Annotated in this window: 55 protein-coding genes (2 of these 55 cut by a window edge); 21 read left to right on the top strand and 34 right to left on the bottom strand. The window is 45.9% G+C overall.

The genetic code is table 11. The annotated features are described in order from the left end of the window. The 4 genes in view from BK127_RS19405 to BK127_RS19390 are tightly spaced (at most 37 nt apart) and all read right to left on the bottom strand, a layout consistent with a single transcriptional unit that may run on beyond the window. Positions 1 to 958: the 5' portion of a sulfatase family protein gene (locus tag BK127_RS19405; RefSeq protein ID WP_076233155.1), read on the bottom strand. The gene continues 461 nt to the left of window position 1, outside the view; the window shows 958 of its 1,419 coding nt (coding positions 1-958); it begins with the start codon at positions 956 to 958; its stop codon lies beyond the left edge, outside the window. Positions 959 to 982: 24 nt separating this feature from the next. Further along, positions 983 to 2,455 carry an ABC transporter substrate-binding protein gene (locus BK127_RS19400; protein WP_076233154.1) on the bottom strand — a complete coding sequence of 491 codons (1,473 nt, stop codon included), beginning with the start codon at positions 2,453 to 2,455 and terminating at the stop codon, positions 983 to 985. Between the two features lie 37 nt (positions 2,456 to 2,492). Then, positions 2,493 to 3,335, bottom strand: a complete 843-nt coding sequence (locus BK127_RS19395; RefSeq protein ID WP_076233153.1) for a carbohydrate ABC transporter permease — start codon at positions 3,333 to 3,335, stop codon at positions 2,493 to 2,495. After that, positions 3,328 to 4,266, bottom strand: coding sequence for a carbohydrate ABC transporter permease (locus BK127_RS19390; RefSeq protein WP_076233152.1), 939 nt, complete (start codon positions 4,264 to 4,266; stop codon positions 3,328 to 3,330). The genes BK127_RS19395 and BK127_RS19390 overlap by 8 nt, the downstream gene beginning before the upstream one ends. Positions 4,267 to 5,094: 828 nt before the next feature. Between BK127_RS19390 and BK127_RS19385 the strand changes: the two genes are divergently transcribed. Beyond that, positions 5,095 to 5,571, top strand: coding sequence for a hypothetical protein (locus tag BK127_RS19385; RefSeq protein WP_076233151.1), 477 nt, complete (start codon positions 5,095 to 5,097; stop codon positions 5,569 to 5,571). 8 nt (positions 5,572 to 5,579) lie between these two features. Here the strand turns inward: BK127_RS19385 and BK127_RS19380 are convergent, their stop codons facing one another. Next, positions 5,580 to 7,541 (bottom strand): ATP-dependent DNA helicase, encoded by a 1,962-nt coding sequence (locus BK127_RS19380; RefSeq protein WP_076233150.1) that lies wholly within the window; start codon positions 7,539 to 7,541, stop codon positions 5,580 to 5,582. Positions 7,542 to 7,569: 28 nt separating this feature from the next. Then, the gene (locus tag BK127_RS19375; protein ID WP_256711374.1) at positions 7,570 to 7,809 is read right to left on the bottom strand and encodes a DUF1294 domain-containing protein; all 240 of its coding nucleotides are present in this window, start codon (positions 7,807 to 7,809) and stop codon (positions 7,570 to 7,572) included. A gap of 243 nt (positions 7,810 to 8,052) precedes the next feature. Here BK127_RS19375 and BK127_RS19370 point away from each other — a divergent pair, with 243 nt between their 5' ends. Next, positions 8,053 to 8,340 (top strand): YtpI family protein, encoded by a 288-nt coding sequence (locus tag BK127_RS19370; protein WP_076233148.1) that lies wholly within the window; start codon positions 8,053 to 8,055, stop codon positions 8,338 to 8,340. Between the two features lie 174 nt (positions 8,341 to 8,514). Here the strand turns inward: BK127_RS19370 and BK127_RS19365 are convergent, their stop codons facing one another. Next, on the bottom strand, positions 8,515 to 9,858 hold the full coding sequence (locus BK127_RS19365) for a DRTGG domain-containing protein (protein WP_076233147.1): 1,344 nt from the start codon (positions 9,856 to 9,858) through the stop codon (positions 8,515 to 8,517). Positions 9,859 to 10,002: 144 nt separating this feature from the next. On the opposite strand from BK127_RS19365, the gene BK127_RS19360 reads away from it, so the two are divergent. Next, positions 10,003 to 10,338: a hypothetical protein gene (locus tag BK127_RS19360; RefSeq protein ID WP_076233146.1), complete on the top strand. Its 336-nt coding sequence runs from the start codon at positions 10,003 to 10,005 to the stop codon at positions 10,336 to 10,338. Between the two features lie 74 nt (positions 10,339 to 10,412). Here the strand turns inward: BK127_RS19360 and BK127_RS19355 are convergent, their stop codons facing one another. Continuing rightward, positions 10,413 to 10,682 (bottom strand): hypothetical protein, encoded by a 270-nt coding sequence (locus tag BK127_RS19355; RefSeq protein ID WP_256711373.1) that lies wholly within the window; start codon positions 10,680 to 10,682, stop codon positions 10,413 to 10,415. Positions 10,683 to 10,872: 190 nt separating this feature from the next. On the opposite strand from BK127_RS19355, the gene BK127_RS19350 reads away from it, so the two are divergent. Continuing rightward, positions 10,873 to 12,144, top strand: a complete 1,272-nt coding sequence (locus BK127_RS19350) for a S8 family peptidase (RefSeq protein WP_076233144.1) — start codon at positions 10,873 to 10,875, stop codon at positions 12,142 to 12,144. A gap of 5 nt (positions 12,145 to 12,149) precedes the next feature. Here the strand turns inward: BK127_RS19350 and BK127_RS19345 are convergent, their stop codons facing one another. After that, complete coding sequence (locus BK127_RS19345) at positions 12,150 to 13,073, bottom strand: AraC family transcriptional regulator (RefSeq protein WP_076233143.1); 924 nt, start codon at positions 13,071 to 13,073, stop codon at positions 12,150 to 12,152. 149 nt (positions 13,074 to 13,222) lie between these two features. Here BK127_RS19345 and BK127_RS19340 point away from each other — a divergent pair, with 149 nt between their 5' ends. Further along, positions 13,223 to 15,892, top strand: a complete 2,670-nt coding sequence (locus BK127_RS19340) for an alpha-L-rhamnosidase (protein ID WP_076233142.1) — start codon at positions 13,223 to 13,225, stop codon at positions 15,890 to 15,892. A 142-nt stretch (positions 15,893 to 16,034) separates the two neighbouring features. On the opposite strand, the gene BK127_RS19335 is transcribed toward BK127_RS19340, so the two are convergent. Next, positions 16,035 to 17,129, bottom strand: a complete 1,095-nt coding sequence (locus tag BK127_RS19335; RefSeq protein ID WP_256711372.1) for an acyltransferase — start codon at positions 17,127 to 17,129, stop codon at positions 16,035 to 16,037. Between the two features lie 247 nt (positions 17,130 to 17,376). Between BK127_RS19335 and BK127_RS19330 the strand changes: the two genes are divergently transcribed. From BK127_RS19330 to BK127_RS19320, 3 genes are read left to right on the top strand one after another with little or no spacing between them, the layout of a single operon-like run. Continuing rightward, positions 17,377 to 18,153, top strand: a complete 777-nt coding sequence (locus tag BK127_RS19330) for a DeoR/GlpR family DNA-binding transcription regulator (RefSeq protein ID WP_076233141.1) — start codon at positions 17,377 to 17,379, stop codon at positions 18,151 to 18,153. After that, positions 18,153 to 18,971, top strand: coding sequence for a Cof-type HAD-IIB family hydrolase (locus tag BK127_RS19325; RefSeq protein WP_076233140.1), 819 nt, complete (start codon positions 18,153 to 18,155; stop codon positions 18,969 to 18,971). Before BK127_RS19330 ends, BK127_RS19325 begins: the two co-directional genes overlap by 1 nt. After that, positions 18,968 to 20,173, top strand: a complete 1,206-nt coding sequence (locus BK127_RS19320) for an MFS transporter (RefSeq protein WP_076233139.1) — start codon at positions 18,968 to 18,970, stop codon at positions 20,171 to 20,173. The genes BK127_RS19325 and BK127_RS19320 overlap by 4 nt, the downstream gene beginning before the upstream one ends. Positions 20,174 to 20,299: 126 nt before the next feature. Here BK127_RS19320 and BK127_RS19315 read toward each other — a convergent pair whose 3' ends face one another. Next, positions 20,300 to 20,932: a stalk domain-containing protein gene (locus BK127_RS19315; protein ID WP_076233138.1), complete on the bottom strand. Its 633-nt coding sequence runs from the start codon at positions 20,930 to 20,932 to the stop codon at positions 20,300 to 20,302. A gap of 113 nt (positions 20,933 to 21,045) precedes the next feature. Between BK127_RS19315 and BK127_RS19310 the strand changes: the two genes are divergently transcribed. After that, positions 21,046 to 21,387: a hypothetical protein gene (locus tag BK127_RS19310; protein ID WP_076233137.1), complete on the top strand. Its 342-nt coding sequence runs from the start codon at positions 21,046 to 21,048 to the stop codon at positions 21,385 to 21,387. A gap of 172 nt (positions 21,388 to 21,559) precedes the next feature. On the opposite strand, the gene BK127_RS19305 is transcribed toward BK127_RS19310, so the two are convergent. From BK127_RS19305 to BK127_RS19285, 5 genes are all read right to left on the bottom strand, one after another. Next, positions 21,560 to 21,775, bottom strand: coding sequence for a hypothetical protein (locus tag BK127_RS19305; RefSeq protein WP_076233136.1), 216 nt, complete (start codon positions 21,773 to 21,775; stop codon positions 21,560 to 21,562). Between the two features lie 259 nt (positions 21,776 to 22,034). Beyond that, entirely contained in the window at positions 22,035 to 24,026 is a 1,992-nt protein-coding gene (locus BK127_RS19300) for an LTA synthase family protein (RefSeq protein ID WP_076233135.1), read from the bottom strand. Between the two features lie 282 nt (positions 24,027 to 24,308). Beyond that, a complete protein-coding gene (locus BK127_RS19295; protein ID WP_076233134.1) occupies positions 24,309 to 24,647 on the bottom strand; it encodes a YlbF/YmcA family competence regulator in 339 nt (112 codons plus the stop codon). A 44-nt stretch (positions 24,648 to 24,691) separates the two neighbouring features. Then, positions 24,692 to 26,563: a GAF domain-containing protein gene (locus BK127_RS19290; protein ID WP_076233133.1), complete on the bottom strand. Its 1,872-nt coding sequence runs from the start codon at positions 26,561 to 26,563 to the stop codon at positions 24,692 to 24,694. 46 nt (positions 26,564 to 26,609) lie between these two features. Then, a complete protein-coding gene (locus tag BK127_RS19285) occupies positions 26,610 to 28,193 on the bottom strand; it encodes a flagellar assembly protein A (protein WP_179097534.1) in 1,584 nt (527 codons plus the stop codon). 244 nt (positions 28,194 to 28,437) lie between these two features. On the opposite strand from BK127_RS19285, the gene BK127_RS19280 reads away from it, so the two are divergent. From BK127_RS19280 to BK127_RS19260, 5 genes are all read left to right on the top strand, one after another. Next, a complete protein-coding gene (locus tag BK127_RS19280) occupies positions 28,438 to 29,805 on the top strand; it encodes a YheC/YheD family endospore coat-associated protein (protein WP_076233131.1) in 1,368 nt (455 codons plus the stop codon). Between the two features lie 19 nt (positions 29,806 to 29,824). Further along, positions 29,825 to 31,060, top strand: coding sequence for a YheC/YheD family endospore coat-associated protein (locus tag BK127_RS19275; protein ID WP_256711371.1), 1,236 nt, complete (start codon positions 29,825 to 29,827; stop codon positions 31,058 to 31,060). A gap of 113 nt (positions 31,061 to 31,173) precedes the next feature. Next, on the top strand, positions 31,174 to 32,541 hold the full coding sequence (locus BK127_RS19270; RefSeq protein WP_076233129.1) for a YheC/YheD family endospore coat-associated protein: 1,368 nt from the start codon (positions 31,174 to 31,176) through the stop codon (positions 32,539 to 32,541). Then, positions 32,542 to 33,702 (top strand): YheC/YheD family endospore coat-associated protein, encoded by a 1,161-nt coding sequence (locus BK127_RS19265; protein ID WP_076233128.1) that lies wholly within the window; start codon positions 32,542 to 32,544, stop codon positions 33,700 to 33,702. 14 nt (positions 33,703 to 33,716) lie between these two features. Continuing rightward, entirely contained in the window at positions 33,717 to 34,835 is a 1,119-nt protein-coding gene (locus BK127_RS19260) for a YheC/YheD family endospore coat-associated protein (protein ID WP_076233127.1), read from the top strand. Positions 34,836 to 34,923: 88 nt separating this feature from the next. On the opposite strand, the gene BK127_RS19255 is transcribed toward BK127_RS19260, so the two are convergent. From BK127_RS19255 to BK127_RS19220, 8 genes are all read right to left on the bottom strand, one after another. Beyond that, positions 34,924 to 35,568, bottom strand: a complete 645-nt coding sequence (locus BK127_RS19255) for an HAD-IA family hydrolase (protein ID WP_076233229.1) — start codon at positions 35,566 to 35,568, stop codon at positions 34,924 to 34,926. 218 nt (positions 35,569 to 35,786) lie between these two features. Beyond that, positions 35,787 to 36,356 carry a manganese catalase family protein gene (locus BK127_RS19250; RefSeq protein WP_076233126.1) on the bottom strand — a complete coding sequence of 190 codons (570 nt, stop codon included), beginning with the start codon at positions 36,354 to 36,356 and terminating at the stop codon, positions 35,787 to 35,789. 32 nt (positions 36,357 to 36,388) lie between these two features. Next, the gene (locus BK127_RS19245; RefSeq protein ID WP_076233228.1) at positions 36,389 to 36,652 is read right to left on the bottom strand and encodes a spore coat protein CotJB; all 264 of its coding nucleotides are present in this window, start codon (positions 36,650 to 36,652) and stop codon (positions 36,389 to 36,391) included. 91 nt (positions 36,653 to 36,743) lie between these two features. Then, positions 36,744 to 36,944, bottom strand: coding sequence for a spore coat associated protein CotJA (locus tag BK127_RS19240; RefSeq protein WP_076233125.1), 201 nt, complete (start codon positions 36,942 to 36,944; stop codon positions 36,744 to 36,746). 145 nt (positions 36,945 to 37,089) lie between these two features. Next, positions 37,090 to 38,133: a sporulation integral membrane protein YtvI gene (gene ytvI / locus BK127_RS19235; protein ID WP_076233124.1), complete on the bottom strand. Its 1,044-nt coding sequence runs from the start codon at positions 38,131 to 38,133 to the stop codon at positions 37,090 to 37,092. A 16-nt stretch (positions 38,134 to 38,149) separates the two neighbouring features. Further along, positions 38,150 to 39,499, bottom strand: a complete 1,350-nt coding sequence (locus BK127_RS19230) for a hemolysin family protein (RefSeq protein ID WP_372237363.1) — start codon at positions 39,497 to 39,499, stop codon at positions 38,150 to 38,152. A gap of 66 nt (positions 39,500 to 39,565) precedes the next feature. Next, a complete protein-coding gene (gene yfkAB / locus BK127_RS19225) occupies positions 39,566 to 40,690 on the bottom strand; it encodes a radical SAM/CxCxxxxC motif protein YfkAB (protein WP_144026501.1) in 1,125 nt (374 codons plus the stop codon). A gap of 134 nt (positions 40,691 to 40,824) precedes the next feature. Next, positions 40,825 to 41,880, bottom strand: coding sequence for an HD-GYP domain-containing protein (locus tag BK127_RS19220; protein WP_305954310.1), 1,056 nt, complete (start codon positions 41,878 to 41,880; stop codon positions 40,825 to 40,827). 379 nt (positions 41,881 to 42,259) lie between these two features. On the opposite strand from BK127_RS19220, the gene BK127_RS19215 reads away from it, so the two are divergent. Beyond that, positions 42,260 to 43,090 (top strand): undecaprenyl-diphosphate phosphatase, encoded by an 831-nt coding sequence (locus BK127_RS19215; protein WP_076233121.1) that lies wholly within the window; start codon positions 42,260 to 42,262, stop codon positions 43,088 to 43,090. A gap of 115 nt (positions 43,091 to 43,205) precedes the next feature. Next, on the top strand, positions 43,206 to 43,640 hold the full coding sequence (locus BK127_RS19210; RefSeq protein WP_076233120.1) for a PilZ domain-containing protein: 435 nt from the start codon (positions 43,206 to 43,208) through the stop codon (positions 43,638 to 43,640). Here BK127_RS19210 and BK127_RS19205 read toward each other — a convergent pair. Then, positions 43,615 to 45,078, bottom strand: a complete 1,464-nt coding sequence (locus BK127_RS19205; RefSeq protein WP_076233119.1) for a bifunctional metallophosphatase/5'-nucleotidase — start codon at positions 45,076 to 45,078, stop codon at positions 43,615 to 43,617. The genes BK127_RS19210 and BK127_RS19205 overlap by 26 nt on opposite strands. A gap of 32 nt (positions 45,079 to 45,110) precedes the next feature. Next, the gene (locus tag BK127_RS19200; protein WP_076233118.1) at positions 45,111 to 45,569 is read right to left on the bottom strand and encodes a molybdopterin-dependent oxidoreductase; all 459 of its coding nucleotides are present in this window, start codon (positions 45,567 to 45,569) and stop codon (positions 45,111 to 45,113) included. A gap of 180 nt (positions 45,570 to 45,749) precedes the next feature. Here BK127_RS19200 and BK127_RS19195 point away from each other — a divergent pair, with 180 nt between their 5' ends. The 3 genes from BK127_RS19195 (at position 45,750) to BK127_RS19185 (ending at position 48,779) form a co-directional block, all read left to right on the top strand. Next, positions 45,750 to 46,445, top strand: a complete 696-nt coding sequence (locus tag BK127_RS19195) for a molybdenum cofactor biosynthesis protein (protein ID WP_076233117.1) — start codon at positions 45,750 to 45,752, stop codon at positions 46,443 to 46,445. A gap of 43 nt (positions 46,446 to 46,488) precedes the next feature. Further along, entirely contained in the window at positions 46,489 to 47,559 is a 1,071-nt protein-coding gene (locus BK127_RS19190; protein ID WP_076233116.1) for a ThiF family adenylyltransferase, read from the top strand. 158 nt (positions 47,560 to 47,717) lie between these two features. Next, entirely contained in the window at positions 47,718 to 48,779 is a 1,062-nt protein-coding gene (locus BK127_RS19185; protein ID WP_305954308.1) for an HD-GYP domain-containing protein, read from the top strand. Between the two features lie 93 nt (positions 48,780 to 48,872). On the opposite strand, the gene BK127_RS19180 is transcribed toward BK127_RS19185, so the two are convergent. The 7 genes from BK127_RS19180 to BK127_RS19150 all read right to left on the bottom strand — a co-directional run bounded on the left by BK127_RS19180 (position 48,873) and on the right by BK127_RS19150 (position 56,164). Beyond that, complete coding sequence (locus BK127_RS19180) at positions 48,873 to 49,982, bottom strand: C40 family peptidase (protein WP_076233114.1); 1,110 nt, start codon at positions 49,980 to 49,982, stop codon at positions 48,873 to 48,875. A gap of 178 nt (positions 49,983 to 50,160) precedes the next feature. Then, positions 50,161 to 51,558 carry a Fe-S cluster assembly protein SufB gene (gene sufB, locus BK127_RS19175; protein ID WP_076233113.1) on the bottom strand — a complete coding sequence of 466 codons (1,398 nt, stop codon included), beginning with the start codon at positions 51,556 to 51,558 and terminating at the stop codon, positions 50,161 to 50,163. A 52-nt stretch (positions 51,559 to 51,610) separates the two neighbouring features. Further along, complete coding sequence (gene sufU / locus BK127_RS19170) at positions 51,611 to 52,039, bottom strand: Fe-S cluster assembly sulfur transfer protein SufU (RefSeq protein ID WP_076233112.1); 429 nt, start codon at positions 52,037 to 52,039, stop codon at positions 51,611 to 51,613. Continuing rightward, positions 52,026 to 53,252 (bottom strand): cysteine desulfurase, encoded by a 1,227-nt coding sequence (locus BK127_RS19165; RefSeq protein WP_076233111.1) that lies wholly within the window; start codon positions 53,250 to 53,252, stop codon positions 52,026 to 52,028. Before BK127_RS19165 ends, sufU begins: the two co-directional genes overlap by 14 nt. Beyond that, on the bottom strand, positions 53,249 to 54,556 hold the full coding sequence (sufD, locus tag BK127_RS19160; protein WP_076233110.1) for a Fe-S cluster assembly protein SufD: 1,308 nt from the start codon (positions 54,554 to 54,556) through the stop codon (positions 53,249 to 53,251). Before sufD ends, BK127_RS19165 begins: the two co-directional genes overlap by 4 nt. A gap of 26 nt (positions 54,557 to 54,582) precedes the next feature. Next, the gene (gene sufC, locus BK127_RS19155; protein WP_076233109.1) at positions 54,583 to 55,413 is read right to left on the bottom strand and encodes a Fe-S cluster assembly ATPase SufC; all 831 of its coding nucleotides are present in this window, start codon (positions 55,411 to 55,413) and stop codon (positions 54,583 to 54,585) included. A 166-nt stretch (positions 55,414 to 55,579) separates the two neighbouring features. Continuing rightward, complete coding sequence (locus BK127_RS19150; protein ID WP_076233108.1) at positions 55,580 to 56,164, bottom strand: DUF1802 family protein; 585 nt, start codon at positions 56,162 to 56,164, stop codon at positions 55,580 to 55,582. A gap of 172 nt (positions 56,165 to 56,336) precedes the next feature. Here BK127_RS19150 and BK127_RS19145 point away from each other — a divergent pair, with 172 nt between their 5' ends. After that, on the top strand, positions 56,337 to 56,510 hold the full coding sequence (locus BK127_RS19145; protein ID WP_076233107.1) for an asparagine synthase: 174 nt from the start codon (positions 56,337 to 56,339) through the stop codon (positions 56,508 to 56,510). Positions 56,511 to 56,584: 74 nt separating this feature from the next. On the opposite strand, the gene BK127_RS19140 is transcribed toward BK127_RS19145, so the two are convergent. After that, positions 56,585 to 56,776: a hypothetical protein gene (locus BK127_RS19140; protein ID WP_076233106.1), complete on the bottom strand. Its 192-nt coding sequence runs from the start codon at positions 56,774 to 56,776 to the stop codon at positions 56,585 to 56,587. A 272-nt stretch (positions 56,777 to 57,048) separates the two neighbouring features. Here BK127_RS19140 and mtnK point away from each other — a divergent pair, with 272 nt between their 5' ends. After that, on the top strand, positions 57,049 to 57,671 hold the 5' portion of the coding sequence (gene mtnK / locus BK127_RS19135; protein ID WP_076233105.1) for an S-methyl-5-thioribose kinase. The gene runs 589 nt beyond the window's last position; the window shows 623 of its 1,212 coding nt (coding positions 1-623); the start codon lies at positions 57,049 to 57,051; the stop codon falls past the right edge of the window.

The following is a 57,671-nucleotide window of genomic DNA, read 5'->3' as shown; positions in this document are numbered from 1 at the left end:
AGCTGACCGGTAAATCTACCAAACCGATTAATTCATTTCGTTTTAATGTAATTGTGCGCCCTTGCCAAAAGACTAGCAGCGGTACCTTGATAGATTCTTCATAAGGCAGCTGCTTATTATACTGGCCTTGACTACCTAACATATCACCATGATCACTTGTGTACACGATAATTGTATTCTCAAGTTGTCCGGTTTGCTCCAATTGTTTGATTATTCGTCCAAATTGCTTATCCAATGCAGTTATATGAGCATAATATCCCTTAATGTCTCTTATAATATCCTCTCTATTTGCACCTTCTTTTTTAAATGATAAGGCTCTTTCGCCTACATTATCCCTTAATTGAATGTCAACATCTTTATATAAATCAACATATTCTTGAGGAATAAGAGCGTAAGGATCGTGAGGCGGGCCCCACGAAAGTACTAACCCCCATGGTTGACCGCTATTTCTTTGGATAAAATCCAAAGCGAGATTCGTTTGTTCGATAGGCTCGTAACCTTCAATCGGATGACGCACGTTCTCCTCATCATCATAGTAAGAATGCAAATAATCATGTGTACAGTTTGCTACCTTCCACTCCTTAAAACCGAATCTCCGCTTTCCTGAAGGAATAGATTGATCTCGCGGCACTCCGGCTAAATGCCACTTTCCTATATAACCCGTGTGGTAACCACTATCGGCTAACACGTGACCAAGGGTTTCAACATCATCAGATAATGGTAAATCGTTCCCTGCCGCTCCATGTTTTAATGGATGTAAACCTGAGAGCATCGATCCACGTGAAGGTACACATAACGGACTGTTAGCGATGCAATTCTCCAACTGCACTGACTTTTTAGAGAATGCATCCAAATGGGGAGAGATAACCTGGGTATTTCCATAACAGTTTAAATCACACCATCTGTGCTGATCGGAAAAAACAAACAACAAATTGGGACGCTCTAAATTATTTGGCATGAAAAATGACCCCGTCTCCTAAGATTATTTCTTTAAACCCCAACCGTTCTGTTCCGTCCAACCGTTCTGCTTGCTGAGTTGCTCCACACTCGACTTCAAGTCTTTGTTCAAGATCGTATTAAACTCCTTCGTAGTGGTCTTACCCTCGAGGAACAACTGTCCTACCATCGTATCATCCTGGTACAGTTTTTGATTCGTTTGCGGCGCAAGCAGTCTCAAGCTTGAAGTGTTTCCTTCGATATACATTCCTTTCAGGGCCTCGGGAAGAACGGCGTCCTTGGTCGCAGGCGTCCACCAAAGACCTTCAGCAAACAGTGCGGCACCCTTTTCTGAGGCCAAGAACTGCAGGAAGTTTACCGCGGCATCGAGCTTCTCTCCTTTTACCGCACTCGGAATTGAGAAATTGTTTATTGGAGATCCACCCATTTCATACAGCTTTTCGACTGCATTCGGAGAATCCTGCTTGGTTAAATAAGGGAAGGAGAAGAAACCGATATCGAATTTGCGGTCAGGATTGTCTATAAATGTTTTCAAATTGTTTCCGGTTTGCATCATCATGGCACCCTCCTGCTTGATGAACAAATCTGTCGCTGTTGCGGTATCAATTCCGTTATAACCCGGATACCAGTATTGGGAGAACGTTTTAATCAGTTCCGCACTGTCTGTCCAAGGTGATTTCTCCAGGTCGATAATCCCTTTCTGCGTACCGGCTACAATTTCATTTAGCTCCACGAGGCCGTTTTTGTCCAAATCAAGCTGAGGTATAATCGGAGCAATCATTTGATCCATAAACATCCGATGCTGCCAGTTGAACACATTGTCCACCGGGGATTTGTTGGGGGCAATAAACGGTACAACACCCGCGGACTTGAGCTTCTCGGATGCGGCAAGAAGTTCACCGAACGTCTTTGGATTACTTGTTATCCCCGCCTTTGCAAACAAATTTTTATTATAAAATACTTTCACCGCCACGGTAGAAAGGGGTGCTGACGGTACAGTACCATTCGTATTATCCATGTTCTGATTGATCAATCCGGTTGAGTAGCTGTCCCACCAGGTGCGCTGTTTGGAATCATATGGATTCTGCTTATCGAGATAAGGTTTAAGGTCCACAACCAGACCTTTACGGTAGTTTTCCATAGCCGGAACATGCCAGGTCCACACCACGTCGGGGGCAGCACCACCCAGAAGCTGCGAGTTAAGCCAAGTAACCCATTGAGCATCATCCGTGTATTCGGTATAAGCCATTTTCACTTGTACCTTTGGATTCACCTTCATATACTCGCTGATGACCTTGTTGTATACACCCTCATCCGCTTCTTTCTTCGGTTTTTGTACGCCCCAGGATATAGTTACTGTTGCATTTGTGTTTTTAGTGCTCCCGGCCTTGGATTCGTTTGGATCCTGAATCGTGCATGCCGATACCGTAAACGCCATGACCAGTGAGACTACAACCGCCAACATCCTCGATCCTACCCGATTCCCTTTGTTATTCATTGTTAACGCTCCCTTTTCTCATAAAGTAATGGTGATCTTAAGCTTTAATTGCCCCGGAGCTAAGTCCGGAAACAAATTGCTTCGTTGCGAAGATGAAAAATAGCAGCAATGGCATCGATGCCACCACATATCCCGCCAACTGCACCCCTTGTTCATTCTGAGAATTACTCATAATCCCCTGGAGTGCGATAATGACCGGTTTGACGCTCTCTTGAGAAGCGGTCATTAATGGCCAAATAAAATTGTTCCATCCGGCCAGTGAATCGATGACGGCAATTGTGGCAATTACAGGCATCGATAATGGAATTACGACTCGCAAAAGAATCATGAATTCTCCCGCTCCGTCTAAGCTTGCCGCCTCAAAAAGAGAGACCGATAACGATGAGAAAAATGTTCTTGCCAGCAAAACGGCCATCGGCGCCAAAGCTCCGACCGGCGGCAGGATTTGTACAGCGTATGTGTTCAGAAGCCCCATCTTATTAACTAGCACGAATTGAGGGAGCAGCAGCAGAAATGAAGGAATCATCATCAAAGAGATGATGAGAAAAAAAAGGAGTTCTTTGCCCGGCATATCGAAACGGACGAAGGCATACCCGGCCATCACGGAAATAATGATGACACCAACTACAATCCCCGAAGTAACGATGATGGAGTTAAACATAAACGGAGAAATTTGCCGGAACGCATTCATGTAATTATCCAAATGAAACGGCGGTGTCATGAACCATACGTTGTCCACGATCTGCATTTTGTATTTAAAAGAAGAGTTCACCATTAAATAAAAGGGGAACAATGTGCAAAATGCCAGCATAAACAAAATGATGTGTATCCCGATTTGATTCAGGCTCCTCTTTTGACGTGCTTTTTCGCCTCTATCCATGGTTCTTCCCCGCTTTCTTAAACTGGTAGCTGATGATGGTCAGTACAAAAATGATGGCAAACATAAAAACCCCAATCGCGCTTGCATAGCCCATCTTGTTATAGGTAATCCCTTGCTGGTATAGATGCAGCGCCGGAACCATCGTAAAATTGCCGGGACCTCCATTGGTCAGCACAAGCACGTTCTCGAAGCTGTTCATCGAATGAATCAAGGAAAGGATGATCAATACTTTCATCTGCCCTGCAATCAGCGGGAGATCGATTTTCAGCAGTCTATCCAGTAATCCTGCTCCGTCGATCCGAGCAGCCTCGTATAGCTCCTCTGGAATCGCTTGCAATCCTCCCAAATAAATGAGAAACGCAATTCCCCCGATCCAAGGAAAGCCTACACCAATGATAGAGAATAACGCGGTATCCGCACTTCCCAGCCAAGCATGATTGCTATTTGTCCCGAATGCGCCTAAAGCCAGGTTAAGTGCTCCAAAAGTAGGGTTATAAATCCATTTCCACATTAAAATAATGACCATTGTTGGGACGACCATCGGGAGGACGAGAATAAATTTATACACTTCCTTCGCTCTACGGGAACTCACGCAATACACAAGTTCTGCTGCGAGCAGGGGCACCGTCAAGGTTTTAACAATATCCGTCACGGCGATAATCGATACGTTCTTCAGTGAAGCTACAAAGGTATCGTCACTCCACATAGAAATAAAGTTATCCAGTCCAATGAACTCACGATAATTAAACCCATTCCATTCGAAAAAAGACATAATTACCGCTGTGGCAGCAGGATAATACTTAAATATCCCCATGATCAAAAATACAGGAAGTAAAAACAGATAACCATATCTGGCCTGCCACATTCTGTGGCCGATTCCTTTTTTGTTTATTCTCTCTGTCTGACTATACGCAGCTGTCAATCTTTCCATTTTAAACCCCCATCCCTCTGTTGTGATACTTATCATTATAAGTGCTGCCCTAAGAATGAGTAATGAGACACTTTTCAGATTGGATGTCTAATATTCTCAGGTGGTATAATATGTAAAATCACTAACAACAACAAAGATATGTTGCATACTTAATTGCTAAATAACGAGCTAATAAACAATTCGTGGTGAAATTTTCAGACGCTATTTCAACAGATTAGGTGTAACATGCGATTTTTTTCTGGCATCACATAATTTCACAAATCCAGGGGGTAAGGGAGCAGACTCCTTTCCAAGTGTTTGGGAGGCTCCCATTCGAATCCGGTACGTCCAATTAAATCCGAATTCCTTTTACCTCCCAAGGGCAGCGCTTTTTAATTCCCGACAGCATGTTCAATCCTAGTTGAAAAAGGAGATTAAACGTCCGTTATTAAATTAATTTCCAAATAAAAAACTGGATATCCTCACTCTAAGGAATCCAGTTTTATTTTTGACTAAACGATTCTAATATGCCGTTGTCGAACTTATCCTGCTTCAAATTAAAGCCATAGAATCATAAGCTCATTTGAGTTGCTTTCGCCCTTTAGAACATCCAGCACAGCGCACCTTTCCACAATGTCTCCAGCTCACATCACCTAAGAATAAGTTTGGTGCAGGTTCCATTATGGAACAATCTGATTCACAGCCAAGACATTTTCATTCATTGTGGTGATCGTTAGGCCATGTTAGTTTGGGAGAGGCCCTTTTCCTATTCCTTATCAAGAGCTTGGTACGGCCTGAAGTGTGTGTTATAATCACTAGCACGATAAAATGATAAATGGAGGGTATTTCATGCTTACCTTTGAACAAAAGCTTGCGATTATGGAGTCTTTCCCTGAGCTTACACGCAGCGATGTATCGCTTGGCCGCGTTAATTTCAGCTATGAGCAAAGCGCGTACGATAAAAAGAACGTAGCCTACCACCTGCACCCAAACGGAAACGGATTTATTTATGCGGGCCGGCTGCGAGACTATTCTACCGATGACAAAGGATTTGTCAATATTCGTGACTATGAGGCGGATGCGCTTCGTGCCCTTGTTGCCGAATCGATCCTTTCCTTGACGGATACTTCAACCCAAAAAACGCCCCCGCGTACTGAAAGCACGCAAAAGGAGCGTTGGGAAGGTCCTGATAATCAGTCCCTTGTGGTAACCTTTGAAGATGAACTATGGTATGTGTATGCTGGAGTCAATCTTGAATCCGCGTTTGAAACCTACGAAGAAGCAGCGCAGTACTGTCTTGAAGAAGGATTTGCTAAAGCTACCTGAGCCTGATTTCAAACAAGCTCATATGAATTCTTGATCTGAACCCCGGCAGGCAGGATCGCCTCAATATGACCCCGTATCAAGCTCTGTTCCTTGCTGTCCTCACTGAGTATAGCTATAATGCCGCTGTCGCCGCGGGTACGTATTAACCGTCCGATTCCTTGTCTCAGGCGCAGCAGCATGTAGGGCAGATCCACCTCTTCAAAAGGATTCACGGCTGCTTTGCGTTTCGCCATAAAAACAGGGTCCTGCGGAGGAAACGGCAGCGACCAGATGATCACATTGGAGAGTGATGGGCCTGGTACATCAAGCCCTTCCCACAGTGTAACCGCGCATAATACACTCTGCTCATCACGCTGAAATTCTGAAATCAGATGGCTGATTTCCTGGTCACCCTCGAACAGAAGACGCAAATCGGTACAGGCCGGATAATGTCCAATCTCGCTTTTGAACTGCTGTAAATCGTCTTTAGTTGGAAACAATAGCAGCGCTCTTCCTTGCGTCCGCTCCAGCAGGCTGGATGCTGCCCGCATCTTTTCAGTAAAGCTGCCTCCCTCTAACCACTTCGGCATGATCACTTCCATTTGCTGTGCATAATCATAAGGAGAAGCCACGGAAAAGGACGTGTACTGCTCAATCCCAAGACTATCGGCCACATATTCAAAGGAGCCCTCAACAGATAAAGTCGCTGACGAAAACACGATAGGCATACTGGACGAGTTGAATACCTGCTCCCGCAGCACTTCCTTCACGGTTCTCGGCATAATCGCCAAAGTAAGCCCATCCTCACTTTCCGTTACCCAACAAATTAAGCTGTCGGATTGCTCAAATAAAATCAGTGCCTTTTGCATCATTTCCAGATGCTCCTCCACAATACGCAGCTGGTAGTCATTCAACGTATACAGCTCGCTCTCAAACACCAGCTCTTCCTCTATAGCCGTAAGGACACTACGGAAGCGCTGCACCTCTCGAATCAGCTTGTCATTCAATATAACCTGCTTCCGATCCGTACCCGGTATCGCCTTGCTCTGACGTCCCAGCACATCAAACAGCGTTTCACTTTGGACAATCGCTTCATCTATGAGTACAGCCAGCGTCTCGCGCACTTCACCCTCCAATAGGCGAACGATCAACGCTTCAAATACGACATGTTTTAATTTAAAGGTCAAAGCCTTCTGTCCGGCAGATTCCAATAGATGCCCTTCATCAAAAACAACCGCACAATGATCTGGCAGCAGCGGCAGTTGGCCTTCCCGTTTACGTCCTTCGTATGTCCAGATATGCTCCATATAAAAATCATGCGAGCAAATAATCAGATCACCCGACTTGCGGTAATGATCCCTTGACAGCGTCTGGCCGCAGCGATGCCGCTTCTCACAGGTAAAACAATCCTGGAACGTATCCCAGTTGATTTGTTCCCATTGCTCATCATTCATATGCGGATAATGCTTACGATCTCCATAGGCATGAAACGACTGCATCGGCTTGTAGCTGTGGACAAATTCAGGCAGGCTCTCATACAGATCCTGAAACAGATCGGCATCCGTCGCCCTCATACGTGCCTCCTCCAGCTTCACCAGGCATACATATTTATCCGGTGATTTGCCCAGTCGGGCATCGATCGCCAGACCCAGATGCTGAGCCAGCTTCGCAATATCCCCCTCCGGCTTAACGAGCTGCTCGATCAATGACTCATCAGCACAGGCAATAATGGCCGGCTTGCGCATATAACGCGCATAACAAATCGTGTACAGCAGATACACTAACGTCTTTCCTGTTCCCACCCCGGCCTCAGCAAATATGGTCTGTTTTTCAGCAAACGCTCTTTCCAGCTGAAAAGCCATATAAATCTGTTCATCACGAACCTCGAAGCCGGATTCCGGCAGAATATCATAAAATACATCAGCTATCCAATCGCCAGCCTGCTGGGTAAAGGATTGTCTTGGATCATAGTTAAAAGGGTAACGCTCCACTATTATTGTGCCTCCATAAAATCGAATTCTATTTTAAAAACCTGATCATCAGATAAACAACTGCCGCATTAAAAATAATCAACAGTGGGATGCCTATCGTGAATGACCTGTGTTTGGTTTTATGATGCCATACCCGCATTCCTATCCAGCCCCCAACCGCTCCACCGAGTAAGGCAATGAGGAATAACTGCTTCTCAGGAACCCGCTGACGGGATTTTTTGGCGTACCGCTTGTCCTGACCCATTCTGATAAAGCCCCATATATTCATCACTATCAAATAGATAAGAAGTATATTCACTTGAGCCTCCATAATTAACTTAATTCAAAGATGACGAAATGAACATGATACTCTCAGCCAACCACAAAGCTCCAGGGTAACCGATGAGCACAAGCATATCGTTGCTTTTACCCTCAAAAATCGTTACATTAGTAATATTGCCAAGAGACTTTCGGACTAACGCGAGGCTCACTCTCTAGCACAAACGATTAGAATAAAGGATGTGCGTCATTCATGCAAACCGTTCAGACCATTTTGTTCGCGCTTATTCTCGTTACTTTGGCTTGTTCTGTCTACTACAGCTTCCGCTCCCGTAAGCATATCGATCCCAAGCTGCGAGGCATCTATAGCTCACGAATGAACATCATGATGGGGATTATGCTCGTCCTGATTGCCGTCAGCCAGCTGTTTTTTTTCACGGATTCCAATATCCGCCGCGTATTCGGTACCATCTGCTTCCTGCTAGGTGTTTTTAACCTGTTCTCAGGACTGCGCAATCATGCCCACTTTACCCGTCAATAATAAGGCTTTTTAGAAGCCCGGTGAATAAGTCTCGCTGCGCGGCCAAATATCCTTCCGATCGCTGTTGAAATCGTGAAATTGGATGCGATTAAGCGGTTTATTCACGATTTCAAAGGCGAACGCTTACGCTTCTCCAGGATCATTTGGCCGCTGCGCTCGTTCTTCACCGGACTTCTAGACCTGATCAATAAATTGTGCAGTGAGCATCGCTTTGGCGACCAGTGTTTGCGTATTCGCATGATAGATGGCGACATCTATTTTACCGAATTTACGACTCACCTCAATGATTCTTGGAAGAATCTCGATCTCACTGTCAATTTGCACAGGCTTGACGAAATAAGAGGACATGTTGTCCATAACGAGATCGCCTTTTTTGATATCCTGCACAATATGGTACGCAGCCTGCTTCATCAGTATGGTCAGTACACCTTCAGATACGGTGCCAAGCTGGTTCGTCATCTGGGGGGTAATGGCCCCACGGAATATGGGGTATCCTTCTTTGTTGCGTTCCTCTGCAAAGCCAGACCAGATCAAATCCTCGAAGGTCTCCCCATTCTGCGGCTGCCGTTGAATGTGCTGCATCGCTTTTAATACGTCCTTACGGCTAATGACAGCCATAATCTTACGATTCGTATCAATGATCGGGAGCAGGTCAATCCCTTCCCAAACCATCATATGCGCTGCTGCTGCTACGGAAGTATTTGGCGCGGCGGTCAACGGATTGCGCGTCATCAGCTTATCCATCGTTTGCTCCGGCTCTGCGCCAATCAAATCCTTCGATGTAATCATCCCTATGACCCGATTCCATTCATCCACTACCGGAAACCGGCTGTGTCCTGCCTGTTCATTAAGCCGCTGCCAATCCTTGAGCGTATGGTGGCTCTTCAATACGACAACTTCCATGGAAGGAGGCACGATGTCCTCAATCAGCAAAATCTTCTTCTTGATAAGACGATCATAAATGGCCCGATTGATCATGGAAGCTACAGTGAACGTGTCATAGCTGCTTGAAATAATTGGAAGTTCCAGCTGGTTGGCGAGCCTTTTTACCTCTTCACCCGTACCGAACCCCCCTGTAATCAGCACACCGGCCCCTTGCTCCAATGCACATATGTGAGCTTTACTACGGTTACCTACGATGAGCAGACTGCCCGGATCAATATAGCGCATCATCGCATCCTGCTGCATCGCCCCGATCACAAACTTATACAACGTTTTTTGCAAACCACCGAGTCCGCCCAGTACCTCACCGTCTACAATATTAACAACCTCGGCAAAAGTCAGCTTGTCGATATTATCACGCAGCTTTTTTTCTACGCGAACCGTGCCAACCCGCTCCTTGGTGCTGACGAGCCCCAAATTATCTGCTTCTTTGATAGCTCTATAGGCCGTACCTTCGCTGACTGCAAGTTTCTCGGCAATTTTGCGAACCGAAATTTTTGAACCGATCTTCAGGTTCTCAATATACTTTAATATTTGCTCATGCTTGGTAGCCGTTTCCTGCGCTGTATAGTCCATAACTGTACCACCAATCTCTAAATCTCTGTATTAATCTGTATGACTCATTATAAACGCTCTTCAGCATAAAAAAAAGCCCTTCACGAACCAATATCTGGGCTCATGCATAGGATAACGTATACTTATTTTGGAGGTGCCTTATCGATGTATAACCAACCTGTTGTCAATTCCAATCCATCTGGCGAAGCGGTTTACCAAATGGACCCCGCTATGGTCGAAAAGCTTCACCACATGAAGCAGCATATTCATGGTATATGCAAGAAGCACATGCATCGACCGGTACGTGTACAAACCACTCATGGTACAACCTTTGAAGGCTATATCATTCACATCGACGATGTACATCTGTATTTGAACCCCCTACCCGGCCACGTACGCGGTTTCTTTAATCCGCTGGCAGCTGCTCAGCAGCAATATGCATATAACAATGTAATATTGCCATTGGTATTGTTTAATCTGCTGACCATCGCACTCCTTTAAATTTGCTGTACTGCTCGTCCCACCTGCAGACAAAAGAGCCATTCTCCGCACGATCGGAGTATGGCTCTTTAGCATTACTTCTTAAATTGCATCAGCTTGCGACGGCCGGATAACATTTGCTCCATCTGCCAGCCTTTCATCCGCTTGATACGCACAATCTCCTGCTTCTTCCGCTCATCTACACCAATCAGCTCATGAAGATGAGCGGCCACAATCATCAGCGCGAATAGTACCCAGATCACTCCAAAAATCGTAGGCAGTGTGAAACCCGACCTGATATCGAGTCTGGGGACGGCATAGAACAGCATACCCAGCGCCAGACCCATATACATCACCGATTTCATCCCTTTCAAGCAAGCATCCCTCCGCTTCCATTCAATTAAGGCTTGTTCTCTATAGTCTATGAATCCAGATAGCCAAATAGCCCAAATTAATGAACTTAATAGAATGTAACCGCAGCAGCGCATATTTTGTTGGGAACGAATGGCTTACGAAGTGAGTTTTCTTCGAAAACTTTAGAGAAGGTGAACCTTATTGAATAAACATCGCAAGGTATCCGCTTCTTTACACCGTGCTGCCTGCCGCTGCCAACGCTCCGCCAAGCAAAAGACGGTTCGCGTCATCGTCCGCTTTGCAGGCCCTGCAAGCAAACGGCATGCCTCTTCCTTGAAGCGAAAACTGGATAAAGGCAATCATCATTTTAAAGAAAAGGCCCATCTTAAGCTGATTGGCTCCTGGGCTGCACATGTATCCCCCGCTTGTCTGAAGGCTATCTGCTCCCATCGACACGTAGCAAAAATTGTGCTTGACCGTAAAAACCGCATCAATCTGAATGTGGCAACACCCGCTGTAGGCGCAGCTGCTGTCCGCTCGCGGGGCACAACTGGACGCGGAATCACTGTAGCTGTTCTTGACTCGGGTGTAGCCCCCCATCCAGATCTGACCAAACCAACCAATCGAATAGTAGCATTCAAAGATTTTGTGAACAACAGAACCAAGCCTTACGATGATAATGGTCATGGGACACATGTAGCAGGTGACGTCGCCGGCAATGGTTACTCCAGCAAAGGTAAATATCGAGGAACAGCACCAGGTGCCCGCATTGTCGGGGTCAAGGTATTGGATCAGCAGGGCGGGGGATATGATTCAACGATTATCAAAGGTATAGAATGGTGTGTCAATAACCGAAAACGGCTTGGCATTCGTATACTGAACCTATCACTTGGTAAAAAAGCACTGGAGAACTGCAGCAATGACCCCTTATGTCAAGCCGTAAGCAAAGCCGTTCGGGCTGGACTTGTCGTGACGGTATCAGCAGGCAATGAAGGGCCAGCCAAGGGTTCCATTGATTCTCCGGGGATCAGCCCACTGGCTATCACTGTGGGTGCCACGAATGATCGAAACACGGTACGCGAATCAGACGATCAAATTGCTGCATTTTCCAGTCGCGGACCTGCCAAGGGTGGAGGGGTCAAACCTGATCTGGTTGCTCCCGGAACCAATATTATCTCGCTGCGCGCAGATGGCTCTGAGTTGGATCGTACGCTTCCTGGCAACCGGGTTGGCAAACGGTATTTCCGGTTGTCAGGCACCAGCTTCTCCTCTCCCATCACAGCGGGTTCCGCCGCACTATTGCTGCAGAAAAATTCCCGTCTGACACCCGCTCAAATAAAACGCTTGTTGCAACGCAACGCCTACTCTTTGAAGCAGTCGGTTCGGGCTCAAGGTGCGGGCGAGCTGAATATGCGATTTGCCGCATCTACAACCCGAAGCCGCAAACAATCCTTCAAAAGCAAGGTCAAGTAGCACCATCAGTGGAAAGAGCAGGATGGGTCAGGATCTCTGGAGAGGTCCTGCCTGCCTGCATGCATGCGGAACTGCCGCGGCGATAGTCCGGTTTTACGTTTAAACAGAGCATGGAAATATTTCATATCCTTATACCCTATATGCTCGGCTACCGTGCTTATTTTGTCGTCAGTAAGCTTCAGCAGCTCGCAGCACTTTTGAATCCGCAGGAATTGAATATATTCCATATAAGTTTGGCCTGTGGCCTTTTTTATCAGCCGGTGGAACTGTCTGGTGCCCAAATTGATGGATGCCGCCATTTCCGACAAAGAAGGAGGGTCTTGAAGCCGCTGGCCCAGTTCCTCCAGTACCGTATTCAAACGATTCATTTCCGGCTCCGTTTCAACGTCAGCGTGTCCTGCCGAGGATCGAACGATACATACAAGCAGTTGCAGCGCATAAGACAGCAGCATGATGCGGCGCGCCGTTTGGGTATCATTAAATTCCACATACAGCTGGTGCATTAAAGCACCTACTTCACCACGCGACTCCCGATGCACAAACCAGCTCTTCTCCTGATTCAAGGCCCGCAACGCGGCAACGTCATCAGGAGCCCATAGACTGGAATCATTAGTAGCAATACGCTCGAAAAACTGGTCATGAAAAATGCAGTTATACACGATTAAGCGCTCCTTAGCCGAAGCCTGCGCAGGTCTGAACACATGGGAAACCCCAATTGGAATAAAGAAAAGATCGCCCTTCTGGACAGTCACAACCTGATCGTCAATATAATGATAGCCTTTTCCTTCACTAATATAACTGACCTCAACAAAATCGTGCAGATGCTCCAGCATCTCGAAGGATTCACTGGCGCGATTTATATACAAAGGAAAATCAGGTCCAAAAAAAGTCTGGCCTGTCAACGAGTTGATTGATCTGCGAATGCTCATGAGATACGCTCCCCAGTCCATAATCCTTAGCTCAAACTTATTTCATAATGTCAATATACACCTATAAATATGTCAAGTCTAACCCAATCTTTTGCAGCCGAACCATACTAAAATAATTACAAATCCAAATCCACATTAAGAGGTGTACTATGCAGCCATTACAAGTTATGCAATTAACGTGCGAGTATCGCAGTAATCCTGTTGGAATTGATGTTATACAGCCAAGATTAAGCTGGAAGCTTGTTTCAGAACGACGCAATGTCAAACAAAACGCATATCAAATTCAGGTAGCTGCTGCTCCCGATCTGTTCGATAATCAACTCATTTGGGATACAGGCAAGGTCATCTCTGATCAATCCGTTCATGTTGTGTATGAGGGAGCTGCGCTTGAGTCGCGCACCCGATACGTGTACCGTATCCGGGTATGGAGTGAGCACGGTCAGCACAGCGATTGGAGTGAAACCGCTTACTGGGAAACCAGCCTACTGACTCCATCGGAATGGACAGCTGACTGGATTACAGCCAATATTCCGCGTGATCCCGAGCAAGCCGAGCCTATCGACATGTTTCGGGCCGCTTTTCAGATTGATGGTCAGGTCAGCAGAGCAGTTATATATGCAACCTCGTTGGGACTCTATGAGCTTAGCTTGAACGGCAATCGGGTTGGAGATGCACTGTTTACCCCTGGATGGACCAGCTATACAAGTCGACTTCAATATCAAACCTATCCTGTGACCGAACTGCTGAAGGACGGTGGGAATGCACTCGGCATGATGGTAGCCGACGGCTGGTACAAGGGCAATTTGGGCTGGCAGAAACAGCGCAACTGCTATGGAAGCGAGCGGGCTGTACTGTTGCAGCTGCACATCACTTATGAGGATGGCAGCGAACAAATCATCAAGACAGGCGACAACTGGAAAGCATCAGAAGGCCCCATTCGTATGTCCGAGCTTTATCATGGAGAAACCTACGATGCCAGACTTGAACAAAACGGCTGGGATACATGGGATTACGACGATTCAGGCTGGAGCGGAACCAATGTACGCGAGCATTCCAAAGAGATACTGATTGCCCAGGAAAATAATCCGGCGCGTATTGTTGAGCGGCTTCAACCTATTGAGCTGATTCGAACACCAGCTGGAGAAACCGTGCTTGATATGGGGCAAAATATGGTCGGATGGATGCATATTTCCGTCGAAGGCGAGGCAGGCCGCACCATCACTATACAGCATGCCGAGGTGCTCGATAAGGAGGGCAACTTCTATACCGGTAATTTAAGATCAGCCAAACAAACCAATGTTTATATATGCAAGGGAGAAGGCGTAGAAACCTACGAGCCGCGCTTTACGTTTCAGGGATTCAGATATGTGAAGCTCGAAGGCTATCCCGGAGAGCCAAAGCTTGAGCAGTTCACAGGCTGCGTAATCACCACAGACCTGGAGACGACTGGCCATTTTGAATGCTCACATCCGTTGATTAATCAGCTGCAGCACAATATTGAATGGGGACAAATCGGAAATTTTCTCGATGTACCGACGGATTGCCCTCAACGGGATGAGCGGCTTGGCTGGACCGGAGATGCCCAGGTGTTCATCCGCACAGCGGCTTTTAACCGCAACGTAGCCCCTTTTTTCACCAAATGGGTTCGTGACCTGAAGGCAGATCAATTCCGTGACGGTGGAGTTCCTCATGTGATTCCAGATGTGCTTCCCCAGGATACGCATTCTTCCTCAGCCTGGGGCGACGCTGCCGTTATATGCCCATGGACCGTGTATCTCAGCTATGGAGATAAGCGATTGCTGGCAGAGCAATATGACAGTATGAAGAGCTGGGTGGATTATATTCACAGCCAGGGGGACAACACGTATTTGTGGAACAGCGGATTTCATTTTGGGGATTGGCTCGGGCTGGATGCCAAGGAAAACAGCTACAAGGGTGCAACACCAAGCGATCTAATCGCCTCAGCTTTCTATGCTTATTCCACAAGCTTGCTTGCCCAAACCGCCAGAGTGCTTGGTAAATCAAGTGATGCTGCGACCTATGAGAGCTTGTACAGTAAAATCAAAGAGCAGTTCCGCAATGAGTTCGTGTCACCTGCAGGAAGACTATGCGCCGCTACACAAACCGCACATGTGCTTGCTCTGATGTTCGATCTGGTAGAAGGCGAGCAAAAGAAACGCATTGTCCGAACGTTGGTTGAGCTTATTGAGGAGAACAGCTTCCATCTGACAACCGGCTTCGTAGGTACGCCTTATCTGTGCCATGTGTTATCCGATAATGGACAGCATGATATTGCCCTGAAGCTCGTTCTGCAGGAGAGCTACCCCTCTTGGCTGTATCCGGTTACGCAAGGCGCAACGACGATGTGGGAGCATTGGGATGGTGTCAAGGCAGACGGTTCATTTTGGAGTGATAATATGAACTCCTTCAATCATTATGCGTATGGAGCCATCGGCGATTGGCTATATCAGGTTGTCGCCGGGCTTGATACCGACCATCAATCAACGGGCTACAAGCATATCAAGATTCGGCCGCGAGTCGGTCAAGGCTTTGAATACGCCAAGGCTTCCCTGGAGTCGATGTACGGAATGATTCGTTCCGGCTGGGAACGGACCGAGCACGGAGAATGGATCGTCAGCATTACCATCCCTGCCAATACGACTGCCGAGGTACACCTCCAGGATGCCCGGCTGGAGACACTTCTGGAGAGTGGGCGTTCGATCTTTGAAGCCGAAGGCATCTATACCCGTCAGCAATCGGCAGATGGTGTCACGATCACATTAGGCTCTGGAAGCTATCAATTCACAGCTAACCAATAATATAATCAAAGGCCCGCTATCGCTGAGCTGATCAGTCCGATAGTGGGCCTTAACTTGGTTCGTTTGGGTGAGTGGTATTCAACTTCAGTTGTTCGTATCAAAGACAGTTCGGCACCATACAATTCTGCTCAGTCGCTGAGGTTTATGCTGCACCTCTCTGCGGCTGTCTTTTGCTGCGCAATCTCAACCATTTGGCGATTTGTCCATATAGGGAAACCAGCAGCCACGGAACGATCAAGCTGAGCAAAAATGCTGAGATCGTATACGCATGATAGTGCAGGATGCTGCCAGTCGCATTCGTTACGTGTGTGCGCCAATAGCTGAGCAGCGCAGGATGCATCAAATAAATGCCAAATGAAACAGCGCCCAGTGAAATAAAGGCTTTGGAGAGCTTCGGGGCATACTGCAGCATCTTGCGCCCAATCCAGATAAAGCTCATCGCTGCAAACATCGGATACACGTTAAAAATAACCGTATACCAGATGCCGGTAAAGCGTATTTGACTTGATTGTTCAGTAAGGAACATCCCCATAAAGCTGAGTCCGAGCAGCACGCTTAATGGTAGAACCCAGCCAATGTGCTGTTGAATCCAGTTAGCAAACGTTTGATAATGTACACCTATGTATCCACCCAAAGTGAACAAGCTGAAATATGTAACACATAATGAAGCTGAATGCTCAAATGGCGCAACCGTATGCTCATACCAATAGGACGCAGCCTGTACCGCAATCCCAATGACGACCAGACTGTTCATAAAGCCCTTCCAAAGCCGACTCAGCCAGATTAATAACGGAAATACCAGATAGAACTGAACAATGATAATCATAAAATAAAGATGGTACGACGCATCGGACCAAGGCAGCATACCAAGAAGCTCCTGCCAATCCCAATGCAGATTATCCGGATCGTAAATCCATTGATTATATACATAATAAAACACACACCAGAGCAGGTAAGGAAACAGAATTTGTTTCACCCTTTTTAGATAAAAGGTAACGGCCTGCTTACCGCTCCAATCATCGATATACCGATAAAACAATACCAATCCACTTAAAAATATAAATAAAGGAACGGCAAAATTACTGAACTTGTTGATTCCTAAATACAGTGCCTGGGATGTCGAGCCTATGGGTATTTCAACTGTTGCTTCCGATGTCCCATGAATAACGAGAACAGCCAATATAGCAAAGGCTCTTACGATATCCAGTTCTATAAGCTTTGGTTTTTTTACTGTCAAAATATTTGCCTTCCCTCCGACCCGTTGTATAAACGGACCTATTGCTGATGTTTGTATACAGTAATCATCCTTAATCATACCACATGGAAGCGATGATCAGATGTAACTTTTTTGTAAAAACTTATATTTGCAAATAAAAACTTATGTTTACTTAAAATTAATTGATTTAAAATGCATGTTTACTTATAATCAACATAGAACATAATTACCTCTGCTAACAACATCCCACGGGAAAAGGAGGCTCTACATGTATCAGGAAGAGCGGTTGATCGGGATCATGGAATTTTTACAGATCCATCACCGGGTCAGCATTGAAAATATATGCGAGCTGTTCGACATTTCACGAGACACTGCTCGCAGAGACATTATTAAGCTTGAGGAGCAGGGACATATTCTCCGTACACGCGGCGGCGCTATTCTGCCTACATTGTCCCGCACCATCGCCAACTACAATGAACGGCTTCACGATCAAGCGACTACAGATTCCAAAAGAGCTATAGGCCTGCTTGCCGCCTCTCTGCTGCATGATGGTGATTATTTACTGCTCGACGCTTCTACAACCGTACAAAGCGCTGCTGAACAAATCCGTACGAAGGACCATGTTGTCGTCACGAATTCCATAGATATTGCCAGTATTCTCAATCAAAAGGAAAACATTGCTATCCATTTGCTTGGAGGGATGCTTCATCCGGAGCATCGCTTCATATATGGAGCCAGGGCTCTTAGCAATCTCAGGGATTATCACGTACACAAGCTGCTGCTCGGAACATGCGCGATTACCGAGGATGGCATTACGGACCCTTATGAGGAAGAAGGCTATATTACCAAGGAAATGATGCGCCGCAGCGATCAGGTCATATTGCTTGCCGACCATACCAAGTTCGGTAAAAAGCATTTTCACCGAATCTCGGGACTTGATCGCATCGACATTCTCATCACCGATCGTGAACCAGACGATGCTATGAAGGAAACCTTGCTTAAGCACCAGATCGACATCATGATTGCCAAAGGAGATACAGATTGATGATCAAATTAATAGTCAGTGATTTAGATGGAACTCTTTTGAAAACAGGCCACCATATCAGACCGGAGGATCGTGCCGCTATTCACGATGCCATTGCGAATGGGATTACGGTCAGCTTTGCATCCGGACGTATGCACCCGGAAATTGTTCATGTCATCCAAGAACTCGGAATATCTGCACATTCGGTCTCGCAAAATGGTGCCTTCGTACACACCATAGATCAGCAGCTTATACAGCAGGACACCTTTGAAACTTCACTCATCCGACAACTCGCATTGGCTGCTGACGGTACAGCTCTGTATCCGGTTATGTGTACTCCTGATTATTATTTCGTTACGGAGATGAATGACGGCTACGCTGCCATAGAAACGAATCTATTAGCCCCGCTTCGTGTCATACCACATGCTATTGAGGCACTTGGCAGCGAGCTGTTATGCTGCAAAATATCATTTATTGGTGAGATGGAGCAGCTAATTATGCTTCAGCAGCAGGTTTTATCCGTTCATGGCGACAAAATCGATGCCTATATTTCCGATGTGAACTGTATGGACGTTATGCCCCGCCATGTTTCCAAAGGTGTAGGCTTACAGACGCTGCTGGCGCATTCCGGCATACGTGCAGATGAAACCATCTGTATCGGCGATTCTTTTAACGATATCTCGATGTTCGGTGTTATCCCCCACAGCTTCGCAATCAGCTCGAGTCACCCTGAAGTTCAGGCTCGTGCAGCTTACGTTGTGGATAGTGTAGCGGAGGCTATTGCCTGGGCTCTTCAGTTGAACACAAACAATACGGACACGAAAGCGAATCTTACATGAAGCGATTAATCTGGATTTGCTGCTGCTTCTATTTACTCATCGGAATTACTTCGGTCGTGATTGCTGCACTTTTACCTGAACTCCTTTCCCACTATGGACGCAATTATGCAGATGGTGGCAATCTTATATTTGCACAGTTTTGTGGATTTCTGTTAGGTGTGCTTACCCAGCCACTATTGTCCAAAAAGTTCGGACGGTCCCGTATGCTGTCTTTTACGTTATGGTTCATATTTGCCGGGTTTATCGTTATTGCGATACTTCCACCATGGACGATTGTGTTGTGCTTTATACCTTTGGTCGGATTTGGCTCAGGAATTATAGAATCCACCATAGGGGCGATGATTATTGACGCAGTAAAAGATCGAACAGCCGTAGCTTTAAGTCGGTTGGAGGTGTTTTACGGGGTTGGAGCGTTATCCATGCCGATTATAATCAGTATTCTGATTGCTTCGGGCTATTGGAAAATAAGCTTCTACGCTACCTGCTTGTTCGCGCTGCTCCTGGCATGGGCCTGGTCACGCTTCACATCCACACATGGACATCTGTTGGTTAACAAAAAGAATATTGAAACACATACTATAGAAGCATCTACTATTAACCGTGGATTTGTGCCTCTGGCTATGGTCAGCACTTGCATCCTCTTGTTCTTCGTGTATGTCGGTCTGGAGATGAGTCTTGTTAATTTCCTGCCCTCCATTTTACTGGAAACGATGAAGCTGGACGCCGCGTTCGCAGCACTTAGTGTCAGCTTTTATTGGGGAGCGATGATTGTCGGTAGACTCGTATGTGGTCTGTTAGCTGAGAAGTTCGGTTATCCGCGATATTTGCTATGGAGCACCCTCGGTACCTTTATCGTACTGATCTGCTTCCTGTTTGTCACAACAGCCTGGGCCGCGTTCGCAGTGATTACATTAATGGGACTCTTAATGTCCGGTTTGTTCGCAATTGCGCTTATCTACTCCAATAGTCTGTTTCCCGGACGTACGGAACAAACCACAAGCAAGCTGATTGCTGCCAGTGGCCTTGGCGGGGCCTGCATGTCCTGGCTGACTGGCAGGTTTATGGAGCAGACGTCCATCACCTTCACGCTTTATTTTCTCGTTGGGCTGTCAGCTTTGATGGTGCTGCTAATTGTGATTATGATGAGAATGAGGCCGGTTCAAGCTACGGCTGCTGCTTCCACCGCGGAGAGCTTGAGCTAGACTAAGCACAACAAATATAACGCCACGCTTGCTCTTGTTGAGCAAAACGTGGCGTATTTATGTATTGTGGCCTATCCAGCAGCTCTCATTTAACTTCCTCTGCTCATTCATAACTCGTCTACGTTCTCATTCATAGGTGGCTCCGCCAGTTGTGCCATCAGGGTATACATAATGCGTAACTATTTTGCCTGACTTGTTATGTTTGTACCATAGCTCGATGGCATCCACCTTCCCATCCTCTGTCCAATAAACTATAAGTTGGGCACCTACTTCACCCTGTTCCAGCCCTTTACTATCAATCGTCAGCCCTTCATACTGATAACCGGATATAGGTTCAATATCATACCGCCAAACGGCTTGTTGATGATTGTCATTTGTTCTCTCAAGCGCAGTCGAACCGAGAAGCTTCCTCACATACTGTTCATCATTTCCTATATGTAAGCGATATTGGATTTCCCACACTTTGTTCATGATTTTATCTTCGTTCACGGGTTTATCCATAATAGAAATAACTTTGCCGAGTTCAATACTGTTGATGTACCTGACGCCCATTCCAAGACTTTCTGCGACAAATCGAATGGGTACATAAGCATGTCCTTTATAATTTAATGTTGCATATTCGTTGTCTAATTTCTTATCCTGTCCATTCAATTCAAACCCGACGGGAAACAAATAGGCTTGAATGGTGTCCGATGCGTAAGCTGCAGTCGAAGCCGTTACAAGAATACCGCATACCAAACCAAGAAAGAATTTTTTCAACCCGAATCCCCCTTAAAATCAAAAACTGAAAAACAACTCTTGCAATTCTTATAATTCCCAGTATAATACTAGGTATAAGAACATTAAAGATTCGGAATGGAGTGTTGATCCTTATGACGACCCCAATACTAACGAAATTAACCCAAGCGTGGGTAGATGATTATCTGGATCTCTACAACTACGCCAAACATATAGGTGATACAGAATGGCAGCAGCAAATCATAGAAGCATTAAGTCAGAAAGATATGATTATCCAAAACCAAGTACAAGAAATGCAGGAAAAGCTCAAGCAGGATCTTTGGAAAATGTTTGATACCGTTAACCGTAATATGCTGCAAATCTATGAGGAGTTACGAAAAAGTCAGGATATCAAGCAGGTAGAGGATTTGAGAAAGCAAGTGTGGGAGTTAAAATCGCAGCGGATTGATATTTCAAGAAAAATCAGAAGAAGTTAATCGAATTAAATAGCGAGTCATATATAATGGCATGCAGACGACCGCTCTGCCAGTGGGATGGAACGAAGGGCTAGCAGTGAACTGCAAAGCCGGCGGAAATCAATAGCATGCAGCTATCTGCTCTGCTCTCAACATCACATATTCATCAGCCAATGAATATGTTGTTCATGATTTACATCGAAGTTTGTTTCATTTCACGCATCATATTCATCATCATGGTCATCATCTCGTCACACTCTTGCATTTTGGACATCATCATACTTGTATCCATATCCTGCATCATGTTCATCTCGGACATCTTGTCCATCATCATTTTCATGGATTTCATTTTGCACATCATGTCTTCCATGCACATACCCATCATCATTTCCATACACATCTTTTCCATGTTAGCTGCCTCCCTTCGACTATGATTTAAGTTACCAATTATTAGGCACTTCTGTAAGATACTATATTTAGCACAATAAATCAATAACTTTCTTGATTTATTAGAATTCCTGTGATAATATAGAATGTTTAATTCTTATTAAACACATAGGATTTAGTAATCTAGTAGACATTAAAAAAACGTGAGCGGAAACCAACTCACGTTTTTTCGTATGCTTTTAACTTACCTTTTTTAAACAGGATTTCGCTGTTATCGTCATCTATGGATTTTCGTCTCCGCTCGCACTCAAACTATCATCCACATCCGTGGATGCCTGCTCCGCAAACTCCTGATTATAATTTGGCATTACACTTGGCTGCAGATATGGCGAATCCATACTTTTGGCCAGATACTGCTTCCCGAACAGTGTATCGTACTGCATAAGCTGATATTTGTTCACATCGTCTTTAAGGTTATCGGGTACGGCTCGGTACATATTCTGATCAGCGTCCACGACCAGATTCCGCAGCATCGCAGGCATCTTGCGAGATAACTCCTCGTTATAGGCAAGTGTCGCCGGAAGCTCCATACCCATTTGATTCAACATGTAAGCACCAAGAAACGAATTACTCAGCACCGGTATTTGTTCCTTCGGCATATCAACGTTAGACCAGGTTACAAATGGCACACTATGCATCCGTCTAAGATCATCAAGTGACCATTGCTCTGACTTGCTGCTTTGAATAAAACCGGTCTGTGCATACACGTCATAATCATAGCCCAGCATCGGTAGATGATCACCATAAAATACGATCACTGTAGGTTGACCTGTTTCCGTAAAGTGATCGATCAGCTTCTGCAGGCTGGCGTCCGCATCATATACGCCCTGCGTGTACGTTTCCAGTGTATTCTTCGCATCCGGCGTCATCGTGCCATTAGCTTGAATCTCATTAGTACCGTAACGGTTATCATCGTAAGGACCATGATTCTGCATAGTCACCGCATAGATGAAATTCGGTTGTTTCGTATTATCGACCTGCTGAATGATACTGTTGGCAACTTCATCGTCGGAGATAAAATCGCCTTTGTATTGCGGATTCTGGAATTGATCTTTGCTCATGAAGCTTTCAAAGCCCATTTGTTTATAAACGTTCTCGCGGTTCCAGAACCAGCCTTCGTAGGAGTGAATAGCCATACTTTTATAGCCTTGCTCTTCAAAATATCCTGCAAGACTCGGAATAGGTTTGGAAATATATTGCTGGTAAGGAATGGAACCTGCCGGGAGGAAGCTCATCGATTGCCCAGTTAATACCTCGTACTCCACGTTGCTTGTTCCTCCCCCGAATTGTGGAGAGAGCAAATAACCCGAAGTGGACTCCTGCTGCAATCGGTGAACCGTAGGCAGCGGGTCTTTACTGAATTCGACACCCGGCAGCAGCGTAGGATCCCAGAACGCTTCGTTCATAATAAATATAACATTGGGTTGCACCGCTTGATCAGCACTTATTTTTGCTGACGCGGTCTGCACTCCAGCCTGATTCTTCAATAACGATTGTGCCAAATTCGCCATAGAGGGATCGTCATAGCCAGACGGTTTGGGAACAATTGCGTTTTTTACATTCATGGTAAAGGCTAGAGACATACCATTATTTCCATAGTTCTCGGACTGGTTCCATACGATCTCATTTGCACCCATCTTATCCATGAGCTGACTGGCTAAGGGCGCATTCACACCAAACGAATACAACGCGGCAGCGGCCAACACACCAACGACAATTCGCGTTCCTCCAATTCGCAAACGCATCTTGGGCAGCTTAAACGACAGTATGATGAGCATCAAGACTACGCCCAGCATGGTTCCAATACGCAGCAAAGCTGATTTATTGGTTACCAGTGGTAAAATGTTCATACTTTCTTTATTGAGGAAAATATCCCACGGAAAAAACGGCTCGCCAATCAACTTTACTTTAAAGTAGCTAACAAACGACATTGTACAGAGCAGCAATAAGGCCAGAGCGACAGAAAATAATAAATTACCAGCCAACACATAAATCAACAACAAGACAAACAAGTCCAATAAGGCATTCATCGCTACCAATTTCGGGTTCTGAACGAACCATATCCACGTTTCATTCAAGCTTCCGCGTTGAATATATTCCACACCGAATACTAATACTAAGGGCATAATTATACATGTGATGAACGTCCAGAAAGAACTCCACTGCCAATTCGGTGAGGACTTAACATGCTTCTTATCTTGAAAACGACGCATGATCTCTACACTCCTAACCCGTGTTATTCTATTTCTTTTGTACGAATTACTTATTTGTAAAGCTATTGTAAACTCTGAATATTAAATTAAGATGAAATCAAGCTTGTTTATCGTACAATTTCCATAATTAACTATATTTTACATTATAATTAAATCAGCAATTTCCCTGGAAACCTGCACTTTTATATAACAAAAAAGACCAGGCATTGTAAGCTGCCTAATCTTTGTTATACATGGACTATTCATATGTATGTCTGGCAACCAAGATCACCTAAAGCTGTTTTAAGACTTCATTGCTTCCTGTAAAGGCTCGGAAATGATTCGGTGGATATCTTCCATAACGACACTAAGACGACGCTCAGCATCGAATATGCCACGCAGCGCAGGGTTCATATTAATGACCTCATAAAGCTTCTCCATCTGCTGCATTTCCTCTGGAGCAGGCATTTCACCGGACATCATTTTCTGCTGCAGCTCGGCCTGCTTTTGACGAAAACCATCTAACATCCGTTTGCTATCTGTATCTGACTGAATCTGATTATTTAACAGCTGAAGTTCTTTAAGCTCGTTGCTCTCGCGCAGCGCACGCGCCAATTCATGGGCTTTGTCGTACACATTCATCGTTAAGGTTCTCCTTTATGCTTGGGTTAGGTACAATTCGTCGATTATCCTTCATTGTTCAATGCGTAATCATAGGAAAGCACAGCCTGCAAATTATAGGGATCCGGGATTGGCAGCCAGCCTGCAAGCTCAATAGGCTCATAACTTATCCTGAATCGATATCCGTCGAAGCTGAATATAGTCTGTCGGACATCATCCTGATCACGTTGTTCCAATCCATCTGTGTCTTGATCAGCTTGCAATAAACCCGCAAATGGAGGCATTCTGTACGCCTGATAGTGGAGAAAAAATCCCATCCGGTACTGCTCCCAGCTTTGAATATGCTGCTGTAAGGACTGAACAAAGGCTTGACGCTGATCCAGCTTGTATTGCTCTCGAACCGACCGGGTGATGATCATTTGGTGCAGCACAGGAGCTATGCTCTTGGCAACCGTATCGATCAACAAAACCTCTTCTTCAGTAAGGGATGAAGCTGCTTCCAGCACAATTAAAAAACCTTTGGGATACGGGTCCTCCGCCAGCACAATTCGATTGCCGACTGTAAGGGGTGCAAGCACCGCACAATTCCCAGCTCCCATCCATTGTAGCACTTCCTTTGAAAAAAAGCGCGCAGCCCCATCAGCCATATAGTCGAACAAGGTTTCCCCATCTATACATGCCTCTAGCCATTCTGGTAGCGGCAGCGGAAATACGGTGCGGCCTTTGGGATCAGCTTCCCAACCGATCGTATCCGCCACCACATAATGATCACCAAAACGAAGGCAAATCAGAGCTTTGCGCACACCAAAGGATACCTGCAGCGTTTTGAGCGTAAAATAGCATAGCTCCTCACTTGTTGTGCATTCGTTAAGATTGCGAACCAATTTGTTCAGCGTCGTTAGCAGCTTCAGCTTGTTTTCTGCACTTTCCCGCTGTCTATGGACCTCTTGAAACAGCATGGCATTGGAGATCGCAATAAACGTAGAGGTCGCCAAAGATTCTATCAATTCAAAGGTGGACTCATCGTAGACACGATCATTAACCGGTCGGCTGAGCGTTACCATACCAATAATGTGATCCTTCACAATCAGTATGATGTACTCGGCCTCCAGATCACGCAGCTGCTCACTGCTCACGAATAGTGCTTGAATTCGTTCCTGGTCACGCTCCATATGCAGGACGATTGGTCCATTGTAGGCTTGCGTGTGAAGCTCAAAATCACCATGGTAGGTTTCGTAGGAGGATACATTCCGATATCCGGTAATTCGCAATCTGCCTGTGATCGGATCGACCACGCCAAAGGAGGTAATTTGACTGGAGGACACCTCGCTGAACACATCTGTAGCAATCTCGTGGAGTCGATGCAGCGTTACTTCGGAGAGCAGTGCTTTGGTACTGTGGTGAATGGCAAACAGATTAAAGATCTTCTGATCGAGCTTATGATTGGATTGCTGCAAATCGGCAAAATGCTGGCTATTTTCCATTGAATTGTTAATCAGCCGCATTAACGTATCTGACATCACAATATCCTCATCGGTAAACTGGCCCATGATTTTGCCGTTGGATACGATAAATCCGTGCAGCTCATCATCAATCATCAAAGGCATAGCCCAATTCATCTGGAAATGATCGACTTCCCGCTGCTCAAAGAACGCAGTAAAGTCATTACGCACGGTACGTCCGTGAAAGGTAACCATTCTTCGCAGCTTACCCGTATAAGGAATAAAGTATTCCTTGTCCGCGTAAAGCCTTTTTTGCCTCATAACGAAACGCTCCCCATCCCTGATAAATAGGGCAGACGCGTTCAAAGTCAAAATTTCGTTAACAAATTCAAATGAAAATTCGCTAAGCTGGTTCAAATGAAATCGTTGAGTAAAGAATTCGATGGCTAATAGCAAGCCTTCAAAGCGGTAAAAGGTATGGTTAGCGTCTCCCATGTCTATATGTAGATTTGAAGATGTCACCCTAGCATCCCCTTTGATTTTATTCATAAAACAGCTTGTTTTCACTCACATAAAAACTGCCCGTCGTGATTCGTTCGATATGCTTTTCCATTTCTTTGATTTGCAGGACAGTACGTGGAAAGGCTTTTTGAACAATTGAAATTTCGCCATCGCCTTTTGCGCTCAAATAGGCCATCAGCTTTTTTCGCGCCTCCTCCAATTGGTGGATCTTGTCAACCGAGGACTCCTGTTTGGACCAATAGTAAATAAAATCCTTTTTTTGTGTGCCCTTCAGATTATCACCATTGTCCCCACTATCCCCGAATAAATCGACTTCTTTTCTAATTTTCTCAATTTCTGCAAGCAAGGTTTGGTACTCCTTCAACAACTCATCTAGATCCTGCTTCACTTGAGCCCGGTTAAAACCTTCGATCTGAACAACCGTCGGCCGTTCCATTTCATTGCCTATAAATGCTGAGACCACCTGGACCTTCGCTTGAACGAGGCCGCCAATAATTTTCCCCCTTGATTTGTCCAGATATACATATTTGGCATACAGCTTGCTGCCCATCGAATACAAGCCGATATGAATTTTTTCACCCGCACGTATCGTACAGTCGTTGGCAAGCTTGACGAATACATGATTTGCTGCTGTAATCACCGTTCGGTCCTTGCCGAAGATTCCACCTTTAATGAAGATATCTCCGTTTTCCGACGTGATGCTTTCCGCAGCTCCGATACCCATCTGGCTCAAAACCGAAATATCCTGAGTAGCGGTCACCGAAAATCCATCCATGATCGTTCCTGTAATTTGTACACTTCCGTCATAATCAATATTACCCGTCTTAGGTCCTACGTCCCCCCGGATGGTCAGTACGCGTTGAACTTCAATGGTACGTCCTGCTTTTGCAACTGCACCATTTATTTTGGAGCGAAGCACGATCTTGCCGTCCTCTTGAGCCTCTTGTACCGTTTCTTTATCGTAAAACAGTGGTTTGTCGCGTCCTTTTCTTGCTGGCAGGATGCCTCCCTTGAGGTTGCGTCCTGGCATTCCGACCGTGGCAGGTATCTTCTCACCCAACCAATCGCCTTCTTCCACTTCATCAATGAAATTCAATTCATAATAATCTACGGTACCGTCCTGATGGATGGTAGGCTTTCGTTCAGATAACTCATAATACTGGATCACGGCGTCTACACCCTCAACAGGCTGAATCCCTTGTGCGATCAACACTTCCTGCTTCGTAAACGGTCCATTCAACGCATCATACAAAATACCTTCGGCGACTCCCTGCTGCTGCAGCGCTTTGAGAACAGCCCCAGTCAGCTCCTGCCGTTTCGACTCGTATTCGTCCTCACTGAGATGAAACCGTATGGTGGCCTTCATATAATCAGGGCTAATCACAAGCTCGTACTCAGGCTTCAATCGCCCTACTTCGGTTCGTTCCGGGAGATTCTGCTGAATAGCTTTGCGCAGGCTGCCAAATTGAGTAATTTGCACCCGCGGCACGGCTTGAAGCACTTGCTCAAATTCCGTGAAAGGATAGTCAGGGGCAAACACCGATATATAAACCCGGTTGTCTACAGACGATAAAGTGAAATACTCGTTCGTGTATATTTGCATAGAGTCCACCTCCTCCATCTCTCCTAAGTAAATTAGACAAAATTCACCTATTCCCTTCCGACCATAGGTATTTTGTCTCAAATTTAACAAAAAAATTATTTCAGTTTTAAAATTCAAGGCTCTTGCATATTGCGTTTTATAGCATGTCGGACATTTTCTTTTCACCAAGGGTAAAAGGCCCTCATATGATGCAGTAGATCACTTGATAAGTCATACAAGTCGGCGCCAGGAAGGAGTTGCAAGAGTGAAAAGAACGAAGGTCAAGATTCAAATCCAACCTGCCGGTCTGCAAACAGACGATCTTACGATCATGCTTAGCGATTCTTTGGTGAAAAGATGGAAGTTAACTGCTCAATCATCATTGCAGCTGCGTTTTGGATCAGCCAAGCATGAGGTGAAGGTCACTCCCTTATCGCAAGCCGGTGTCCTTCGGATCCCTGACTCCATAGCCGCTAAGTGGGGGCTTGTCCATGGCATACCGCTATGCCTTCATTATAAATCGTCCACGCGTTCGCTCCACATCGGCCCCTTGATCGGCGTGATGGTCAGCCGTGTGCATGCGGGTTCCCCGGAGAGACCCTTCGGTGCTGTCACCGCATTTTGCAGGGAGATGGATGATGCGTGCCGTCTATACGGAGCCGCTGTTTACTTCGTTACCCCCGATGAGGTTAACGGTCATGGCGAGACGGTTAGAGGCTGGCATTATGCCGGCAAATGGATTAAACGTGCTTTTCCGCTGCCCCATATCATTTATAATCGCCTAACCTCACGTAAACTGGAAAATCGCGCAAATGTTCAGCAATTTATACGTCATGCAAAAACGCAAAACCAGGCTGTACTCTTCAATGAGAAGTATTTAAACAAGACCGAGGTATTTGACGCTCTTCGCAAGGAAAGAAGCCTACAGGTTTATTTGCCGGAATCGCACCTACTGCACAACGTCCAGCAGTTGAAAATGATGTGCACCAAATATAACACGGTCTTTTTGAAGCCAATTACTGGCAGTCTGGGAAAAGGTATTATTCGTATCAAGCGAAAAATTGATGGTGGCTTCATATGTCAATTTGCTAACCGGAGCGGTGCAAGTAAACTAACCTTCGGCAATTCAGGCCAATTGGCAAATGCCTTTATTAAAAAGATCAAGCGTCAGCGCTATCAAATTCAACAAGGGCTTTCACTGATCTCGGTAGGCGGTCGGCCGGTGGACTTCCGCGCTCTGGTTCAGCTCAACGATGTCGGACAATGGAGCATCACTTCAATTGTAGCAAGAACAGCAGGAGGCCAGCACTTTGTTTCCAATCTGGCTCGGGGAGGCAGCCTGTCGACCGTCAGGGAAGCGCTGGCCCGTTCCAATTCAACCTCAGCCTCTGGTGGAGCGCTGAAGTTGCGACGTGCGGCTTTGGCTATTGCCAAAGGTATCGAAAGCCAGATCACAGGACATTTTGCCGAGTTAGGCATCGATTTGGCTCTGGACACACAAGGAAAAGTATGGCTGCTGGAAGTTAATTCCAAGCCATCAAAAGAAGATAATACCGCTCTCTCCACATCACGAGCTATACGACCATCCGTGAAGAAGGTCGTGCAGTACTCGCGTTATGCGGCAAAGTTTTGAGAAAGCTGGGGTGAGAGGCATGGAGACAGAAACGAACCGGATTCGGCACAGCCTTGGCATTATGACGACCCATGTGGGTCGAAGGATGAATTCGGGCCACGAGGCGGTTCGAGCTGTTGAGGAGCCTCCTTTTGGAAGCCGCCGATTTTATAAAAGCTTGTGTCTGGCGGGTCATCGGGCTGGAATGAACGTATTTGTCTTTACTCCGCAGGGCATCGACTGGCTGAACGGCACAACCGAAGGCTTTATCTACGATGAACGGGACCAGAAATGGCAGTCCGGTACTTATCCGCTGCCGGATGCTGTCTATGACCGTTGTTTTTTCACGCACCGTTCGCAATATCTGGAGCACCGTACTGCTGTCCGAAGACTGCAGGAGGAGCATCATGCCCTGTTCCTGGGCTGCGGCCTAAAGGGCAAACAGGAAGTCCAGCGTACGTTGGAACGCGATGGCCGCTTTGCGCGTTATTTGCCACGAACAGTCGCCATACGTAGCATGCAGTCTGTATCCGATTGGCTGCGGGAGCATGGCCAGCTGATTGTAAAGCCGCAGGCTGGCTCGCAGGGCCGCGGCGTGCTGCTCGTGCAGCGCAGCGAAACGACGCAGGCGTTTCGCGTGCGCGGTCGCGATGCGCACAATGGACGCATCGCGCGCAGCTTTGCCGACAAGGCGTCGCTCTTGCTCTGGCTGCGCCGGTTCACGGCGCGACGGCCCTATTTGCAGCAGCAATACCTGCTGCTGCAGACACGCACAGGCGACGCTTACGATGTGCGCTCGCTGGTGCAAAAGGATGGCACTGGCAAATGGTCAGTGACCGGGATGGCTGTTCGTAAAGGCCAGGACGGTAGTCTGACCTCCAATCTTCATGGCGGTGGAACTGCCCTGCCTGTTGGCAGCTTTCTAGCCGGACAGTTTTCCTCCAAGCAGGCAGACATGATATTAAAAGAGCTTTACAGCCTATCCGTTCTCATTCCTGTTGTCCTGGAGTCCAGTCATGGTCAGCTGGCTGAGCTTGGAATTGATTTTGGCATCGATACTTCAGGACAGCTGTGGATATTAGAAGTCAATTCAAAGCCCGGGCGCTCCGCCCTGTCACGTATAAATGAAGCTGCATCCTATATTCATGCGGTTACCAATCCCGTACACTATGCCCGTTATTTATTGAAATCTCGTGCACCATTCCTATCATCCGTACATGCGGATCGCGATATCTCTAATCGTATGGCAACGGCTGCAGCGGTGAAACATCGTTAATACAGTAAACTATTGCATGCTTTCGAAGTCAGTTTTTGCTTACGCAAAAACATAGCACACGCTTTCGAAGTCAGTTTTTGCTTACGCAAAAACTTTAGGAGGAAACCCCAATCATGAGTTTGACAACTTGCACGATTCATGTGACACAAAGGCAGGAAAAAGTCATCTACTTGACCAGTGAATTGGCGAGATCCCTCAAGCTGGCAAAAACCAGATCCGTCATTCTGCATGTGGGAAGCAAAAGCGCCTCAGTGGGTCTCAAGCTGATTAAAAAAGCGGGCAATCACCTTCATGTTCCAAATTCCATCATGTCTCAGCTGCGTATTCCCAAGCTCGGAACGAGTATGGTGGTATGTAATAACGGTAAAGATATCCGCATCGGGCCGCTCATAGGCATCCTGACAAGTGTAATGTCCAGCGGGACAGCACCTTTTGGTTCACGTACCGGGTTTCTTCGCGAGTTTATGCGTGCGGGGTCCGATAAATCCTTTTATTTCGGCTTCTCACCCAGCGATGTCAACTGGTCTCAGGAAACGGTGCAAGGCATTTTTCCTCGATCAGAAGGAGGCTGGGTCCGCAAAACCGTACCGCTGCCGGATGTCGTATACAACCGCTTACCCAGCCGAAAAGCGGAAAAGATGGCATCCATGAACAATTTCAAGCAGCGTTTTGTGCGCAAAGGCATTCCTTTGTTTAACTGGGCATTTTACGAGAAATGGGATGTATATAATTTACTCGAAGGAACAGATGCTTTCCGGCATGTACCTGAGTCCCATATCAATCCTTCTTCGGGTCAAATCAAGGAAATGCTCGACAAACACAAGTTTATTTATTTAAAGCCGACCGGAGGCAGTCTCGGCATCGGTATTTACCGGGTAACCTATAATCCCAAACGCGGCTATTACGCCCGCTTCCGTCGCAGTGGCAAAAATGTGCTGCTGCGCTTCAGCCGATTTGATTCCTTGATGTCCATGCTCAATCGCAGTAATGCCAAACTTAATCATTATGTGGCCCAACAAGGTATCCGGTTGATTGAAATCGATAACTGTCCGATTGATTTCCGCTTTCATTTAACCAAAAACATTAACAATCAGTGGGTCGTTGCAGGCATCGGAGCCAAGAAGGCAGGGAAAGGCAGTGTGACCACTCATGTTCGCTCAGGAGGTCAACTAATGACCCCCGATCAGGTACTGCGGCAAATATTTGGTTCACGTGCAGAGCAAGTATTGAATAATGCCAAAGAAACGGCGATTAAACTGGCGGAAGCGCTCGAACGTAACGATAAACATACGCTCGGAGAGCTTGGCTTTGATCTTGGTATTGACCAAAACGAGCATATTTGGATGTTCGAAGCCAACTCCAAGCCAGGTCGTTCCATTTTCAAGCATCCCGCACTCAAAGGAGAAGGTAAAGCAGCGCTTAAGCACGTTTATGACTACTGCTTATACCTAAGCCGATTTCGCTCAAGGAGGGAATCATGAGTGGAACCTCTCCTACACCAAAACCCACGACGACCTACCTTGGCCATTCTCACTCATTCCGATGACACGAGAATTTTTAGGGGAAATAAAGAAAATTATATCGACTTAATCGCTGCAGGAGAGGCAAAGGGAGTCCATGTATATGTCATGACGACCGCCAACTTCAAGCTTACAGCTAATCAGGCCATGGGCTATTCATATAATTTCAAAACCAAGTCATGGAAAAAAGAACTTCTTCCCCTTCCTCATGTTATTTATAATCGCATTCCTTTTCGTAAGTTCGAGCAGCTTCCCGAGGTACAGACCATCCTCCAGAGCTGCTTGCGCCATCGAAGCATCCATTTTTTCAACCCTTCATTCTTCAATAAATGGACGCTCTTTGAGTGGCTGAATAAATCCAGGGAAACCGGACCCTATATCCCTACCACCCAAAAGCTGACGACAAGCGATGATCTTGAAAAGCTGCTGCTCAAGCATTCCAGCCTTTATTTAAAGCCGGTCCGCGGTAAAGCGGGCAAAGGCATTATGAAGGTTAGCCGGATCATCGAAAAGACGACCAGAGCACAAAAATATCAGCTAAGCGTACAAGACAAGACGAGAAGTCATATCTCCCGCTATACGAATGTCTCGCAGCTGTGGGCCCAAATTAATCAAATGATGGTCACGCAGGACTATATTATGCAGCAGGCTATTTCACTATCCCTCTACAAGCAGCGCCCGTTCGATCTTCGGGTGCTTGTGCAAAAAAATAGCAAAGGAGCCTGGACGGTTGCCGGTATTGGCGCACGACTCGCCGGTAAGCAGAGTATTACCACCCATGTACCGCGCGGAGGTTCCATTGATGATCCCGCCAAATTGCTAAGTGCCGGCTTTGGTACGGCAGAGAGCAAAAGAATATTACAGCGGGCTCGATCAGCCTCTTTACTGATAGCCAAACAGATTGGGAAAGCAAGCGGCAGCACCCTTGGTGAAATGTCCCTCGATCTGGGAGTAGATACAACGGGTCAAATCTGGTTTTTTGAAGCGAATTCCAAACCCATGAAGTTCGATGAGCCGCATATTCGCAAACAATCGTTGGACAATTTAATTAATTACTGCGTTCACTTATCCAAGAAGACCAAGAAAAAGACAGTTACCACCATGTCCAAAAAAGCAAGGTGAGCAGGTGATGAAACATGACCCCGTACCGTTTAGGCATACTAGCTATGTACTTATCGGAGCAAAGGCTGGAAGAACTGTCCTATTTTCGTAAGCTTAGCACTTACGGACATAAGCTGGGCATCCAAATACTTGTATTTACACCCGATGATGTGGATAAGAACAAAAAAAAAATCAAAGCTCTGGTCTACGATGTGGCCTCCGGCAAATGGCAGCGCAAGTGGGCACTCCTTCCCGAGCTGATCTATGATCGCTGTCGTTATCACGGTGTTCATAACTTTCATAAAATCTCCAGATTTCGTGCCGTGCATAAAAAGCTTCATTATCTAAGCAGTCCATTGGCCAATAAATGGTCTATGCATCAAGCCTTATCGGAGGATTCCGTTATAGCTGACCATTTGCCGGCAACTGTCCGTTATAACGATCATCAAGATATGATTCGTCTGTTAAAGCAGCATCAGCGCATCTATTTGAAGCCCAGAAATGGTACTGGCGGAAGAGGAATCGTTCGGCTGCAGCGGATATCGAATTCGACATTTTTGATGCAGGGAAGGGATGAGCAGCGACGTATCATTCCCCAGCAGAAAATTAGCGAATCGCAAATTTCAACTAAATTAAGCAGTTGGCGCCTACAGGGCCGTTATATTGTGCAGCAGGGAATTTCACTCACCCTCAAGGATGGCCGTGTTCATGATTTCAGGATGCTCATTCAAAAGGACGGCAAGGGCGAGTGGCAGGTTACTGGTTGTGCCGGCAGGATCGGACCTATGCACTCCGTCACCTCCAATCTGCACGGAGGGGGTACGGCCATCGCGATGGAAAAGCTGCTGATGCGGCGTTTTGGCAATAAGGAAAAGGTAGCTTCTATCCAGCAGGAGGCTTATAAGCTGGGCATTGACATCGCCCACTTTTTGGAGCGCAAGTTCGGGAAGCAGTGTGAGATCGGAATCGATTTGGCCATTGATCCCAAAGGGAAGGTTTGGCTGCTAGAGGTCAATCCGAAGCCTTCGCGTGAAGTTTTTTATCGAATCGGGGAACGTGAAACGTATCGAAAAGCAATTACAAGGCCGTTAGAGTACGCACTCTGGCTACATCACAATAAAAATAAAAACAAAATACCCGAAGAGCAGGATTAATCACTCACAACTGGCTCAACGCCAAACAACCAACCGTATCAGCAGCAAGTCTGCACACGGTTGGTTATTTTATTATACGATATGAGGCTTACTTCTCAATCAATTCCAATATTTCGGAAAATTTGGCAATACGGACATCAGCGCCTGCCAGTTCGCCTTTATTGCGGAACCCGGCATAATCACAGCCAATTACAGTTAAGCCGTTTTCTTTGCCTGCTTCTACGTCGGAAGAACGGTCGCCAACCATCCATGCCGATTTCACATCATAGGTTTCCAGCAGTTGCTTCACAAGATCCACTTTGGACCTTGTCTGAAATTCGCCTGCACTGTACAAGCCTTCGAAAATCGGAGTTAACCCTTTAAATTCCATAACCCCTTTAACATAGCCTTCTAATCCATTGCTCGCAATAAATAAACGGATTCCTTGGGCATGGAGTGCAGTCAATGTGTCGGCAACGTCCCCGTACAAAGCACCCTCTCCATTTTCCAGGCCTTTCATTTGATAGTCCAACAGCAGTTCGTCAGCACGTCTATGTACCTGTACCTCTACACCTGGCATTACGCGCTGCCAAATATGTTCAAGCAGCATTCCCAGACTGCCGAGAATTGCACTCTCAGGCGGTGTTTCACCACTATAAATTCCTTCTGTCCTCATTTGCTCGAAAGTAGCATGGTAGGCAGGCAACAAAAGTGTTTCGGTTTGAAATAAAGTACCGTCCAGATCAAAAATCATCGCTTCGGGCTTTTGTAAAGTTTGTAACAAGCGCAATCCCTCCTGATTGAATAGTCCACGTTCTATACAATCATGATTTTGAGTGCTTGTCAAATAAAGCAATAACGCATCGGAAAGCGGATCACTATGGATTGTAGACAACATACTGATTGACTTTTTGAACAACCTCTTAAAAACTCGTTACAGCCAAAAGGCTGTAACGATACTCTATCCATTTGTCAAAAAACCTTCTTCGCCCCCTGCTCCGACTTCAGGATTTCCACAGCCTCACGAAACCGTAAGGAATGAACCACTTCCCGCTCACGCAAAAATTTCAGACTGTCCTGCAGATCAACATCGTCCGTCATATCAATTAACCATTGGTAGGTGGCTCTCGCCTTTTCTTCCGCTGCAATATCCTCATAGAGATCGGCAATAGGATCTCCTTTCGCCTGAATATAGGCTGCCGTCCAAGGCACACCTGAAGCATTCGTGTAAAATAAAGCCCGGTCATGGCTGACATAGTAATCATCGAGTCCAGCAACCTTGAGCTGTTCGATACTCAAGTCCTTCGTGAGCTTGTAAACCATAGTGGCAATCATTTCCAGGTGAGCGAATTCTTCTGTAGAAATATCTGTCAGGAGACCGATGATTTTATCCGGAATTGCATAACGTTGATTCATGTAGCGCAGCGCGGCGGCAAGCTCTCCATCCGCACCTCCATACTGCTCCAGCAGCAGCCTGGCCATCCGGGGATCGCATTTACTGACCCGTACCGGATACTGCAGCTTTTTCTCATAAACCCACATGGCTGAGTCGCCCCTCTCGTCATATAAGCCGATTAAACCTGCCAAGGCCATGGCGTATCGATCCACTGCCAAGGCTGTCGTGTAAAGCTTTGACCAAAGCTTTTGAGTGGGCCGAAGTGCTGTTCAAAACGCCCTGCAAGATGCATTCTCTTTTGCGCACATTGGTTATATTGTTGTATGGCCTGGGTGTCCCGCGGATGCGTATCCAAATATAAAGTGAGCTCCACCAACACAAAGTCAACCTCTTGAAGCTCCAAAAGCATTGTATAGAATTGCTCCGGCATTGTATGTTCCATAGCCTGCAGCTCCTTCAAAGTTTTGCTCAGCAAATGGGCTTTCACCCAAGTTTGCGGTGCTTTTATTATAGCGGCTCTACGCGCAACTCCACTAGCATTTAGACTCATAAGGACTAAAAAGCGCAGGCCATAACGTGCCATGCCTTAACGCTTCCTGCGGACTAAACTGGGGTAAATTCATCGGTTGAAATTGGATATATAATTGCGGTGGTGTTGAAAAAGTTTTCACTCGTATCGGCGGACACGGATCACAGGGACCTACATAGGGAAACCAGGCCTTTTCCTGATGCATGATCATACCTCCTTCCCAGGTTCTAGTGGTGTGTACTCCTTATTCCTATGTATATAACCGTTTCCTTGTCCATTATGAGTGTTTAATAAAAAACAAAAAACGACGATACATCGGATCGCCGTTTGGGTTAGTCTTATCATGGATTTTATAATTTAATGCTAAGCTTCATTACGCCCACTCGGCGGAGCGCCATGTAAACAATGATGAGGGAAGGCCCCAGGATAAGTCCAATCACACCTACCAGCTTAAAGCCAATGTACATACTGATTAAGGTTGCCAATGCATTAATCCCGACTGCGTTTCCGATAATTTTGGGCTCAACCAGCCTGCGAAACAGCATAATCACGACCAGTAATATCAGCAAACCAACACCCAGCGATACATTCCCGGACAAGATACTGTACAAAGCCCAAGGGACAAGCACCACGCTCGTTCCAAGCACTGGCAATACATCTACCGCCACAATCAATAAAGCGATCGCCAGCGGGTATTCTGTCCGTAAGAAGAGCAGTCCGATCAATGTTACAAAATATGTCAGGAAACTGATCAGCACTTGCGCGAAAATAAACCCGAACAGCGCTTTTCTCAGATCATACAGAACACTTATGATTTTGGGCTGTGATTTACCTTCAAAGATGCCCACGAACGACTGATACAAGGCAGGTAAGCTCAAGGAGATCAGATAAAGTCCGATGACAAACACGGCTGAAAATATAAATAAATTAGGTATCGTCTTAGCAATGTCCAGAAAATAAACCGATACTGCCGTAATAATCTCCTTCAGATTTTCAGAGATCGTATTAATTCCTGCTTCTGTCCAGGCTTGCAGCTGTGCAGCCAAACCGTCAGGCAAGGTTGTATAAAAAATTTGGGTTTTCTCAGAGGTCATATCAAAAAACAGCTGGGCTTCATTTAAATATTCAGGTGCATTTCGCCAGAACTGGATCAGCTCCGATACCATCTTGAACCCGAGTAAATAAAAGAAGCCCAGCACTCCTGCCGTAAACAAGCTGCAGATGACACCGGCCGCCCATTCTCTGCTCATTCGCGTAAGCTTCATCAACCATTGAATCGGCTGCTCCAACAGGATAGCAACGAGCAGGGCCAGCATAAAGGGAAATCCAATCGTAAACATTCCGTACAGCAGCAGCACACCCAACGTTACAAACAGGATCATCCTTAATGACATGAAACGGGCTTCCCCCTCATTCAGTTTCTTGAATGACTGGTTTCGCTAGTTCGGCTTTCTTATAGATCATCACTCTCATAATTCTAAGCCTTCTGACCTCCGTAATTTCAAAAACAAAATTTTCGAACTCCAGCTTCTTCCCTTTGGCGACGACACCATCCAGCCTCGTAAACAGCCAGCCGCCAATCGAATCCACCTCATCATCCTCGATACCCAGACCCAGCAAATCGTCCAGATCCTCGAGCAGAACCCGTCCATCTACAGAGTAGCCGCTGCCCCTCTTTTCCACACTTGGGACCTCATTCTCGTCAAATTCATCATGAATTTCACCGACGATCTCTTCCAAAATGTCCTCGGCAGTCAAAATACCTGCTGTACCGCCATACTCATCAACGACTATCGCAAGCTGGGAATGCTTACGCTGCATCAGCTTCAGCACGTGGCTGATTTCCATTGATTCGGCCACCATCAACACAGGACGAATGTAATCCTGCAGCTGGCGCTCCTCGTCAGGATCAGCAGTCAGTAGATCCGTAATATGAACAAAGCCGATAATATTGTCCTTATCCTCGCTCGCTACGGGGTAACGGGTATGCTTTGTTCTGTATACAACCTTCAAATTTTCTTCAAACGGCACATCGGCAAATAAGCAGTCCATATCTGTGCGCGGCAGCATAATTTCTCTCGCTACACGATCCGAGAATTCAAAGATATTATCAAACAGCGCGAACTCGTCCTTATCGATGTGACCGCTTCTAGCGCTTTGATTCATAAGTATGCGAATTTCCTCTTCGGTATGCGCAGCATCATGTTCAGTCGCCGGTTTAATGCCAATCAAGCTGAGCAAACGATTCGCAGCGCCGTTCAACACCCAGATTGCCGGGAAAAATATTTTGTGAAACAGCAGCAGCGGGGCTGATGTCCAGAGTGCAGTCCCTTCCGATCTTTGAATCGCGAGTGATTTAGGCGCCAGCTCTCCAAGCACGATATGTAAAAAAGTAATAACAGCAAAGCCTATAAACACAGACAATACCGAGGAATACCAGGCACTGTTCCAGTGAAGCAGTGCAAACAACGGGTCCACGATCAAATGGGTAACAGCCGGTTCACCGATCCATCCGAGACCGAGTGAAGCCAGTGTAATACCGAGCTGTGTTGCGGATAAATAGACATCCAGCTTTTTCGTAACTGTGAGTGCATATTTGGCCTTAACCACACCCTCATTGTACAACTGTTGGAGCCTCGTTTCACGTACTTTGACCAAAGCAAACTCTGCAGCTACAAAAAATCCGTTCAGCACAACCAGCAGCAAAACCAGAAAAATATTAAGTGCAATGGATCCCCAATCAAAGCTTGTATGTGACAAAGACTTCAAACTCCTTTTCCACAAATTAACTACCCTAGCTCCTTAGGGGATTTGGTGAACATCCTCCTATACAATAGCTGCACGTTTGGTAAAATCGACATTCTTATAATAAGAATCGACAACCAGAAGATTGGGCCCGCAGCAGCTGACAGCCGGACAATGGCAGTTCATCGAAGCATGAAGAGGATGAGCTTCCCATCGCTCAAACACCTCCTGCAGCTTATCTCTATGTATATTACCCAAAGAAGGCACATCAGAAAAGTCCGTGACAAAAACATCTCCTGTGAACAAGTTCACATTCAATCGATTGCGTCCATCAGGATCATTGCGAACCGTTACATTCGGCTCTTCTCTTAGCCTGCGCAGCAATTGCTGATCGGCTTCACTTGTGTTGCAAGCGTAATAGGGCAGCGTACCGAATAACATCCACAGGCTGCGATCGCGGCCGTCCAGCAGCTTATGGATCGCCTTGCTGTATTGATCCAATGATAACCTCGGCAAACTAGCAGCAAAAGCACTCGGATACATGGGATGCACTTCATGCCGTTCACAGCCCATCTCGACAATAAGCTGATGAATGTCGCTCAGCTTATCCAATGTCAAATAGTTGATCATCGATTCTGCCGAAATAAACATCCCGTTGCTGCTAAGCTTCATTGTATTCTCAATCATAAGCTCATACAGCTTGCCTGTTGCCTTATCAGAAACAGTTCTGCCCGAATGAACGAAGCCGACTCTATGAAAGTCTGCCGCTGAAGTATAATTAAAGGAAATATGCATCACATCCAGATAGGGCGCAACCATCTCATATCGGGATATCGGCAGCGTCAAATTCGAATTAATCTGGGACCGAATCCCGCGCTCACGGGCATATTTAAGAATAGGGACGATATAGTCGCGAACCGTTTGCTCGTGATAGCTCGGTTCCCCCCCGGTAATGGAGATGGTTTCGAGGTGCTCGACCTGATCCAGCCGCTTCAGCACCTGGGCAACAGGAATCCGCGCTCCTTCAGTCATCGTTAGGGCATCCCCAACTGCACAATGCTCACATCTCATGTTACATAAATTCGTTACGGTTAATTCGATACTCGTTAATATATGTTTTCCGTGCCGCTGCAGCGATCGAATCGGGTCCCAAGGATCATTCTCGGGAGACATTGCCGGCAGCATGGAACTTAGCTTCTGGTTCATGATAAAGTTCACCTGACTCTTGACGTATTTTACAACCTATTGTAGCTTATGACGGATGAAAATGAAACCTGACCTGGAACAAGAGCAGCCCAAAACCAGAAAGTCTGGTTTTGGGCTGCTCTTGTCCATGATAACTATGCGATATCATTGACTCCGGTAATCATGATCGATAATTTTTTGGATAAATCTACATCAAACGGTGCATATATCTCTTCTCCCCCTGGGGTTTGAAGCACTCTTACGATAGGCCGTTGTGGAAATATGTTGTTCAAGCCAACGACCGTACCCATTTCGCCTGTATTAAGGGTAACATTAATCCCAAGCGGATATATCGCTATTTTATCACGAAAGAGCTCAATTTTTTTCTTTTCGTATAAGGTTTCGGTTCCCGTAAAGATGATCTCCATCGCTTGATGCGGCAGCATGGCTCTCCGATATACTCTGTGAGTAGTCATCGCATCATAGGAGTCCACCAGTCCGATCCACTTGGCATAATCATGAATCTCCGTACCTTCAATACCTCGTGGGTACCCGCTTCCGTTCAGACGTTCATGATGCTGAAACGCACAGTGTGCGGACAGTAAAGGAATATTCGGCTCATCCTTAAGCAGCTTAAAGCCATACTCGGTATGTCTTTTCATACAATCAAATTCGTCGTCCGTCAATTGGGCATTTTTGCGAAGAATTTCGTAGGGAATCTGTGTCTTACCGATATCATGCAGCAGCGAACCGAGACCCAGCGTCATCAGATCATTCCGGTTATAGCCGTATGCCATACCCAGCAATGTTGCGTAAATACAGACATGCAGTGAATGCTGAAACAAATAATCATCCATAACACTCATGTTGGTGAGCATAATCATGGCGTCTTGATGGCTGCTGAGATCATCTATAATCAGATTCATCACTTCACCGAAGTTTTTACCCAGCTTGTTATAGCCAGCTGTTTTGTTCTTTATCGAATTATCCATCAACTTGCGAAACGAGGTCCGTATTTCAGTAATAGCCTTAAATCTTGTCTCCTCACTCAGCAATTGCGGAATGATAATATCAGCCGTTCTTGGATCAGCGATATAAATAAAATCAACCCCGTACTTGCCAAGCCGGTTGATTAGCGTCTGCGTTAATTCTATTCCTTCTGCAAGAAGGACAAGTCCTTCTTCATTGTAGATCTTTTTACCGAGCTTCATCCCAGGTCGAACTATATGGATAGGCAGCAAACGCATAGGACAAACCACGTCTTCTTTCTACTAGGAAGTTAATATGTTCTAAGCCTTAATGTAATAGATTCCGTATAAAAGAGCAATACACTTTTGCAAAATCCGACACCAAAATCAGGCTTTTTTCAAAAAATAAGGCGGAATACGCAGAAGTTTGGCGGAAGGTCCGATCATTTATGAAACTTTGCAACTAGAATGCTGTTTTCTATATGACAATTAGCCTATTGAAATCAGGCATATTTCTTAACCGGAGTGCATACGTATGGGTATTCCCGTAAATCGCTATTGTCGGACATGCCATAACAAGCTAAAATAGAATAGGTTTGCACAAAATTAGTGGGAGGCTTTTATGTTAAGTTTAAATTATTGGGTTTCAATCGTGATGGGAATCGTAGAAGGACTGACTGAATTTTTGCCGGTTTCTTCTACCGGACACATGATTCTTGTGCAATCACTGCTCGGAATTCCCGAGGAAGACACGATGATGAAAATATTTGAGGTCGTTATCCAGCTCGGAGCTATTATGGCCGTCGTTGTTTTGTATTGGAAAAGGCTCCTTAGATTGTTTGGTCTGAAAAAAAATCCGGTACGTGTAGGAAAGAGAAATCTGAACCTTATCCATATTTTGATCGGAATTTTGCCTGCAGGTATTATGGGGCTGCTGCTTAACAAAATTGTGGATAAATACTTGTTTTCTCCAAAAACCGTCATGATCAGCTTGGTGATCGGTGGGATTTTACTCATTATCGGGGAAAGACGGGCTGCCAAATACGGCTCTCAAGCGAAGGATCTCGATGACATCACCTACAAGCAGGCGTTTTTCATTGGACTATATCAAATTTTGGCCGTTGTATTTCCAGGCTTTTCCCGTTCAGGAGCAACCATTGCCGGAGGGATGATGAATGGTGTAAGCCGCGGCGCGTCTGCAGACTTTACCTTCATATTGGCTATACCGCTCATGGTCGCTGCTTCCGGTTTGGTTGTGATCAAATCGTACCATCTGTTTACAGCCGATCTTATCGGTTATTTCATTGTTGGATTTATCGTTTCCTTCATCGTTGCCTTGCTTGCTGTTATGACGTTCATCAAGCTTGTGCAAAATACAAGTCTTTCTTATTTTGCCTATTATCGCTTTGCTGTGGCCGCTATATTCGCAATTTACTTCTTTACAATGAAATAATAAACGATGAAAAAGAACAATTTCTTTGTTCATCGGGCCTTGCTCTGGCTTTGCGCCAGGGTAAGGTCGTTTACAAATTACAGCACCAATTATATGAATTAAAGGTGGATGAAAGATGGCCGTCACTAATCATAGAGAATACTTCCGACTTTCGCTGCAAATCCCCCTATCCGCCCAGTTAAAAATCATTGGCATCAATCAGATCATGGTCGATACGAAGTACGCCCAGATTATCGTCGTGGACATCAGTGCTGGTGGATTGCGTATCCATTCCAAGCTCGATCTCCCGCTGAATATCGATTTGCTGCTCGAATTCAGATTTTCCTTATTTGACAAGCAGATGAAGATTCTCGGTACCATCACAAGAAAATCCATTTTCAAGCCAGAGCTATTCGAGTATGGCATTCAGTTTTCTCTGGATGAGCAGGCTCATAGCATCTTGATCGGTAAGCTGAATCTTCTCCACATTCGTCTTCGACAAACCAATGTCATTTCAAGCTGCAGCTTTTGTACCGAAGAGGAGCTTAATGATTTTTACTCGAATCATTAATATCAACATGCGCCCAGCGCTTGACCTGGCTTGCTTGAATCGCACCTGTCTCCTGAAGCTCCTCGCGAATGACATCCCGAATAAAATTAGGCAATATATATTCAATCTCCGTACCCTCTGATAATGAAAGAAAACCGATTCCGAAGGTGAACATATCAATCGTCCCTACTACATATTCCTTTTCCATAACGAGCTGCTCACTGCCGATCCACACACGTTTGATTTTGGAATAAGCAGGCGCTGACGCATCATATTCGACCCGCATTCCATCCACATTGAGAATACCCAGCACCTTGCCTCGAAAACCGAACCCATATAGTGGTTTTTCCATAAACTCAGGAATTCGCGACTCCTCCAGAGCTTTCCATATTCGTTCTCCAGTCAAAAGCATACGGCATGGATTAATGGGAGAAGGACAAATTTGCAGCAAGCGTCCCATAGAGACGGCCCCCATATCGAGGCCACCCAGCAGTTGTCCCGCATTGACGATAGCGATATCGGCATGAGTCCAGCGCCGTATGCCCGCAGCCAGCAAATTGCCCAAAGGTGCTTCTTCATACCATTCCGCACTTAAAGGCTGCTCCAGATAAGCCACCTGCCGTGAGAGTACCTGCTCTGAACTTGACCGGTATCGATCCACCAGCTCCGCAATATGCGCATCAGCCGGGTAGCTGGAAGCTTCATGAATAGAAGCGCTCACCTTCACCTTTTGTCGGGAATGAGCATCGATCTCAATATCCACTACACCGAAATATTGCCCAAACTTGCCTGCTGCGCACACATAGGTTTCTCCCATTCGAAGAGGCTCCTCCAGCAGATGGTGGGTATGTCCTCCCAGGATCAGGTCGATGCCCTGAGTCTCATCAGCCATTCGCTGATCATTGCGCAGTCCCAGATGAGATAGCACAACTATCAGATCAACCTGCGGACGCAGCTCACGCACCAGTTCAGACGTAATGGACAAGGGCTCTTTAATATCCCAACCCAGTAATTGATAAAAATCCGGGAAATAGGCCGTCACACCAATCAGCCCTACCTTAATCCCGGCTTTCTCTATAATATGGTAGGCTTTACCCCATCTGGGTATTTGACCACTCGTCGCCTCCAATAAATTGCTGCACAGTACGGTAAAGCGCGCCTCGGAGCCATACAGCAGGTTCAATGTATCCTGCGACAAGGTTAGTCCTTCATTATTGCCGATCGTAACCGCATCATAGCCCGTCTCGTTCATAATGGCCAGATTGGCGGAGCCCCCGCTTCCTTCTGTTTCGATGTGCACACGATCGATATGATCGCCCACATCCAGCGTTAGCGTATGCTCTTCACCTGCAGAACCACGCAGCTCCTTAAAGGCAGCCGCAATAGACGGCATTTGTTCAAAATGGCTGTGAATATCATTGGAGTGAAGAATTCTCAGCCGCAGCGTTCGTGAAGCCATAACGGCCACCTCCTATATATGTATGTTATGGCTTATTTGCGGAATTTAAGCTCATCCAGCGTAACTTGATTTTTGAACCCGTAGGTTGCTTCCTGGGACGAGTCGTCCGTATATTGGAACCGGATCTGCACAACACTTTTCACATTCAAGCATTCACTGCTTCCATTTGGAACATATAAGCGGATCGGAAACCCTTTGCCAAGAGGCTCTCCATTCTGTTCAAACAAAAAAACAGCCTCACCCAGCTCTTTCCAAGGAATCGAAGCTTGAAATTCATCCACTGCTTCTACGGTCATCCGGGCAGGCTCTCCTTCAGCACGATGCTGCTGCTGGTTTTGCCATGCAGCGTACCACGCCTTCAGCTCAAAGGCCTGACCTTGAACACCAGGAACTCGTTCTTCCAAAGAAACCAGCCGCGGAGACAAAGCTGCCATTTCCTGGACAGTCAATTCCGCATGACCGCTCACTTCATCATATACACGAATTTTCATCGGCTTCCTCCATCATTTAACTGGACCTGTAATAAAACGGATAATGCCTATTATACCACTATCCCTATAGAATATGGTATGCTGGAGAGAAACATCAACAAGCACTGCTTAATCGCAATGTACGTAAAATGAAATATACAATACCTTGATCTTCAATATATATCTATGGAGCGATTCATTATGAAATTAACCATCCAGGTTTTTGCCGGCTTGGCCGAGCGGATGCAAGGCTCACTGCTCAATCTCGAATGGGACCCATCATTTCCACTCACCCCCGTTCGGTTGAAGGAGCATTTACAAGCACAGTTCCCTCACGCATCCATTTTATTGTCACAAGCTTTTGTAGCTGTTAACCAAAGCTATGCGGATGATAATCAGATCATCCATGAAAATGATGAAATTGCGATTATTCCGCCTGTATCCGGAGGCCAGCCCAACTATGTAGAGCTGACGCGTGAAGTGATTTCCATACAAAAAGTAACCGACCAAGTGCTGCATCCGAACCATGGAGCAGCACTCACTTTCATTGGAACGACACGGGAATGGACGCATGGTAAACGGACAACAAGGCTTGAATATGAGGCCTATGAACCTATGGCTGTCAAAACGATGCAAGAAATCGTTGAATACATTCATAATCATTATGATGGTGCTCTATGTGCCATCACCCATCGTCTTGGATGGGTTGATATTGGAGAAATCAGCGTTGTCATTGCTGTCTCTGCACCACATCGAGATGCAGCCTATGAAGCAAACCGTTACGCTATAGAACGACTGAAGCAGGTCGTACCTATCTGGAAAAAGGAAATATGGGAGGACGGCTCCGAGTGGAAGGGTCATCAGCAAGGCCCTTGGAATCCACGGGAAGTACTTTGAATACATCTATCCATTTTGAATTGTTAGGGAGTTGAATCACTTCATGAATACTACTAATCTGCGTGGCGAAGCGGAAGGCGTATCCACTTCCAACCGTTATTCCAGACAGCTTTTATTTGCACCCATAGGTGAAACAGGTCAAGTCAGGCTTGGAACAGCACGTGTCGCTATCGTAGGCATGGGCGCATTAGGTACGGTATTGGCTAATCATATGGCAAGAGCAGGTGTTGGTTTTCTGCGATTAATTGACCGTGATTTTGTGGAAGAGAGCAATTTGCAGCGCCAGATGCTGTACGACGAAGCGGATGCCGCTGCCTCGGAGCCCAAAGCCATGGCTGCAGCCAAACGCCTGCAGCAGGCTAATTCCGAAATTACGCTGGAACCGATCGTCAGTGACCTTAATGCAATCAATGCCGAAGCCTTACTGTCCGATGTCGATCTCATATTGGATGGAACTGATAATTTCAGCGTGCGCTTTCTTATTAATGATGTGAGCGCCAAACATCGTATTCCATGGATTTATGGGGGTGCCGTAAGCTCCCGCGGTGTTTCTCTAACGATAATTCCAGGGTCTACACCTTGTCTGCGCTGCATGTTTGGACAATCGCCTGCTCAAGGCACTGCCGAAACATGCGATACTGCAGGCGTGATTGGACCTATTATCCACACCGTTGCTTCCCATCAATCCACAGAAGCCTTAAAGCTGCTTGTGGGGGCTCATGAACAGCTTAACCGTAAAATGGTACATTGGGATCTGTGGCACAACCAGCATGCCGCTGTAGACGTCAGCAAGGCCCGTAAAGCGGATTGCCCTGCCTGTGCGCAGGAGCGTTACGAATATTTGGAGCAGGATCTGGGAGAAGACACCATTCAAACCTTATGCGGACGAAACTCCGTACAAATTCAGCCGCTGCATGCAGGATCGTTTCATTTAGAAGAATGGGCTGCCAAATGGAGTCAGTTGGGCAGCATTGAGCTCAATCCTTTTCTCCTTAAATTCCATATCAACGATACATTAACCCTTGTCTTGTTTCCAGATGGACGAGTCATTATTCAAGGTACTAATGATCCAATCCAAGCCAAAAGCTTATATAGTCGTTACGTAGGAATGTAATCCTAACCGCACCAAAACTTTTGTATTATTTAATCTATTCTTGACTATTATTCGGGGTTTATGGTTCGTTATGCTTATTGTCAAGTACTAGATGAGTTTGATAGGATAAATTCATAAAACTGGATTTATTCTACCATTTTTTTCATACTTTAGTTGAGGTGATCTTCTTGAGAGTTTCGGTAATGGATTTACAGGTTGGAGATCGCACTGGTTCTGATATTTTTAATAAAAACGGGCTCCTAGTCGTTTCTGCCCATACCGTTTTGAATTCTTCGGATATCAGTAAGCTTAACTTGCATCACATTGATTATGTCGACCTGATGATCCGATTCGACAATTCGTCTAAACATGAAGAAGAAGTTATATTGCCAGAACAGGAAATCTCCAAGCATGCAAAAGCTTACGAGGAGGCTGTTGACGGTATCAAGGATTTATTCGAACAAGTTGAAAAAAGCGGCAAGCTCGATGAATCCCAGGTTAACGATAGCTTTGCTCCGCTTTCAAACGAGTTTGTTCGTGAGAGGGATGTCGTTTCGCTGCTTCTTACCTTAAATAACCAGGATGATTACACATACCAGCACAGCGTCCAAGTCGGGATGATTTCTTATTATATTGCTAAATGGCTTGGACAAACCAACGAAAGAGCTTTAATAGCTGGAAAAGCCGGTTATCTGCATGATATAGGCAAATGCCGGATTGATAAAGCCATTCTAACCAAACCGGGACGTTTGACGGATGAAGAATTCGAAGAGGTCAAGAAACACCCTGCAATCGGTTATCAGCTTATTAAGGACTCTAACATGAGTGAAGCTTTGGCCCAGGCAGCGCTGCAGCATCATGAGCGATTCGACGGAAGTGGTTATCCTCATGGGCTCAAGGAGTCTGCCATTCTTCCGCTCTCCAAAATCGTTGCCGTTGCTGATATATACAGTGCAATGATATCTTCCCGTGTGTACCAAAAAAAACGGGATCTACTGTTCGTATTAAGAGAGCTTCATAGACTCAGCTTTGGTAAACTTGATCCCAAAATTACTCAGGTGTTTATTCGTAATATGATTCCAAATTTTATTGGTAAGCGTGTTCTGTTGTCATCCGGTGAGACCGGTTACATTGTTCTGACTCATCCCTCGGATATGTTTAAACCTCTGGTCCAGGTGGATGATCATTTTGTGAATTTGACCGACCATCCCGAACTCGTAATTGAAGAAGTGTATGTATAGCCGCTTAGCCGAGCCTTTCTCTAGAGAAAGGCTCTTTTGCATGCTGCGGTAAAAGAAGTCAGCGAGTTACTTTGTAACCCACCGAATCCATAGTTAATAAACAAATCTCTTGGCTTCCAAAAAAGTTTCTTTCCAATACGGCTTATTGATATTGGTGATTTGAACCCCATTTTCCGGTTCTGGCGACGAATGGACGATACGGTTATTGCCCATATAAATAGCTACATGGCCCACCGTCTTATTGGAGCGAAACCGACCTGGCACATAAAAGAACAACAAGTCGCCTTTACGAAGCTGCTTCCTGCTAACGCTGGTTCCTTCGGCGGCCTGTGCACGTGCTGTTCTCCCTAAGGTTATGCCATAACGTCCATAAATATAGCGAGTAAATGTAGAGCAATCAAACCTGCTCGACTCCGGGTAAGGAGGAGCTCCAAACAAATATTTGACACCCATATAGCTTTTGGCTTTGGCTATTAATTGATTGACGTCGACATTTTTAAGCTTGGCAGCAGGAATCGCTGAATGTGTAAGCTCGGACACCCCACTATTAGGAGCTGCTGCACCGCTGCTGTTATGGGCAAAAGAAGCTACTGTCTGCTCTACATGATCTGCTGTTGGCTCTTCTCCCTTAAAAGGGTCATTCGGGTCGTCCATAAAATCAGCATCTCCACCAGTGCTTGCATCTTCAGGTCCATTGATAGGTTGTGAGGGATTCCCGGACGATAGATCAAGCTTGACTTCTTTGTCTGTAACGACAAAATTCGTATACGATGCAAACAAGGGGGAAAGCGCTGATACAGGTACATAAACCATCGAATTGCGCAAAATAGGCGGCTGCGCTAACCGAATGGTCCCTTCATCCACCCGTACATCATCAGAACCAATTTTCAGCTCATAAGCCGCATCAAAATCTCCTAGCTGGTAAATATTCCGATCGGCTTCCCATTTGCTATGAAGCTGTAAGGCTTGAGCCAAATCGTTACCTGTTACATAAGGGATCCCATCATAAATGGATATGGGTAGACGCGCCGATTCGACAGAACTCAGCGTGTTAACACCACCGACCCCACCTTTACTGAACGTTTTCAACTGCGAACCCGTGACTGATTGCTGCTGAACTTTATTGGGACTGCATCCACTGCCTGCTGTGGTTAAACATATCGCCAATACACTGACGATCCCGTATTTGACTGGAAGCTTCATGGTAGGTCGCTCCTCTTTCTCATCATATAAACAACTGGATCTGCTTGATCTACTTGCTTAGCATGAGAATTTAAGGGCTCTCTTATGCATTTTTGTTGAAAAGCAAAAAGGCATCGCGCCTCCGAAGAGAAACGATGCCTTGCTATAACTGAATAGTAAGCCAGTATATGATTAAATATTAACCGATACTGCCTTCCATCTCGAACTTGATCAAACGATTCATTTCAACTGCATATTCCATTGGCAGCTCTTTGGTAAACGGTTCGATAAAGCCCATGACGATCATTTGTGTAGCTTCGGCTTCGGTTAATCCGCGGCTCATCAGATAGAACAATTGATCTTCGGATACTTTGGATACCGTTGCTTCATGCTCCAGTGTAATATTATCATTCATGATCTCATTGTAAGGAATAGTATCCGAGGTGGATTCTTTATCCATGATCAATGTATCACATTTGATATTGGCCTTAGAGCCTTGGGAATTGCGTCCAAATGATGCCAGACCACGGTAAGTTACTTTACCACCGTGCTTGCTGATCGATTTGGATACAATCGTGGAAGTTGTATCAGGTGCCAGGTGAGTCATCTTCGCGCCTGCATCCTGATGCTGTCCGCGTCCTGCTACAGCAATCGAAAGCACCATACCTTTAGCGCCGCGGCCTTTGAGTACAACAGCCGGGTACTTCATGGTCAACTTGGAGCCGATGTTGCCATCTACCCATTCCATCGTTGCATTTTCTTCAGCAACAGCACGTTTTGTAACCAGATTATAAATGTTTGGAGCCCAGTTTTGAATCGTCGTATAACGGGCACGGGAGTTTTTCTTACAAATAATCTCAACAACCGCACTGTGCAGAGAATTCGTGCTGTAAATCGGAGCTGTACAGCCTTCCACATAGTGAACAAAGCTGTCTTCGTCCGTAATGATCAACGTACGCTCAAACTGACCCATGTTCTCGGAGTTGATACGGAAGTAAGCTTGAAGCGGAGTATCCACCTTCACGCCTTTAGGTACATAGATAAAGCTTCCGCCTGACCATACCGCACTGTTAAGTGCTGCGAATTTGTTGTCGCTTGGAGGAATAATCGTACCGAAATGCTCTCTGAAAATTTCCGGGAATTCACGAAGCGCTGTATCGGTATCCGTGAAGATAACACCCTTATCCTCAAGATCCTTTTGCATACTGTGATATACGACCTCAGATTCATATTGCGCGGATACACCGGCAAGAAACTTTTGTTCAGCTTCAGGAATTCCAAGCTTATCAAAGGTTTCCTTGATTTCTGTAGGTACCTCTTCCCATGTCTTTCCTTGCTTCTCTGAAGGCTTAACATAGTACTGGATGTCTTCAAAATCCAGATCATCCATGTTACCGCCCCAACGCGGCATAGGCATTTTCAAAAACTGCTCAAAGGACTTTAAACGGAAATCAAGCATCCAGTCCGGTTCTTTTTTCATTGCGGAAATTTCCATAATGATTTCACGTGTTAAGCCTTTGCCGCTTTTGAAGATTGATTCATGTGTGTCACGAAATCCATATTGATAAGCTTCCATTTCGGGCATTTGCTTGGCCATAATAGGTAAACCTCCTTTAAAATATCGTTCGTTAGTTATATGATATTCGACTTTATTCCTGTCGTTGCGATTGTTCAATTCCCTTACGTAAGGCGTTCCATGACAACGTTGCGCACTTGATGCGTGCCGGAAATTTGTTCACCCCGGAGAGGGCCTCAATATCCTCGTATTCAAATTCTACAGGCTCGCCCTTCATGAGCGAGGAGAATTTGTCAGCCATCTCCAACGCCTCTTCGATTGTTTTGCCTTTGACAGCATCAGTCATCATCGAAGCGGAGGAAAGGCTGATGGAGCAGCCTTCACCAACGAATTTGGCAGCTTTCACCTTACCATTATCAATTTGCATCTGAAGCTGAATCTTATCGCCGCAGGTTGGATTGTTTAAGTCAATGGTGACAGCTTCATCTTCAAAGGTGCCGCGGTTACGAGGAGTTTTATAATGATCCATAATGACTCTACGATACAAATCATCCAATTGCATGGCCGAAGTACTCCTTTGTTTTTAGAAGCGAAGCAACCAGACGGTCAACATCCTCTTCCGTATTATAAAGGTAAAAGCTCGCCCGAGCCGTTGATGATACTTGCAGCCAACGCATTAAAGGCTGGCAGCAGTGATGACCTGCACGAATAGCAATTCCATCCGTATCCAGTACGGTTGCTACATCATGGGGATGAACATCACCTAAATTAAAAGTAACCAAACCGGCTCGATCCGTAAGTGGTCCATAAATCTTCAAATCCTCAATCTCACTCAAGCGCTCTACAGCATAAGCAGTCAGCTGCCTTTCGTGACGTTCAATCTCATCCATTCCGATGCTTTCCAGAAAATCAATCGCGGCGCCAAGGCCAACAGCTCCAGCAATGACAGGTGTACCCCCCTCGAACTTCCAAGGGAGCTCCTTCCAGGTAGAATCATATAGATCCACATGGTCAATCATTTCGCCGCCAAACTCGATAGGCTCCATATGCTCAAGCAGCGTCTTTTTGCCATACAGGGCACCAATGCCGGTTGGACCGCACATTTTGTGCCCTGATAAGGCGTAAAAATCACAATCAAGGTCCTGTACGTCAACCTTCAAATGCGGTGTGCTTTGTGCACCGTCAACGACCATCTTCGCACCATGACGATGCGCGATTTCCGCAATAGCTTTAACTGGATTCACAACACCAAGTACGTTGGAAACATAGGTAACCGATACGATTTTGGTACGCTCCGTGATCGTATCTTCCACGTCCTGCAGAAGAATTGAACCATCCTCCTGAAGAGGAATATATTTCAACACGGCACCGGTCGCTTTGGCCACCTGCTGCCATGGAATCAGATTACTATGATGCTCCATTGGGGTAATGACAATTTCATCCCCCTCCTGACAAATCACACGTGCATAACCAGATGCGACCATATTCAAAGCCGTTGTTGTGCCGCGGGTAAAAATAACTTCTTCCGTAGAGCCAGCATTAATGAATTTGGCTACCTTTTCACGTGCACCCTCATAAGCGTCAGTAGCTCTCGAACCTAACGTATGCACACCACGATGTACATTGGAGTTATCAAATTCGTAATAATGCTTGATCGCCTCAATAACGGACACCGGTTTTTGCGAGGTCGCAGCCGAATCCAGATATACCAGAGGATGACCGTTTACTTCCTGATGAAGGATGGGAAATAGTTGACGGATCTCTTTGGTATTCATTGTCCCAGCTTCCTTTCAACGAAGCGCTGCAGCTGTTCCTGGATGTTTTTCATTGGGATGATAGACACAACGGGTGCAAGGAAGCCATAAATAACCAGACGCTGTGCTTCTTCACGTGTAATCCCGCGGGACATCAAATAATGAATCTGCTCCGGATTTACTTGACCTACGCTGGCGGCATGTCCAGCCTTCACATCATCCTCATCGATGAGCAGGATCGGATTCGCATCGCCGCGTGCTTTTGGACTCAGCATAAGCACTTTTTCAGTTTGCTGGCCATTAGCGCCTGTCGCGCCCTTTTCAATCTTGGTGATTCCGTTAATAATCGCCGTAGCTGCATCACGCATAACGGCACGGGTAATCATGTCGCTGCTCGAGTTTTTACCAAAGTGAACGGCACGAGTGGTTACATTCAGCTTCTGTTCGTTGGTACCGACACAAATGATTTTGGCATCGGAGGTTGAGCCGTTGCCCTTCAAGAGTGATGTCGTATCCGACATGACATTGCCATAGTTCATCTCGCCGATTACCCAGTTCATCGTAGCATCCTGCTCAACAACAGCTCTCCGGTAGGAAAGATCCGTAACCGATTCGTCAAAGTTGTGGACCGAAGCATAATTGACAACCGCTCCTGGCTTCACAACAACCTCTACAACACCGTTCTGAACAAGATGATTCAAATCACCATGAGAAGCAAAATTATCGACATACGTAACATAGGAATGCTGCTCGGCAATGATAAGCACATGAGGCGAGAAGCACGCCTCAGCGTCATCAGTCAGGAATAAAGCCTGCAGCGGCAGTTCGACTCTTACATTCTTAGGTACATACAAGAACACGCCACCGCTCCATAGTGCTGTATGAAGAGCTGTCAGCTTGTTCTCATCCTTGTTAACCACACTCATGAAATACTGCTTAACCAGCTCTGGATGATTCGTTAAAGCTGCTTCAAGGCTTGAGAAGATCACGCCCTGCTTGGTCAGCTCCTCTGAAACATTCTGGAACACGATGCTGGAATTTCTTTGAATGATCAAGCTGGCTTGATCACTGTCATCCTGCAGCAGCGCTTTGGTGAATGCAGGCAGCTGTTCTGTTGAGGTTATTTCTGTTTCTGCTTTATGGGTTCCGAAAGAACGAAGGTTCCAACGGTCAATTCTTGTTTTTTCAAGCACGGGTAATTCCAACGATCCGGCCAATTCCAACGCTTCTGAACGCAGATTGGTCATCCACTCAGGCTCTTGTCTCGATTGTGACAGCTGCACGATGGCTTGACGATCGATGGGAAGAATGGCTTGTGTAGTCATATTTATTCCTCCTGTACGATTATCGCTTAGTATTTTGGACCTGAAGTGTTCATGGGGATTTTAAATTCTTCTTCCTGTCCGCCAACCGTCTCATCGTCAATGCCCAGCTCTTCCTTAATCCAGTCGTAGCCATCATTCTCAAGACGTTCTGCCAGTTCAGGTCCGCCCGATTTCACTATACGTCCTTGCATCATAACATGTACAAAATCCGGTTTTACATAGTTAAGCAACCGTTGGTAATGGGTAATAATCAAAAAGCTGCGGTCTTCGGAACGCATCGCGTTCACACCTGCTGCAACAATACGAAGGGCATCTATATCCAAACCGGAGTCGATTTCATCCAAAATAACAACACTTGGCTCAAGAAGCAGCATTTGCAAAATTTCATTACGCTTCTTTTCTCCACCTGAAAAGCCTTCGTTTAAATAGCGGTGCATAAACTCCGGATTCATTTCAAGCTCTTTCATTTTGCTTTCCATTTGTCGGATAAAGCGGATCAAGGAAATTTCGCTGCCTTCCTCACGGCGGGCATTAATTGCACTGCGCAGGAAATCGGCATTCGTGACACCGGTAATTTCACTTGGATACTGCATAGCAAGGAAAATACCTGCACGTGCTCTTTCGTCAACAGCCATTTCGAGAACATCTTCGCCATTGAGCGTGATCGCGCCTTCGGTAACTTCATATTTGGGATGACCCATGATAGTGGAAGCAAGTGTACTTTTACCAGTTCCATTGGGCCCCATGATTGCATGGATTTCTCCGCCCTTCATGGTAAGGTTCAAGCCCTTCAAAATTTCCTTGCCTTCGACAGTAGCTTTCAAACCGTCTATAGTGAATTCCGTTGTTTGTGCCATGATCTTATTTCCTCCATATTTAAAGTCTATATTTAGAGTGATTATTCTTATCTAATAATCATTATAAACTGATTATCATTGATTCTCAATGGTTTGAGGGTGCTGTTTGCAAATTATATACAAAACATGCCTCATAAAAGCAGCTTTTTGGGCTTTCTACTAGTCATTACCCTTTTAATGCGTTCTTGATTTGAGCAACGGCTCCCTCGAACACTTCATCTGTAATCACAGGCTTACGGGATGCGGTGTGGATCGTGCTGCTCTCCAATTGAATCCATGATTTGCAGCCTATGTAAGAAGGAATAATCGGCAGCTTGATCGGCACATCCAGCTCATACACCCGAAGAAGCATCACATGAAGCGGCTTGGTGCGCTTCCACTTTAATCTTTCCTCGGCAAATGTATCTGTCCATAGATGCAGCTCGCTCAGCTTGTTCAATTGATCCTGATCTTCTATTAGTATATCCTCTACCAGCTCAGCGTAACAATGAACTTCAACCTCTGAATCCTCAGTGCTCCAGCCCTCCAAAGTCAGATCCAGCTGATATTGATGATCCGGTTTAATCCATTGTTTTTTCTGATGCTCGTAGGTCGGGTACAGATAGAAGTTCTCGCTTTCAATATGGAAGTCCCGTGTTTCCTCACGAATCCCCCCTTTTCGCATGATCATAATTTGCCGACCTGCTCGCAGCGCTTCTATAGCTACGGCCCATTCCTTTAAAGCGACCGGCTTTAACGTGCTTTCCGTCATTACTCTCGCCTCCCTTCAAAAGAAATTATGAAGCCAGCTGTAATTCACAATACTCCATTATAAGATTGATCCGCCTGACAATGCAACTATTTGGCAAACATACATTTATCGATTTTACCCCAACCTATAGATGCATTCGAACATTCACTCAAAATTACGAGGAGGAACCATCATGAGAGAAGGACTTATTCCTACTGTTTTGGGTACAGCTGTGACGGCTTCAGGTGTTGCACTAAGGGGTAAGTACCCTATGGCCGCAGCAGCCGTAGCAGGCTTCGGATTGGCACATATGGTATTGGGTGCCATCGATCTTGTGGAGCATCGGGGTCGCGGCAAACAATTCTAAAACTGTTTGATGCAGAATGACAAAGGAAAGGGAGGGCCTAAGCCCTCCCTTTTCATATTGTGGGATTCCCTCAATTAGCGATTTGCTTGAGCCGTCCGGTTGGACTCGCTATTGACAACGAGCGCCGGCTCTTGAAATCGTTCAAATTGCTGATGATTAGCTTTATAAGGATTTGCAAGAATCGGCCCCCCTTGAGCCTGCATTCCGAGCGTTAGTATTATACCTACAGCGAACACTATAGACAGTAACTTTACAAGCAGCTTCATCCTATGAAACCCTCCCGATATGAATCGTATAGGAATAATATAGAACCTGAGCGTCATCGGTATATTATCTCCAGATGTATTTTTTGTAAATGACGTTCTGTTTCAGTCTTAACCCATCATCTGCTATTCCAAGCGAAGTCTCATTTTGCTATACTATAGGTTGGCAGTCTTATCGGATGAAGAGCATACTTGATGCATTTTTCCATGAAATTTTATAAGCAAATGCTTACGAGATTATTAGAATACCCAACTCGAAGGAGGAATATGAAACTATGACTACATATCACGCTTTGACAGAAGCAGAAGCAGTAGCCTACGCTCGCACCATACCTGACTTATTCACCGCTGGAAGTGAGCTTTCCAGTCATGAAATCGGGGACGGCAATTTGAATCTCGTATTTCATATTTCAGAGGCTTCGACAGGTAAAAGTATTATTTTGAAGCAGGCCTTGCCTTATGCCAAGGTTGTCGGGGAATCATGGCCGCTCACGCTGGACCGGGCACGAATTGAAAGTGAAGCCTTACAGATACAAGAATCCTTATGCCCCGATCTGGTGCCGCATGTGTATACGTATGATAAAGATTTGGCCTTAACAGTCATGCAGGATTTAAGTGATCATGTTATCATGCGTAAAGGGTTGATGGATGGCAACCGCTATCCATTGTTTGCCCAGCATATTGGACGTTTCATGGCCCACACGTTATTCTATACGTCGGATCTTGGCATGAACCAGCAGGAAAAAAAGCTGCGCGTCAAGCAATTCATCAATCCAGAGCTTTGCAAAATCACGGAGGATCTGATCTTTGATGATCCTTATCGCGATGCAGATACGAACGATATTCCTCCGGCTATCCGCAGCGAAGTTGAGGCTCTATGGGTCGATAAGGAGCTGCT

The organism is Paenibacillus sp. FSL H7-0331, from assembly GCF_001956045.1.
This window is presented reverse-complemented; position numbering and strand designations above follow the sequence as displayed.

Excerpts from the sequence above, each read along its gene's own strand:
- BK127_RS19345 (WP_076233143.1), bottom strand. The coding sequence starts at position 13,073 with ATGAGCATTCGCAGATCAATCAACTCGTTGACAGGCCAGACTTTTTTT.
- BK127_RS19295 (WP_076233134.1), bottom strand. The coding sequence starts at position 24,647 with ATGAATGTGTACGACAAAGCCCATGAATTGGCGCGTGCGCTGCGCGAG.
- yfkAB (WP_144026501.1), bottom strand. The coding sequence starts at position 40,690 with ATGAACCAGAAGCTAAGTTCCATGCTGCCGGCAATGTCTCCCGAGAAT.
- BK127_RS19150 (WP_076233108.1), bottom strand. The coding sequence starts at position 56,164 with ATGACGGAAAGCACGTTAAAGCCGGTCGCTTTAAAGGAATGGGCCGTA.
- BK127_RS19395 (WP_076233153.1), bottom strand. The coding sequence starts at position 3,335 with ATGGATAGAGGCGAAAAAGCACGTCAAAAGAGGAGCCTGAATCAAATC.
- BK127_RS19360 (WP_076233146.1), top strand. The coding sequence starts at position 10,003 with ATGTATAACCAACCTGTTGTCAATTCCAATCCATCTGGCGAAGCGGTT.
- BK127_RS19370 (WP_076233148.1), top strand. The coding sequence starts at position 8,053 with ATGCAAACCGTTCAGACCATTTTGTTCGCGCTTATTCTCGTTACTTTG.
- BK127_RS19390 (WP_076233152.1), bottom strand. The coding sequence starts at position 4,266 with ATGGAAAGATTGACAGCTGCGTATAGTCAGACAGAGAGAATAAACAAA.
- BK127_RS19250 (WP_076233126.1), bottom strand. The coding sequence starts at position 36,356 with ATGTGGGTTTATGAGAAAAAGCTGCAGTATCCGGTACGGGTCAGTAAA.
- BK127_RS19300 (WP_076233135.1), bottom strand. The coding sequence starts at position 24,026 with ATGCGTCGTTTTCAAGATAAGAAGCATGTTAAGTCCTCACCGAATTGG.
- BK127_RS19190 (WP_076233116.1), top strand. The coding sequence starts at position 46,489 with ATGAATACTACTAATCTGCGTGGCGAAGCGGAAGGCGTATCCACTTCC.
- BK127_RS19385 (WP_076233151.1), top strand. The coding sequence starts at position 5,095 with ATGCTTACCTTTGAACAAAAGCTTGCGATTATGGAGTCTTTCCCTGAG.
- BK127_RS19355 (WP_256711373.1), bottom strand. The coding sequence starts at position 10,682 with ATGAAATCGGTGATGTATATGGGTCTGGCGCTGGGTATGCTGTTCTAT.
- BK127_RS19145 (WP_076233107.1), top strand. The coding sequence starts at position 56,337 with ATGAGAGAAGGACTTATTCCTACTGTTTTGGGTACAGCTGTGACGGCT.
- sufU (WP_076233112.1), bottom strand. The coding sequence starts at position 52,039 with ATGCAATTGGATGATTTGTATCGTAGAGTCATTATGGATCATTATAAA.
- BK127_RS19375 (WP_256711374.1), bottom strand. The coding sequence starts at position 7,809 with ATGAATATATGGGGCTTTATCAGAATGGGTCAGGACAAGCGGTACGCC.
- BK127_RS19340 (WP_076233142.1), top strand. The coding sequence starts at position 13,223 with ATGCAGCCATTACAAGTTATGCAATTAACGTGCGAGTATCGCAGTAAT.
- BK127_RS19210 (WP_076233120.1), top strand. The coding sequence starts at position 43,206 with ATGGCCGTCACTAATCATAGAGAATACTTCCGACTTTCGCTGCAAATC.
- BK127_RS19330 (WP_076233141.1), top strand. The coding sequence starts at position 17,377 with ATGTATCAGGAAGAGCGGTTGATCGGGATCATGGAATTTTTACAGATC.
- sufB (WP_076233113.1), bottom strand. The coding sequence starts at position 51,558 with ATGGCCAAGCAAATGCCCGAAATGGAAGCTTATCAATATGGATTTCGT.
- sufD (WP_076233110.1), bottom strand. The coding sequence starts at position 54,556 with ATGACTACACAAGCCATTCTTCCCATCGATCGTCAAGCCATCGTGCAG.
- BK127_RS19400 (WP_076233154.1), bottom strand. The coding sequence starts at position 2,455 with ATGAATAACAAAGGGAATCGGGTAGGATCGAGGATGTTGGCGGTTGTA.
- BK127_RS19215 (WP_076233121.1), top strand. The coding sequence starts at position 42,260 with ATGTTAAGTTTAAATTATTGGGTTTCAATCGTGATGGGAATCGTAGAA.
- BK127_RS19140 (WP_076233106.1), bottom strand. The coding sequence starts at position 56,776 with ATGAAGCTGCTTGTAAAGTTACTGTCTATAGTGTTCGCTGTAGGTATA.
- ytvI (WP_076233124.1), bottom strand. The coding sequence starts at position 38,133 with ATGTCATTAAGGATGATCCTGTTTGTAACGTTGGGTGTGCTGCTGCTG.
- BK127_RS19220 (WP_305954310.1), bottom strand. The coding sequence starts at position 41,880 with ATGAAGCTCGGTAAAAAGATCTACAATGAAGAAGGACTTGTCCTTCTT.
- BK127_RS19180 (WP_076233114.1), bottom strand. The coding sequence starts at position 49,982 with ATGAAGCTTCCAGTCAAATACGGGATCGTCAGTGTATTGGCGATATGT.
- BK127_RS19165 (WP_076233111.1), bottom strand. The coding sequence starts at position 53,252 with ATGAATACCAAAGAGATCCGTCAACTATTTCCCATCCTTCATCAGGAA.
- BK127_RS19320 (WP_076233139.1), top strand. The coding sequence starts at position 18,968 with ATGAAGCGATTAATCTGGATTTGCTGCTGCTTCTATTTACTCATCGGA.
- BK127_RS19290 (WP_076233133.1), bottom strand. The coding sequence starts at position 26,563 with ATGGGAGACGCTAACCATACCTTTTACCGCTTTGAAGGCTTGCTATTA.
- BK127_RS19195 (WP_076233117.1), top strand. The coding sequence starts at position 45,750 with ATGAAATTAACCATCCAGGTTTTTGCCGGCTTGGCCGAGCGGATGCAA.
- BK127_RS19310 (WP_076233137.1), top strand. The coding sequence starts at position 21,046 with ATGACGACCCCAATACTAACGAAATTAACCCAAGCGTGGGTAGATGAT.
- BK127_RS19270 (WP_076233129.1), top strand. The coding sequence starts at position 31,174 with ATGAGTTTGACAACTTGCACGATTCATGTGACACAAAGGCAGGAAAAA.
- BK127_RS19240 (WP_076233125.1), bottom strand. The coding sequence starts at position 36,944 with ATGCATCAGGAAAAGGCCTGGTTTCCCTATGTAGGTCCCTGTGATCCG.
- BK127_RS19325 (WP_076233140.1), top strand. The coding sequence starts at position 18,153 with ATGATCAAATTAATAGTCAGTGATTTAGATGGAACTCTTTTGAAAACA.
- BK127_RS19275 (WP_256711371.1), top strand. The coding sequence starts at position 29,825 with ATGGAGACAGAAACGAACCGGATTCGGCACAGCCTTGGCATTATGACG.
- BK127_RS19365 (WP_076233147.1), bottom strand. The coding sequence starts at position 9,858 with ATGGACTATACAGCGCAGGAAACGGCTACCAAGCATGAGCAAATATTA.
- BK127_RS19200 (WP_076233118.1), bottom strand. The coding sequence starts at position 45,569 with ATGAAAATTCGTGTATATGATGAAGTGAGCGGTCATGCGGAATTGACT.
- BK127_RS19305 (WP_076233136.1), bottom strand. The coding sequence starts at position 21,775 with ATGGAAAAGATGTGTATGGAAATGATGATGGGTATGTGCATGGAAGAC.
- BK127_RS19260 (WP_076233127.1), top strand. The coding sequence starts at position 33,717 with ATGACCCCGTACCGTTTAGGCATACTAGCTATGTACTTATCGGAGCAA.
- sufC (WP_076233109.1), bottom strand. The coding sequence starts at position 55,413 with ATGGCACAAACAACGGAATTCACTATAGACGGTTTGAAAGCTACTGTC.
- BK127_RS19245 (WP_076233228.1), bottom strand. The coding sequence starts at position 36,652 with ATGGAACATACAATGCCGGAGCAATTCTATACAATGCTTTTGGAGCTT.
- BK127_RS19285 (WP_179097534.1), bottom strand. The coding sequence starts at position 28,193 with ATGCAAATATACACGAACGAGTATTTCACTTTATCGTCTGTAGACAAC.
- BK127_RS19255 (WP_076233229.1), bottom strand. The coding sequence starts at position 35,568 with ATGATTTTTGATCTGGACGGTACTTTATTTCAAACCGAAACACTTTTG.
- BK127_RS19205 (WP_076233119.1), bottom strand. The coding sequence starts at position 45,078 with ATGGCTTCACGAACGCTGCGGCTGAGAATTCTTCACTCCAATGATATT.